This is a genomic window from Chitinophaga fulva (genome assembly GCF_012927205.1).
Lineage (GTDB): Bacteria > Bacteroidota > Bacteroidia > Chitinophagales > Chitinophagaceae > Chitinophaga > Chitinophaga fulva.
In genome coordinates this window covers 922,747-980,417 of record NZ_JABBGC010000002.1, presented here as the reverse complement: position 1 = coordinate 980,417, position 57,671 = coordinate 922,747, and the positions used below count along the sequence as shown (strand labels likewise).

52 protein-coding genes (2 of these 52 only partly in view) are annotated in these 57,671 nt (G+C 46.8%); 33 read left to right on the top strand and 19 right to left on the bottom strand.

The genetic code is table 11. The features are described 5' to 3' along the window. The 3 genes in view from HHL17_RS20575 to HHL17_RS20565 are tightly spaced (at most 49 nt apart) and all read left to right on the top strand, a layout consistent with a single transcriptional unit that may run on beyond the window. Positions 1–78, top strand: the end of a protein-coding gene (locus HHL17_RS20575; protein WP_169226670.1) for a RagB/SusD family nutrient uptake outer membrane protein. Its footprint begins 1,416 nt before the window's first position; the window shows 78 of its 1,494 coding nt (coding positions 1,417–1,494); its start codon lies off the left edge, out of view; it ends in the stop codon at positions 76–78. Between the two features lie 49 nt (positions 79–127). Further along, complete coding sequence (locus HHL17_RS20570; RefSeq protein WP_169226669.1) at positions 128–805, top strand: fasciclin domain-containing protein; 678 nt, start codon at positions 128–130, stop codon at positions 803–805. Positions 806–833: 28 nt separating this feature from the next. After that, complete coding sequence (locus tag HHL17_RS20565) at positions 834–1,886, top strand: DUF5007 domain-containing protein (RefSeq protein ID WP_169226668.1); 1,053 nt, start codon at positions 834–836, stop codon at positions 1,884–1,886. 466 nt (positions 1,887–2,352) lie between these two features. Here HHL17_RS20565 and HHL17_RS20560 read toward each other — a convergent pair whose 3' ends face one another. Next, on the bottom strand, positions 2,353–3,240 hold the full coding sequence (locus tag HHL17_RS20560; RefSeq protein WP_169226667.1) for an AraC family transcriptional regulator: 888 nt from the start codon (positions 3,238–3,240) through the stop codon (positions 2,353–2,355). A gap of 419 nt (positions 3,241–3,659) precedes the next feature. Here HHL17_RS20560 and HHL17_RS20555 point away from each other — a divergent pair, with 419 nt between their 5' ends. Together HHL17_RS20555 and HHL17_RS20550 are read left to right on the top strand one after the other, a co-directional pair. After that, positions 3,660–3,908 (top strand): hypothetical protein, encoded by a 249-nt coding sequence (locus HHL17_RS20555; protein WP_169226666.1) that lies wholly within the window; start codon positions 3,660–3,662, stop codon positions 3,906–3,908. 82 nt (positions 3,909–3,990) lie between these two features. Continuing rightward, positions 3,991–5,424 carry an alpha-L-fucosidase gene (locus tag HHL17_RS20550; protein ID WP_169226665.1) on the top strand — a complete coding sequence of 478 codons (1,434 nt, stop codon included), beginning with the start codon at positions 3,991–3,993 and terminating at the stop codon, positions 5,422–5,424. Between the two features lie 155 nt (positions 5,425–5,579). Here HHL17_RS20550 and HHL17_RS20545 read toward each other — a convergent pair whose 3' ends face one another. The 3 genes from HHL17_RS20545 to HHL17_RS20535 form a co-directional block, all read right to left on the bottom strand. After that, entirely contained in the window at positions 5,580–7,910 is a 2,331-nt protein-coding gene (locus tag HHL17_RS20545) for a GH92 family glycosyl hydrolase (protein WP_169226664.1), read from the bottom strand. A gap of 472 nt (positions 7,911–8,382) precedes the next feature. Further along, on the bottom strand, positions 8,383–8,979 hold the full coding sequence (locus HHL17_RS20540) for a short chain dehydrogenase (protein WP_169226663.1): 597 nt from the start codon (positions 8,977–8,979) through the stop codon (positions 8,383–8,385). Positions 8,980–9,030: 51 nt separating this feature from the next. Next, positions 9,031–9,252 carry an FAD-dependent oxidoreductase gene (locus HHL17_RS20535; protein ID WP_169226662.1) on the bottom strand — a complete coding sequence of 74 codons (222 nt, stop codon included), beginning with the start codon at positions 9,250–9,252 and terminating at the stop codon, positions 9,031–9,033. A 142-nt stretch (positions 9,253–9,394) separates the two neighbouring features. On the opposite strand from HHL17_RS20535, the gene HHL17_RS20530 reads away from it, so the two are divergent. Both HHL17_RS20530 and HHL17_RS20525 read left to right on the top strand, forming a co-directional pair. After that, on the top strand, positions 9,395–10,255 hold the full coding sequence (locus tag HHL17_RS20530; RefSeq protein WP_169226661.1) for a helix-turn-helix domain-containing protein: 861 nt from the start codon (positions 9,395–9,397) through the stop codon (positions 10,253–10,255). Positions 10,256–10,350: 95 nt separating this feature from the next. Further along, on the top strand, positions 10,351–10,575 hold the full coding sequence (locus tag HHL17_RS20525; RefSeq protein WP_169226660.1) for a hypothetical protein: 225 nt from the start codon (positions 10,351–10,353) through the stop codon (positions 10,573–10,575). A 111-nt stretch (positions 10,576–10,686) separates the two neighbouring features. Here the strand turns inward: HHL17_RS20525 and HHL17_RS20520 are convergent, their stop codons facing one another. Continuing rightward, a complete protein-coding gene (locus tag HHL17_RS20520) occupies positions 10,687–11,376 on the bottom strand; it encodes a hypothetical protein (protein WP_169226659.1) in 690 nt (229 codons plus the stop codon). 99 nt (positions 11,377–11,475) lie between these two features. On the opposite strand from HHL17_RS20520, the gene HHL17_RS20515 reads away from it, so the two are divergent. Next, complete coding sequence (locus HHL17_RS20515; RefSeq protein WP_169226658.1) at positions 11,476–11,874, top strand: NUDIX hydrolase; 399 nt, start codon at positions 11,476–11,478, stop codon at positions 11,872–11,874. 71 nt (positions 11,875–11,945) lie between these two features. On the opposite strand, the gene HHL17_RS20510 is transcribed toward HHL17_RS20515, so the two are convergent. From HHL17_RS20510 to HHL17_RS20500, 3 genes are all read right to left on the bottom strand, one after another. Next, entirely contained in the window at positions 11,946–12,812 is an 867-nt protein-coding gene (locus HHL17_RS20510) for a creatininase family protein (RefSeq protein ID WP_169226657.1), read from the bottom strand. 178 nt (positions 12,813–12,990) lie between these two features. Next, positions 12,991–13,689, bottom strand: coding sequence for a type 1 glutamine amidotransferase domain-containing protein (locus HHL17_RS20505; RefSeq protein WP_169226656.1), 699 nt, complete (start codon positions 13,687–13,689; stop codon positions 12,991–12,993). 31 nt (positions 13,690–13,720) lie between these two features. Beyond that, the gene (locus tag HHL17_RS20500; protein WP_169226655.1) at positions 13,721–14,641 is read right to left on the bottom strand and encodes an NAD-dependent epimerase/dehydratase family protein; all 921 of its coding nucleotides are present in this window, start codon (positions 14,639–14,641) and stop codon (positions 13,721–13,723) included. A 124-nt stretch (positions 14,642–14,765) separates the two neighbouring features. Here HHL17_RS20500 and HHL17_RS20495 point away from each other — a divergent pair, with 124 nt between their 5' ends. The 14 genes from HHL17_RS20495 to HHL17_RS20430 all read left to right on the top strand — a co-directional run bounded on the left by HHL17_RS20495 (position 14,766) and on the right by HHL17_RS20430 (position 35,215). Then, positions 14,766–15,284 carry a hypothetical protein gene (locus HHL17_RS20495; protein ID WP_169226654.1) on the top strand — a complete coding sequence of 173 codons (519 nt, stop codon included), beginning with the start codon at positions 14,766–14,768 and terminating at the stop codon, positions 15,282–15,284. Between the two features lie 442 nt (positions 15,285–15,726). Continuing rightward, positions 15,727–17,277, top strand: a complete 1,551-nt coding sequence (locus HHL17_RS20490) for a T9SS type A sorting domain-containing protein (protein WP_169226653.1) — start codon at positions 15,727–15,729, stop codon at positions 17,275–17,277. Between the two features lie 290 nt (positions 17,278–17,567). Beyond that, complete coding sequence (locus HHL17_RS33965) at positions 17,568–17,690, top strand: hypothetical protein (protein WP_394353278.1); 123 nt, start codon at positions 17,568–17,570, stop codon at positions 17,688–17,690. Between the two features lie 161 nt (positions 17,691–17,851). Further along, positions 17,852–18,433 (top strand): transposase, encoded by a 582-nt coding sequence (locus HHL17_RS20480; RefSeq protein WP_206156110.1) that lies wholly within the window; start codon positions 17,852–17,854, stop codon positions 18,431–18,433. 161 nt (positions 18,434–18,594) lie between these two features. Further along, positions 18,595–20,535: a glycoside hydrolase family 97 protein gene (locus HHL17_RS20475; RefSeq protein ID WP_169226652.1), complete on the top strand. Its 1,941-nt coding sequence runs from the start codon at positions 18,595–18,597 to the stop codon at positions 20,533–20,535. Positions 20,536–20,886: 351 nt separating this feature from the next. Next, positions 20,887–22,560: a ribulokinase gene (locus HHL17_RS20470; protein ID WP_169226651.1), complete on the top strand. Its 1,674-nt coding sequence runs from the start codon at positions 20,887–20,889 to the stop codon at positions 22,558–22,560. A gap of 4 nt (positions 22,561–22,564) precedes the next feature. Then, complete coding sequence (locus HHL17_RS20465) at positions 22,565–23,263, top strand: L-ribulose-5-phosphate 4-epimerase (protein WP_169226650.1); 699 nt, start codon at positions 22,565–22,567, stop codon at positions 23,261–23,263. An 11-nt stretch (positions 23,264–23,274) separates the two neighbouring features. Then, positions 23,275–24,753, top strand: a complete 1,479-nt coding sequence (araA, locus tag HHL17_RS20460; RefSeq protein WP_169226649.1) for an L-arabinose isomerase — start codon at positions 23,275–23,277, stop codon at positions 24,751–24,753. Positions 24,754–24,850: 97 nt separating this feature from the next. Continuing rightward, the gene (locus tag HHL17_RS20455) at positions 24,851–26,533 is read left to right on the top strand and encodes a sodium:solute symporter family transporter (protein WP_169226648.1); all 1,683 of its coding nucleotides are present in this window, start codon (positions 24,851–24,853) and stop codon (positions 26,531–26,533) included. Between the two features lie 53 nt (positions 26,534–26,586). Continuing rightward, positions 26,587–27,303, top strand: a complete 717-nt coding sequence (locus HHL17_RS20450) for an NUDIX hydrolase (RefSeq protein WP_169226647.1) — start codon at positions 26,587–26,589, stop codon at positions 27,301–27,303. Positions 27,304–27,453: 150 nt separating this feature from the next. After that, positions 27,454–29,433, top strand: coding sequence for an alpha-L-arabinofuranosidase C-terminal domain-containing protein (locus HHL17_RS20445; RefSeq protein WP_169226646.1), 1,980 nt, complete (start codon positions 27,454–27,456; stop codon positions 29,431–29,433). Between the two features lie 8 nt (positions 29,434–29,441). Next, positions 29,442–34,175: a beta-L-arabinofuranosidase domain-containing protein gene (locus HHL17_RS33625; RefSeq protein WP_240975925.1), complete on the top strand. Its 4,734-nt coding sequence runs from the start codon at positions 29,442–29,444 to the stop codon at positions 34,173–34,175. 234 nt (positions 34,176–34,409) lie between these two features. Then, positions 34,410–34,607 (top strand): hypothetical protein, encoded by a 198-nt coding sequence (locus tag HHL17_RS20435; RefSeq protein ID WP_169226645.1) that lies wholly within the window; start codon positions 34,410–34,412, stop codon positions 34,605–34,607. Further along, positions 34,592–35,215 carry a hypothetical protein gene (locus HHL17_RS20430; RefSeq protein WP_169226644.1) on the top strand — a complete coding sequence of 208 codons (624 nt, stop codon included), beginning with the start codon at positions 34,592–34,594 and terminating at the stop codon, positions 35,213–35,215. The genes HHL17_RS20435 and HHL17_RS20430 overlap by 16 nt, the downstream gene beginning before the upstream one ends. A 105-nt stretch (positions 35,216–35,320) precedes the next feature. Here the strand turns inward: HHL17_RS20430 and HHL17_RS20425 are convergent, their stop codons facing one another. Beyond that, a complete protein-coding gene (locus tag HHL17_RS20425) occupies positions 35,321–36,301 on the bottom strand; it encodes a hypothetical protein (protein WP_169226643.1) in 981 nt (326 codons plus the stop codon). Positions 36,302–36,380: 79 nt separating this feature from the next. On the opposite strand from HHL17_RS20425, the gene HHL17_RS20420 reads away from it, so the two are divergent. After that, the gene (locus HHL17_RS20420) at positions 36,381–36,722 is read left to right on the top strand and encodes a hypothetical protein (RefSeq protein WP_169226642.1); all 342 of its coding nucleotides are present in this window, start codon (positions 36,381–36,383) and stop codon (positions 36,720–36,722) included. Between the two features lie 34 nt (positions 36,723–36,756). On the opposite strand, the gene HHL17_RS20415 is transcribed toward HHL17_RS20420, so the two are convergent. From HHL17_RS20415 to HHL17_RS20390, 7 genes are all read right to left on the bottom strand, one after another. Next, positions 36,757–37,593 carry an SDR family NAD(P)-dependent oxidoreductase gene (locus HHL17_RS20415; RefSeq protein ID WP_169226641.1) on the bottom strand — a complete coding sequence of 279 codons (837 nt, stop codon included), beginning with the start codon at positions 37,591–37,593 and terminating at the stop codon, positions 36,757–36,759. 80 nt (positions 37,594–37,673) lie between these two features. Next, complete coding sequence (locus HHL17_RS20410; RefSeq protein WP_169226640.1) at positions 37,674–38,573, bottom strand: helix-turn-helix domain-containing protein; 900 nt, start codon at positions 38,571–38,573, stop codon at positions 37,674–37,676. 65 nt (positions 38,574–38,638) lie between these two features. After that, on the bottom strand, positions 38,639–39,280 hold the full coding sequence (locus HHL17_RS20405) for a DUF2461 domain-containing protein (protein ID WP_169226639.1): 642 nt from the start codon (positions 39,278–39,280) through the stop codon (positions 38,639–38,641). A 5-nt stretch (positions 39,281–39,285) separates the two neighbouring features. Continuing rightward, positions 39,286–39,654: a VOC family protein gene (locus HHL17_RS20400; protein ID WP_169226638.1), complete on the bottom strand. Its 369-nt coding sequence runs from the start codon at positions 39,652–39,654 to the stop codon at positions 39,286–39,288. A gap of 74 nt (positions 39,655–39,728) precedes the next feature. Continuing rightward, complete coding sequence (locus HHL17_RS33430) at positions 39,729–40,160, bottom strand: helix-turn-helix domain-containing protein (RefSeq protein WP_206156109.1); 432 nt, start codon at positions 40,158–40,160, stop codon at positions 39,729–39,731. Further along, positions 40,154–40,543 carry a DUF6597 domain-containing transcriptional factor gene (locus HHL17_RS33425; protein ID WP_206156108.1) on the bottom strand — a complete coding sequence of 130 codons (390 nt, stop codon included), beginning with the start codon at positions 40,541–40,543 and terminating at the stop codon, positions 40,154–40,156. The genes HHL17_RS33430 and HHL17_RS33425 overlap by 7 nt, the downstream gene beginning before the upstream one ends. 44 nt (positions 40,544–40,587) lie before the next feature. Continuing rightward, the gene (locus HHL17_RS20390; RefSeq protein ID WP_169226637.1) at positions 40,588–41,049 is read right to left on the bottom strand and encodes a GreA/GreB family elongation factor; all 462 of its coding nucleotides are present in this window, start codon (positions 41,047–41,049) and stop codon (positions 40,588–40,590) included. Positions 41,050–41,254: 205 nt separating this feature from the next. On the opposite strand from HHL17_RS20390, the gene HHL17_RS20385 reads away from it, so the two are divergent. The 5 genes from HHL17_RS20385 (at position 41,255) to HHL17_RS20365 (ending at position 49,029) form a co-directional block, all read left to right on the top strand. Beyond that, positions 41,255–41,851: a sigma-70 family RNA polymerase sigma factor gene (locus tag HHL17_RS20385; protein ID WP_169226636.1), complete on the top strand. Its 597-nt coding sequence runs from the start codon at positions 41,255–41,257 to the stop codon at positions 41,849–41,851. 81 nt (positions 41,852–41,932) lie between these two features. Then, positions 41,933–42,904, top strand: a complete 972-nt coding sequence (locus tag HHL17_RS33855) for a FecR family protein (protein WP_169226635.1) — start codon at positions 41,933–41,935, stop codon at positions 42,902–42,904. Between the two features lie 173 nt (positions 42,905–43,077). Further along, a complete protein-coding gene (locus tag HHL17_RS20375; protein ID WP_169226634.1) occupies positions 43,078–46,407 on the top strand; it encodes a TonB-dependent receptor in 3,330 nt (1,109 codons plus the stop codon). A 20-nt stretch (positions 46,408–46,427) separates the two neighbouring features. Continuing rightward, positions 46,428–47,927, top strand: coding sequence for a RagB/SusD family nutrient uptake outer membrane protein (locus HHL17_RS20370; RefSeq protein WP_169226633.1), 1,500 nt, complete (start codon positions 46,428–46,430; stop codon positions 47,925–47,927). A 34-nt stretch (positions 47,928–47,961) separates the two neighbouring features. Next, a complete protein-coding gene (locus HHL17_RS20365) occupies positions 47,962–49,029 on the top strand; it encodes an alkaline phosphatase (RefSeq protein WP_169226632.1) in 1,068 nt (355 codons plus the stop codon). A 58-nt stretch (positions 49,030–49,087) separates the two neighbouring features. Here the strand turns inward: HHL17_RS20365 and HHL17_RS20360 are convergent, their stop codons facing one another. Then, positions 49,088–50,806 (bottom strand): peptide MFS transporter, encoded by a 1,719-nt coding sequence (locus tag HHL17_RS20360; RefSeq protein ID WP_169226631.1) that lies wholly within the window; start codon positions 50,804–50,806, stop codon positions 49,088–49,090. A gap of 182 nt (positions 50,807–50,988) precedes the next feature. Between HHL17_RS20360 and HHL17_RS20355 the strand changes: the two genes are divergently transcribed. Next, complete coding sequence (locus HHL17_RS20355; RefSeq protein ID WP_169226630.1) at positions 50,989–52,473, top strand: S41 family peptidase; 1,485 nt, start codon at positions 50,989–50,991, stop codon at positions 52,471–52,473. A gap of 118 nt (positions 52,474–52,591) precedes the next feature. Continuing rightward, positions 52,592–54,325: a hypothetical protein gene (locus HHL17_RS20350; RefSeq protein WP_169226629.1), complete on the top strand. Its 1,734-nt coding sequence runs from the start codon at positions 52,592–52,594 to the stop codon at positions 54,323–54,325. 90 nt (positions 54,326–54,415) lie between these two features. On the opposite strand, the gene HHL17_RS20345 is transcribed toward HHL17_RS20350, so the two are convergent. After that, positions 54,416–55,111, bottom strand: a complete 696-nt coding sequence (locus tag HHL17_RS20345) for a winged helix DNA-binding protein (RefSeq protein WP_169226628.1) — start codon at positions 55,109–55,111, stop codon at positions 54,416–54,418. A 159-nt stretch (positions 55,112–55,270) separates the two neighbouring features. Here HHL17_RS20345 and HHL17_RS20340 point away from each other — a divergent pair, with 159 nt between their 5' ends. Further along, on the top strand, positions 55,271–55,771 hold the full coding sequence (locus HHL17_RS20340; RefSeq protein WP_169226627.1) for a transposase: 501 nt from the start codon (positions 55,271–55,273) through the stop codon (positions 55,769–55,771). Between the two features lie 85 nt (positions 55,772–55,856). Here the strand turns inward: HHL17_RS20340 and HHL17_RS20335 are convergent, their stop codons facing one another. Continuing rightward, on the bottom strand, positions 55,857–56,294 hold the full coding sequence (locus HHL17_RS20335; protein WP_169226626.1) for a hypothetical protein: 438 nt from the start codon (positions 56,292–56,294) through the stop codon (positions 55,857–55,859). A gap of 504 nt (positions 56,295–56,798) precedes the next feature. On the opposite strand from HHL17_RS20335, the gene HHL17_RS20330 reads away from it, so the two are divergent. Together HHL17_RS20330 and HHL17_RS20325 are read left to right on the top strand one after the other, a co-directional pair. After that, the gene (locus HHL17_RS20330; RefSeq protein WP_169226625.1) at positions 56,799–57,260 is read left to right on the top strand and encodes an EbsA family protein; all 462 of its coding nucleotides are present in this window, start codon (positions 56,799–56,801) and stop codon (positions 57,258–57,260) included. After that, on the top strand, positions 57,244–57,671 hold the 5' portion of the coding sequence (locus HHL17_RS20325; protein ID WP_169226624.1) for a hypothetical protein. It continues 82 nt past the right edge of the window; only the first 428 of its 510 coding nucleotides appear in the window; it begins with the start codon at positions 57,244–57,246; the stop codon falls past the right edge of the window. The genes HHL17_RS20330 and HHL17_RS20325 overlap by 17 nt, the downstream gene beginning before the upstream one ends.

The window sequence follows — 57,671 nt, the reverse complement described above, 5'->3', positions numbered from 1 at the left end:
TTGTGGCCAATCACAAAGAGTGTGTTCAACAACAACCCGATGATGACACAGAATGAATGGTGGAAAGGAAAATATTAATCACAGTAATTATTACAACTAATCTTTTATGAAGATGAAAAATATATTAATGAAATTGGCTCTTGCGCTGCTGCTGGCAAGTTACCTGGTAAGCTGTAAAAAGAATGACATCATCGATGGGGGCACGCACGACCCGCATGTGAATATGACCACTTACGACTACCTGAAAAGCAATTCATGGCAGTTGTTCGACACCACGATCATGCTGATAGACAAGGCTGGTTTGAAAGATGTCATCAATGGAGACGTAACCTTCTTTGCGCCCACTGATAATTGCATCAATAAATACCTGGCGAAAAGAAGAGACGCTGCGAGGAAGATCTCCGAGAAACTGGACTATAACCTTGACTCCCTGTTGAAGGAGTTTACGCCGCAAATGTTGCACGACTCCATGGGCATGTACATTTTTAAGGGAAAGATCACCCGCGATCAGCTGACCTCAACTGGTAAATCCTACGAGTCCGTTATCCCGGGCGCACCGCTGTGGTTATTCCTAATCCCATATCAATATGTAAACGAAGGCCTGATGACTACCAACGGCTATATCGTTTCTGCGCGCCGCGTGTATGGCGAACCTGACATCATTGTGAACGATAAATACCAGGACCCGACAGGAAAGAAAGAACTCCTGGATATTTCCGGTATCTGTCAGACATCGGGCGTGCTCACCACAAATGGTGTACTGCATGTGATGGCAAACAGCCATGTATGGAATTTCTTACGCTAACGGTCATTCATCTCTTTAAAAAGCTACAATGAAACTGAAATATATCATGGCAGTTTGCCTGCCAATTATCGCCGGCCTTTATTCCTGTGAAAAGGTGGAAACAGGCTATCTCAGCGATTATCCACGCTATGCGGATAACCCGTACACCATCACCCAGGGCTCGTTTAAGATGTCGTCCGGCATTATCCCGGACAACTCCACACCTCCATTGAATATAACGCTTCTGGACGTACGCGATAAAGCCACCGGCAAACACGCAGAACAGTTCTTCACGGACTACGACACATACGTATGGACCAAACCTTACGACCCTACCAGGGATACCACTTTTGAACTGATTAACGCAAAACGTACCAAAGCGAAGAAAAGACCGCTGGAAGTGCTCGCGGCGAGCGGTCAGCTGATTTTCTCCGATGTAAGTACCAACGTACCTCCTGGTACTTATACCATTGACCTGCAGATCAGCAATCCACGCGGCACCAAACAGTACAAGAATATCTGCGACATCGTGGTACAGAAACAGAAAGAATACGAATATGTGAATGCACCATACTCACTTGCCGGTAGAACAGACAAGGAGGAAGCAATCAGGTTTGCATATGATGCGGACTGGATTGATCAGCTGATTGGTCGCTCTACTACTGCCTGGCTGAGAATCAAACGCGTAGCTGATGAACCAAACCAGGTAATATTCGTTGTGAAAGATAAAAATGGAGCCATCTTTCCTCCTGATGCCATGAAGCTTCGCCCGAGCGGTGGTTCATTCCTGAAGAGTATGAAGACTTTCGCCGTGAAAACTTTCACAAACGATACCGCTACCATTCACCAGTTTGCAACAGTTCCTTTCCCGCATCCATACTGGGAAAGCCAGAGCAATGGTATCAACTGCTACTATCGTATGTACAGCCAATATGTACAGTCTATCGATACTGCGGATTCCAAAAACTGGTTCCCGCCAAATACCACTCCGTATGGCACCTGGAACAAGATGCCGGTAAACCTGAACATCCGTATGAATACGAGAATCCTGGTTCCCGGTAGCTATGTGTACGAATTAACGCTGCAATGCACGAAGAAATAAACTATCTTTCGAATCCTGTAAAGAAGGCTGGCTCCTGTAGCCGGCCTTCTTTTTCTAAAACAGTGAACTATATTAATATTGCCGTAACCTAAAGTCATTAGTTTTATGGCGTGAATAAAAGCACTTTTGATTCCGATTACCTTTGGAAACTTGTTCAGCAGAACAATCGGGAAGTTTTTGACCGGATTTACCAGGAGTATCTGCAGGTGATATTTGTAATACAGCCCCCATCACTGCCCACAGCGGCAATGAGGGAGGCAGGGGCCCTTGTTGGGCAGGAAGTTGCCGAATATTTTCTCAAGGGCAGCAGTTGCCACGCCTCTGCGATCAGCTGGAAATACTTCTGATTAATTTAATGACATAGGGGAAATATTGATACGGTAGCAGCGTCTGGTAACTAATGCCTACCCGCTTTCCTCGCGTACATCGACGCTACAGGCCATCAATGAAATGAACAGACCGGTTTTTATTTGGTTTCGACGATGCCCATATTGTTGCCTTTACGGATATTGTCGGGAGTAAATAATTTTCGAAATTGAAGCGGACTGATATTTTTTATTTTCTGAAATTGCTTGTGAAAATTGGCGTGCGTGCTGTAGCCGCTTTCGAAGCAGATGTCAAAGATAGGTTTGTTTGTTTCAATTAGCAGGCTGCATGCAAATTCAATACGCACTTCGTTCAGGAAATCGTTGTAGGTTTTTTGGGTGCTTCGTTTAAAGTTTCGGCAAAAAGCAGGTACACTCATACAAGCTTTTTGGGCTACATCAGAAAGCTTGATCTGCTCACGAAATGAATCAATGGTAAATTGAAACACTTTGTCCATAATATCCATATCCTTCTGACTATACGCTGTGGCTTGTTGCGTGGAAACGGTGGTGTATTCCATTTGGGTGGCAATCAAAGACAGGCTTTCGAGTAAAAGAAGTAAGCGTTTAACACCACTCGTGTATTCCAGTTCCATGATAAGCGAAGCCAGTTGTTTATTTTGGGGAGCCTTTATTTTTAAGCCGAGAATGGACGCTTCCATTAAAGATCTTAGTGCACGATTTTCAGGGATATGTATAAAATCGGGACCCCAGAAATCACCCCGAAACTGAATGACTACAGCGCTGGTTATCTGGTCGCCGGTTTTTTGAAACGTATGGGGCAGGTTGGGTCCTAGAAAATAAATATCACCTGTTTCAAATTCGCCAACATGATTTCCAACAAAGCTCATACCAGAGCCTTCTGTAAACAGAATCAGTTCGTATTCGACATGTTGATGCCAGCCAACTTCAAACTGTGGTGTACGGAAAGTTTTTGCAAAAAACGAGGTGGAATCATCAGGCAGCAGTCGTTGAATAAATGGCCGCATGTTTATTGATATTAGAAGTTGTTTAAAAATTTGAGGTACTCATTTTAGTAAGATACAAATGAAGGCTACCTGGATAAATGCAGCCGCAGATCCAGGAATCTTCTCATGATCCTTATCGAGCCTTCTGAAAAAAGCCATGCGAGAAATCTTTCCATTTGCCATCAACCGGTTTGAAGTATGAATCCTTTTACTGACGGCAGTTTCTGAGTAATTTTCATTGTTCATCTGTAATAGTTTTCAACCATCTTACAGAACTCCCCCGGTGTGCTTTATCTGTAAGGGTAAACTTAAAGTTAGTTATTTTGTTCAAATGAATCATTTATTTATTGGGCAGTTTACGATAGTTTATTTTTTTAATAATAAAGTAGAAGTGTTTATGTTTCCAGAGGACTAATTTCGAAGGATCATAAACCTAACGATTGGCGCTTTCTGACAAAATTCATTTAATTGGTGTTTCACCGGCATCTGCAGTAGCAGCACTGGATAAGACCGGCGATAGTAAGTTTTTTATTGCCCTTGTAAGCTTTGTAGCTGCCTTTGGAGGATTATTGTTTGGCTCCGATACTGTCATTGTCTCCGGGACCATTCCCTACATCACTGCTTATTTCCAGCTCAACGAGTACGCCTTATCACAATGCAAATTCCACCCTTATGTCGGGATTGCATGATAACCGCGGTGGCGATATACAATTCGTGAACAATCTATATGTGATGCAGGGTAGTGCACATGCAATAACAAAATAAATATAAATGAAACGGAAATTGACTTTGGTGATCATAACGCTGTTACTGGCACCGGTAGCAACCTTTGCACAGCAGTATGAAAAGAAGAAGAGCAAGGTCGTAACAGCTCCTGCACCTTTTTTGCCGGTTCCCAATGCCGCGCAGTTACGCTGGCACAAGGCAGAATACCTCATGTTTGTTCACTTCGGTATGAAAACATTCTATCCCAGTAACGATCATATGGGGTACGGGGTGGAAGAACCCGGGCGATTTAACCCGGTACATTTCGATGCCGGACAGTGGGTGGCCGCAGCCGAAGCTGGTGGGTTTAAAGGCATTGTCATCACCAGCAAGCACCACGACGGCTTCTGCAACTGGCAAACGCAAACTACGCGGCACAGTGTACAATCCTCACCCTGGAAAAATGGCAAAGGCGATGTGATAAAAGAAGTGGGGGATGCCTGCAGAAAAGCCGGCATTCAGTTCGGTATCTATGCTTCCATTATCGACAAACATTTTGAACGATTTGGTTCTCCGGATTACAAAACATACGGTGATTATTATTATGCACAGGTGAAAGAGCTGAGCACCCGTTATGGAAAAATAGATGAGTATTGGTTTGATGGTTTTAATGCAGACAAACTGAAGATTGATTATCCCAAAATAGCCAGGATGATCGCGGCTGAACAGCCGGATGCTGTATTTTACGACTCTAAAGTGCTGGTGAATACCCTTCCCAATCGTTGCCTGGCATGGCCCGGAGCACACGGGGCCGTTCGACCGGACCAGGACTACCGGCAACAGATAAACGATACGCTGCGCTGGTACCCAATGGAACCTTCCATAATCCTGCAGGGTAATTGGTTCCACGATGGCAAGCCGGCCGTAAGCCTGCAACAGATGCAGGATTATTACCTGGGTTCTGTTGGTTATGGCGTTACTGCGCTGATGAATGTGTCGCCTAATAGCGATGGTTTGATTGATGGTGCTACAGTTGATACACTGAAAGAATTTAGACAGTGGGTAAACCAGTTGCATCAACAGGACCCCGCTAAGTTTAAAAAAGCAAAGTCGTTATCAGGTTACAGAGGTAACGATAGAAAGTATGGTCCAGACAAAATAAATGACAACAACTACGATAGTTATTTCGCGACCGATGATAGTGTAACAACTGCTACGATTGATATTGAACTGGGTAAACCGGTGAAGATTGACGGGTTTATTCTGCAGGAATACATTCCGCTGGGACAACGGGTTGAAGCGTACAGCATAGAATGCCGGGTAGATGGCAAATGGACAGAAGTGTTTGCCGGGAAAAAAATTGGGTTCAAGCGAATCATCCTCGCGGGCAGAGTGTCAGAGAAGGATACCAGATTCCCGGTTGCAGATGCGGTTCGGCTTCATATTTCAAAAGCAGGTGCATCGCCGCTCATTAACAATTTCCAGGTGATCAGCCTTTAAGCAATCTTTCACCCGGTGCTGAATGCGATCGATACATTTAGTGTGGCATATGGTGATACGATCACATTGCGGTAATGCAGGGGCTGATCAAAAAAAAATCTCGCAGAGGCGCCTCTGCGAGATTTTTTTTGATCAGCCCCTGATAACTATTTGTATTATTTCCCAATTCCCCATTTTTCATTGGGAGTAGCGCCTAATGTGATTTGCAGCGTACCGCCTTTTATAAGGGTGCTATGCGGGAAACGGAAGTCAGTCAGTGGTTTACCATTTAACCTGGCTGATTGAATATAATTATTACCTGGTTTATTGTTGATTGTTGTTATAACAAATGTTTTTCCCGGGTAATAACGTTGGTCCAGCTGAATAGTGACCTTGTCAAAGATGGGGCTTGTTATTTCGTAATGGGGATTCACGGATGCACCGCCTTCCACATCAAACAGTCCTGTAGCCATTAATACGCCCAATGCACCTACCTGGCCCTGGTCTTCATCGCCGTTATAGCCACCGTAGGGTGTGGTGTCACCATAACATTCTTCCTTAATTCTTCGTACCCAATATTGGGTAAGCCATGGTTTTTTACAGTAATTGAACAGGTGCGCCATGTGGAGCGAAGGTTGATTTTCATAATCCAGCCAGCCTTCAGCATGGTGTCCATGTGGTACCACAAATTTGTATGGTGCGGCCTTCTCAAATTGTTGTTGCAGTTTTGCTGCAAATTTTTCATTGCCGCCGAGTAGTTGGATCAGGTCGGGGATATTGTGTGGTACATAGTAAGTGTAGATAGCAGCGTTGCTTTCGATAAAACCTCTTGCATTAAAGCCCTGGCTAACGGGTGTAAAGTCTTTCATCCAGGACCCGTCGAGTTCCCGCGGACGCATCCACCCGGCGCTACTGTCAAAAACATTGCGGTAACTGAAGGATCGTTGCAGGTAATATTGATAATCATGCATCATTCCTTTCCCTTTTGCAAATTGTGCCATGCACCAGTCCTGGTATGCGAAGTATAACGTCAGTGCGCAGCCTTCGCGATGCATCTGTTTACCATCAATGCCCTCTGGAACGTAGCCGCTGCTGATATAATGTTGCATATAGGGATGTGCTGGCAACTCGTATCCAACATGGTCCCGGATACCTCCAGGTGATGCATTTTTGATGGAGCCCTTATAGGCGGCTTCCACATCAAAGCTCCGGATACCTTTGTTATAAGCCGCAGCGATCATCGGAATGGCCTGATCTCCTGACATGACAAATGTATAATTGCCACCACTTGGGCCACGGGCAATCAATCCTGCATTTTTATAGTATTCTACCAGGGTAGAGATCATATCACTCATCACTTTCGGATAGGCGATAGACCACAAAATATTCAGGTTCCATTCGCTGCCCCAGAAACCGTCTGAATTATGCACGTTGAAAAGCGGTTTGCCTTCCTGGTCGGTAGGTATATGCCTGATCACCGTTGCCGGGCCTGTATTATCTGCGTATTGCCCGTTTACATCACTGTAAATATGACGGCCTAGCAGGCTATGCCAGAGGTCTGTATAAAATTTTATGCGTTGTTTTTCTGTACCGCCTTCAACTTTTATCTTTCCGAGCATCGTATCCCACTCGCTGTAGGATTCATTTACCACCTGGTCAAAATTCCAGTGTGGCAGTTCAGATTGCAGGTTAAGCCTGGCTTGTTCAATACTGGTGAAAGAGATACCTACCTTTAACAACACTGGTCCGGATGGTTGGTAAAAAGTAACATAACCGCCGGCTTCCTTGCCCGAAACCGCTTGCACGTTCTCCAGCAGCGTGCGTGTGACAGCAGTACCAGTTTTTTTCCAGCCACCAAATTTTGAGAAAGGCTGATTGAATTGGGCTACAAAATAAACCGTAGCTGTTTTTTTACGCCGGCTGGTGGGGGCCATAACGGAATAGCCTGAAAGCTGGCTGCCGTTTTCCACTTGGATAAATGCCGAGTCCATACGGCCTTGCCCTAAAGTGGCGCCAATATCCAGGAGTATATTGGCCGTGTCGGAAGCAGGAAAAGTATACCGGTGAAAGCCCGTACGGCAGGTGGAAGTCAATTCGGCAGTTATCCCATAATCGTCCAACACTACTTTGTGGTAGCCCGGTTTAGCTATTTCTTTATCATGCGTAAATTTTGACTTTACAGCCTCAAAGCCAAGTTGCCCTTTCATGGCGCCGGTCGTGGCCATCACTGGTATACCTGAAATTTCCCAGCAATGAACATGACTGAAGCAACGGATATAGGAAGAATCATATAGATAGCCGGAGTTCCAGCTACCAAGTGCCCAGGTATCCGGGCTTAGACTCACCATACCAAAAGGACGGCAGGCCGATGAAAAGAAGAACCAGCGTGATTTGTGGGTGTCAATGAATGGATTTACCTCATCTACCAGGCGTTTATTGGCCGTTTGACTGTTGCTTTGTAAAGCAAGTGCTGCAAGGAGAAATAGAATGAAAATCTTTTTGAGCATAAGATACCAGATCGTGCAGTAATGGACGAAAGTAACTGTTACCATGTCTTTAGCAACCAATCCCGGATAAAAATAATAGATCTTTTCACATGTTCAAACATATTGATTAAATATTCAGTTCATTCAGATGATCCAGGTAACATTCAGCAGTTAACAATTCAAAGTTGATGAATTCATTCACCAATCCATATGCGGGGCCGGAGAAAAAATGTTCCACGATGGAGAATTGCTGGACGGATAAAATAATGCCGGTTTATGCCGGACATGATACGCTGTAGGGACAAGGATGCGTGAAGGATACGTGAAGGATGCGTGAAGGATACCACAGGGATGTTGCTGTAGGTGGTTGTGGATCAATCGATAGTGAAAGATTTAATAGCCTGTGGTCTTCTGATCCTAATAGTTTATTAACCTTGAAGACAAAGGCAAAGAAATAACTTCTTTGCCTTTGTTCATTGAAAAATTATCAACTTTAATAAGGTTTGATCACCTGACCCGTACCGGCGCCGAATATTGCTTTGCGGAATCCGAATTCCAACTGCTGCATGGTCACAGGTACATCACCTGGGAAATAAGGAAAGTACTGTGGTGAATCTTCAATTACCGTTGGGCTTACTGCATTGATGCGTATCCCGTTGCCTAACTCTATCGCAGCAGCGCGTACAAAGCCCTCAACTGCGCCGTTGGCCGCAGATGCATTGGCGAAGTTCAGTTGCGGTTCATGGGTCAATGCTCCTGTGATCAGGGCAAACGAACCTTTGGGATTGATATAATGCTGCCCGATAAGGACCAGATTGATCTGTCCCATCATCTTACCTTCCACGCCTTTCCTGAATTCTTTATCTGTCATCCTGGACCAGGGCCCTACATAGGTTGGCCCGGCGGTGCTGATCAGGGCATCAAATGGCCCTACTTGTTTATACATATTTTCAATAGATACTGTAGAAGTAATATCGATCTGGACATCTGCTTCTTTGGTAGCGGCGGTTACAACGTCATGTTCGTTCCGGAGGGCTTTGGTCAGATATTTTCCCATGGTGCCTGTAGCACCGACAATGATTATTTTCATGCTTTCAATTTTATTATTGGGTGATTTAAAATTACTTGTGAGTGCCGGTCTTTAAAACTGGTCTATGATCATTTTCCTGCTGGCCGTCATGCCAGCAGCAGTACCAGTGGCCACGGCATTGGCCACTGTCCGGTGACGTCCTGTATTATCACCAGCGGCAAAGACACCGCAGATACTGGTCTCCATTCCTCCATCTACTTTGATATAGCCATCTTCCGTCATGGCGCATCCAAGTGATGGGGGAATTTCACAGTGTTGTTTTTTATTTTCCATCTGTTTCGATTTAGTAAAGTAATGCAAAGCTAGTCCGGCGATGTGGTGGGGCTGTAGGACAAATGCCCAGTTGTATAGGATGAATCTTAGAAACAGTAAAAACTCCTGATTTAAACATTAATTTTGGGCAGGTTAAATAGCCATGAAAGATATTCCTGTTAGACATATCACCCAGGAGGAAAAGGACTTTTCATCCAATGGATTCAATATCCGGGAACTCAGCAAGGTCCTGGCCGGAAAGGATATGGACCATCACATCCATAGACATGATTTTTATTTCATACTCGCTATAGAGCAGGGAAGAGGCTGGCATGAGATTGACTTTGTGAGATACGAAGTGTCTGACCATTCGATTTTTATCATTAGACCGGGACAGGTGCACCAGTTAAAACTGAGTGTAGGAAGTACCGGATATATTGTGGAGTTTGACAACAGTTTTTATCATCCGCAGGACAAGCTCACCAGGCAACGGCTGGTCAAGGCCGGTAGCAAGGATTTTTGTGTACTGGAAGCGGAACGTTTCTTCAGGCTTTCGAAAATACTGGCTTATATGCTTGAAGAGTACCAGCGGAGGGAGGAAGGGTATATAGCGGTAATAAAAGCAAACCTTGATATATTTTTTGTTGAGTTTATGCGCCAGCATCGCCGGCATGAAAGCGGGAACAAGCCAGAAGGGGATTATACCCAGACCCGTCTTGAAGAATTCTTAAACCTGGTGGATGCTAATATTGCCACACATAAACAGGTTGCACAGTATGCCGGCCTATTAAACCTGAGTACCTACCAGCTCAATGCGATTACCAAAACGTCGCTGGGTAAATCAGCTTCTACGGTGATCAATGAGCAGATACTTTTAGAGGCGAAAAGATACCTTTTAGCGACGTCCAATCAGGTAAAGGAAATCGCGGACCTGCTCGGCTATGAGGATATTTCCTATTTTATCCGTTTCTTTAAGAAGCATACCGGCTATTCACCGGAGGTATTCCGTAAGAACTTTAAATGAGTCCCGTCTAACTTCAGATTTGTCCTACTAACCAGGCTGTTTCCGAAATTAATTTTGCTTAATAAATTATTGTCAGCAATATAAATTTCGCAAGCATGAAAATGAAGCTCAAACTACTCGCCGCATTGAAGATATGGCTGGTCATCTATCCATCAATTACTCTTTTTTGGTTTCTGTTCGGACAGGCTCTCTCAACGTTACCCTTATTCCTACGGACCCTGGTCCTCACTGCTGTATTGGTACCCTGGATGGTATTCGTTGGTATGCCTCTGCTGGATGCAGCCTTTAGGCTGATTGGGCTGAAAAGGGAAAACAAATAACTGCTGTTCATCGTGTTTTTCAACCTCACGCCAGTCGTGAGGTTCTTTTTTTATTTCCTTTTGTATAACCTCGATTTTCTTCTCTGTTTGATAATAAATAATCCCGTATTACTACATGTTCGATTTACGACCGCTGATTTTTCCATCATCCGTAAAATTGTCAAATTCCGCACCCTCTATGATTTCCCAACCCAGCGATGCTAACATTGAAGCGGTTAGTACTTCGCTTCCGAATTCGGTCAGGTGGATATTCCCGTATTTGCAAAGAAGAAGTTGTACTTTTTCATCTTTATCGAAAAGGAAGATATACTCAGGTGCAGTCGGGTCACATCTTGTTATCCAAAACAATATTTCAATAAACTCCGGCAGGTTGTCTAAATCTACCATGAAAGCCTCTTTGTAGGTCCGTTTACCTACGGTTCGCTCCAGTAGGCTGTATGCATTCACCAATGGCTTGAACCCGTTATTATTGTTGCCAAAAAAATCAAGCTTAAGATGGGAAATAATAATGAGTTCCTGGGCTCCGATGATAGTAAACAACTCCTTCAACTTATGAGACAATAAGGCGGTAAACGTGTTAATGTCAAAGTGCCCTAACCCTATGATCTTATTAAAAGAAGCATACTCGATTGCTGTTATTTCAAAAAAATCAAATTGTTCCCGATATAGGTCTTCTTCATTGTCATCTTTGTAACATTGAAGCATGTCTTCATCGTAGAATGCTTGCTGCAGCCTGGATAATTCGGTGCCAATGATTTTCTTCGTCTGCACAATTTCTTTTCTTAAAGCGAGTGTGGTCATGGTAAAATGGTTCAAGTTAAATAAAATCTGTCGATGAAATTTAATTATTCTTAAATTGAAAGGCCTTTTACGTATTGTACTACATCTCGAAAAAAATATATGAAAATAATTGATAAACTCGCCTGGATAGAGATTAAGGATAAGTCGATATTATCTACAAAGTCTTTCGGAAAACAGAAGTATTATATTCCGGGTGGAAAAAGAGAACAGGGAGAGAACGATGAACAGGCATTGTGTCGTGAAATCCAGGAAGAACTTAGTGTTGAATTGGAAGCGGAAACGCTAAAGTTTGTCGGAACATTTGAAGCGCAGGCAGACAGCCATCCGGATGGTGTTTATGTGAAAATGACGTGTTACATGGCCAATTACAAAGGAGCGTTAAAAGAATCTGCGGAAATAGAAAATTTCAAATGGTTAAAGTATGCTGATAAAGATAAAATCTCTGAAGTAGATAAATTGATATTTGACTTTTTAAAAGATCAAAATTTAATCGACTAGTAAGAGACTGTTTTGATGTAAGCTGGGGAATACGCTGCTAATGCGTTGTTCCCCGGTTTTATTATTGGCGGTCATTTTAATTTATCTACCCTGTCGAAAAACTCATTTTGTAATTCGATGGTTTTGGTATCGGCCTTTACTGTTTTTAGCGCTTTGATAAACTGCGCAATTTCGTAGTCACTAATAAACTTCCCGAACCCGGCAGTCGATTTTGACGCGTCGCCAGCATAATGATTAGGGTAAGAGGAGTACCACCATATGGGCGTATACAAGCCTGGTAAGCTGGAACGTTGCTGGTTTTCGCCATTTTCACCGGAGGCCCGGGGCATCCGCATCAAGTCGGGGCGGTAGTGCAGTAAAATGGCTGTTTCACTCTCGCCTCCATGCAGATCGGTCTTTGCGTCGGTGGTGTGCCTTTTTTGGTATTCTTTGAGGAATTCCGGGTCGGTTTCCGGCCGGTACAGATAAACAGCATAGTTGTGGCGCTTATTCAATAGGCCTTGCATGAAAAATTCCAGGAACTCGGGATTGCCGCCATGGCCGTTCAGGATGATGATCTTATCAAAGCCGTTGCGGGCTATCTCATCGCAGGTAGCTTCCAGTAGTTCGAGGATCAATTTGTTGGGAAGCGAAAATGTGCCGGGCTGGTGCCGGGCTTCGTTGATCTGGCCATAGAAGTAATCCGGAAAGACTACTGCGTATTCCGATTTTACGGCACGTGCAGCCCATTCCCGTACATGGATCAGGTCTGTGCCGAGGGGCGAATGCAGGCCGTGTTTTTCGAGGATGCCGATAGGCAAAATACAGGTCCGGGAAGACTTTTGTAGCGCGGCTGGAAAGTCGCTGGCAACTAATTCATCCCAACGGGCCGGTAATTCCTGGGCAAAGGTGTAGTTGAAAACAAGGCAGGTGGCAAGTGTTATTAAGCAGCTTTTCATATTCTTTAAAGGTGGTTGATAGGTTTAAGAAGGGGGATCATGATCTATCGTTAAATTATTACACTTTTATATATGAAAGTAGCGAATTAATGAATAGCTATTAATGAAATTAATTCATGATTGGCATCCATTCGTGAAGGTGATAACAGGGAGGATATATATGGATGGAAGAGGCGATTTACCTGATTGGTTGTTTTTCCAGCTCCCTGATAACTACTTTTGCCATTTCCTTAGAGCTGAAAGGGTTTTGGCCGGTAATGAGGTTTTTATCTATCACTACATTTGAGGTCATGGGAATAATCGATTTTTTATAATCCGCGCCTCTCTCCTTGATCGCTGCCTCCAGATTGAAAGGTACTTCCTGCTTTCTTCTTGCTATCGTTTCTTCAAACCAGTTAAAGCCGGTCATTGATTTCCCTTTGATTAAATACGCTCCGTTAGAGAGTTTTACATTCAGCAATCCGCCTACGCCATGACAAATAGCAGCTACTATTTTATTCCTTTCGTATTGTTTACGGACGATGTCTTGTAAATTGGGGTCATCTGGAAAGTCATACATAGTGGCGTGTCCGCCCGCAAGATAAATACAGTCGAAAGAATCATTCTTAGCTTGCTTCAGGCCTACGGAATGATTCAGTTTGTCCATAAATGCAGGGTCCCTATAGTAACCCCTGGAGATTTTATCCAGTGCCCAGGATTTGAGGCTTTCAGGGTCAATGGGAACATGGCCGCCTTTGGGACTGGCAATAGTAATATCCAACCCTTTTTCTCTTGCACTGTGATAGATATGAGTAAGCTCGCTAAGCCATAGACCTGTTTTTAGGCTGCCGCTTGCATACATATCAACGTTGGTGACGACTAATAAAATGCTTTTCATTTTTTGAAATTTCTGATGTGGATAATGCCTGCTATTCATTGGCTATGGACGTAATGCCCTCCCGATAGGTCGTTATCTGAAAGTCAGGAAAACGCTTCCGGAATTTTGAGTCATCAAATATATTGTCGTGCTCATATCTTGGAAGCAGTTCTTGTAGCTCTTTTACACGGTTGTTGAATAGTGCGCCTATCTTAAAGATAAGCTTCGGGATAACGGAATACTTCAGTGCTGCATGATAAACCGTGGAAGCCAGTGCGATGAATTGTTTATACGTTAGCCTGTTATCATCAACCGGCAGATGCCAGGTTTGGTTGCAGGCATCCGGTGTATTGCCAATTAAGGCAGTTGCCCTGCTGGCATCGGGCGTCCAGATCAGGCTTCTTAATTTATCGTCCCGCAGTGGTACTTTCAGTTTTTTATGCTTTTTAATATTATCGAAGATTAAAGTATTGGTGATACTCTGCGTTTTGCCAGGGCCGTAGAATTCCGGCGCACGACAAATCACCGCTTCTATTGTTCCGGCTTTCATTTCTTGCAGAAGCATATCTGCCATTGCCTGTCGTACCCTGCCTTTTCTTCCCACCGGCGCAAAAGGTGTTTGTTCCGTGAGTATCCTGCCATCCTGCGGATACATGTAAGTATTATCGAAGAAAACCAGCTTGGCCCTGTTGATTTTACAGGCGTCGATGATGTTATGGGTGATACGAGGGAACTGCTCTTCCCACAAATCCGAACTGATCGGAAGACCTAAAGTGAAGTAAGCTATTTCACTGCCTTCTACAGCTTTGATGGCATTTTCCCGGATGGATAGATCTGCTGAAAAAATGCTGTCGGTATCATTTACTTTCCTGGCATTCCGGCTTACAATCCTGATATCGGAAGTGAAATTTCTTTTTAGTTCCCTTGCCAGCTCTTCGCCAATTTGTCCATTGGCCCCTAATATTGTCTGCATAATCTGAATTTAACGCAGTGGACCTGCAAGATGGATAATGATGTCCTATTAAAATAGCATATTATTTCTATATTAAACAGCCGGGAAGCTATTTGGTTTAGCTTGAATATATAAGCATCCCTGTATGAAGGAGGAAGCCTGTGCTGTTCATGGAAATGTCTTAATTTTACGGAAAGCATACCATATGGAGTTAACCACCGTACAATATAGAAGACACCGCCTTGCCTATTCAGTATCGGCGGTGATAGGTTTCCTGGCTGCATGGCAGGGCTATTACTGGTTGGCCAGTGGAAGCGTCAGTTCTTTTTTTGGCTGGGTATTTTTGATTATTGGCCTGATAGCATGCTGCGGCTGTACGTGGACGGCTATTCGAAAATCCCTGGTGCTGGAATTGAACCAGGAAGGGGTCTGGTATAAAGAAGATACTTATGACTGGCATTCTCTGCGCAGTTATGCCATCAGGAAGGAGGTGGCTGAAGGCGGCTTGTTCGTTTACCTGATATTGTTCTTTATGGATGGCAGAGAGCCGCTGGAGATCCAGCTGGATTGGCTGGAGAATAATGAGGCAATACCGGAACAAATGGAGGCCTACGCAAAAAAATTCCAGGTTCGGTTTGATGGGGTAGAGAGAAAAGAAATATAAGCGTCAAACGTATAGTTGTTGTTTCGAATAAACGAAATTGTGGAAATTCCCAGACCGGCAGCCCGCAGTTCCACAGATGACAACGGAAAACTCTTCCTTCCCGCAAAAAATCCGGATGTATTACCTAGTCATGGTGGGAAGAAAATTTCTTCCCACCATTTTCTTTTCTATATTGGATACGGATGAAAAAGTCCGTAGGAGTTCTATTTCAGAAAGATTGTCTAAGATTCCTCCAGAAACCAAGCACTCCACAATTTATTTACTTAACACAAAGTTTACAATAAATTAGCATGCCGTTTTTGTGTGCCATAAACTATTCCTCCTATATTCGTTGCGCTATTGTGAAGTGCTGTTTTAAGACAGCTATCTTAACTGTCTTGCTGGTTCCCCTTATATATCAATTGTTTCATTATATTTTATTATCCCACATCATCCTATTCTTATGAAAAGAAATCTACTCCTGTTTATCGGATTACTGCTTACCTATATAGCAGGTGCGCAGACCATTACCGGTGAAAAAAATCCTTGCCCGGAAACTTCGTATACGTATAGCATCACACTCAATCGGAGCTGTGGCCGACCAGTTATTGATGCTGATAACGGTGCCGTTTCCGTTGGTCCGATTACCGGCCGAGATGTATCTGAAGCACAAACAGAATACAAGGTAGACATCAGCTGGAAAAATGAGTACAGAATACTATCTGGAACTACTCAAAAAGCAGTTCCATTAAAAATGACCGCCTGTGGCAATACTTATCAGCTGGATGTATTCCCTAAAGGAATGACTGCACTGGCATTTTCTTCATTTACCCCTGCCATTCCCTGCGATTTCAGAAATTATAAGGAATATGCAATTTATAAGCCCATCAATGGGGCTGATTTATCCATGTGGAGTAACAATGCCGGCTGGGGAGGATTCGGGGGAGCTTTTACTGATAATATCAATTTTACTAATGGTAATCCGGGTACTATTACTGTTACAGTACAACATAAAACCTGTTATGGTGTAAGTAAATCCATTTCTGCCAATATCAGTAGATCTGCACCAGAACAGGCTCCCATATTTGACAACACTACACCCATTACCATCTGTGCTGATGCCGGCATTACCGTTGCAGCTGCTGCTGGTATACCTTCCGGCTACGAATGGTATATCGTGCCAGCTAATGCAGTTAAAATAAATGGCACTTTTTCAAACAATGCTGCCACCCCATTACTTACAACCAGTGCTACCGTAACCCTCAGCCCTGGTACTTATAGCGGTACGATACAACTATATGGCCGTTCTGTATTCAATGGTTGTGGTAGTACTCCTTATGCTGTTAAAAATATTCAGGTAGGTACGCCAGCAGTAAATGTTTTTCAACCAGGCAACCAATACTATGACCAGCCACCGGGAAATATCCTGTATGTATGTCCAAATGAATTGGTTGCATTAACCCCGGTACTTAATGTGAGCAAAGAAAGTGCCTTGCAACATCAGTGGGAAGTAGACCCTAACTATAGCTATCTTAACAGCACAGAAGAATATGGATTACTAATACGCACCAGTGCTATTGCCAGAACGGTTATTCAAATGCGTTACCGGTTTAGAACAGCTTGTGGATGGAGTAACTGGGCAAGTTATGCGATATGGAACAAGGATTGTGATCCAACTGAAGGGCCTTGGTTTGCAAAAGCAATTACCACCACACAAAATGCTGTCTTACCTGGCAAAAAAGCCAATACCTTTGATTTTACCCTGTTTCCAAATCCTACCAACGATGTGGTATATATCAACATTAATCTGGCAACTACTGCTGATAATAAGTCTGCACAAACACCAGTAATAATACAAATCATGGATGTTCATGGCAATCAGGTATTATCCAATACTTATCCGATATCTCCACGTTTGTCCGTATCTGTTAAAGACTTACAACCGGGTACTTATATCTTGAAGATGACGTATAATCATCAGTTGTCTTCTCAAAAATTTATTGTTACCAAATAATTGTCTGGGGCTGGCCGTATCAATGGCCAGCCCTATTTTTCTTCCGTTTTTCTCTTCTTGCCAATAGCTTCCTTATCATATAGCATTATTTTAGCAGCTGGTAGCTGTTCCTTTAACTGTAAACCATCAGGCAACATCTTTACAGTAGCAGCAGAAAAATGCTTGGTTACACAACCTAGGTAGTAACACAAGCCCGGATTATTCTGAAAGAAAATGCCCGCATTAAAGAAATTATTGCAGATCAGAAGAAAGAAGTACAAGGTATTCTTAAAGTAGGTATTATTCCTACATTGGCTCCCTATCTGCTTGCACGTATTTTAACCGGATTTATGAAAAAATATCCGAAAGTAAAATTGGAGATATGGGAATATCCTACGGAACAGATTATCCAGCACCTGAAACAAGAATTGTAAGATTGTGGGTTACTGGCCTACTCCACTTCATAACCAACACCTGGAAGAACATCCTTTGTTTTATGAATCCTTTGTAGTGTATGCTGCAAAAAGCAATTATCTGTTTGAGAAAAAAGTAGTACGCCCAGAGGATTTGGATGTAAAAGAAGTCTGGCTCTTAAATGAAAGCCTTCAGCTCCAATCAGGTATCATTTATTTGCAGAGCTAAAGAGAATAGAAAATTCGTCGAACATGAATCCTTTATAACAGAGAAACAGGAGATGGATTTAGGCCAGTCCCATCTTGTAAAAGATTGCAGAGTCCAATTGTATTCGGGTCTATTAATCAATAACAAACGGGGCAATCAACACCGCAAGGAATATCTTGTGGATACCCATTTTCGACTTGTTGTAGTCAAAAGCAAAAAAGACGATAAGCAAATTTGGATTTTAACTAATGATTTTGAACAATCAGCTAAAGATATAGCGCTGGCTTATAGAAGAAGGTGGGATATAGAGGTATTCTTTCGTTTTATAAAACAAGAACTAAACGTTAGCCATCTGGTTTTATTAAATAAAAATGGAATCCAGGTAATGCTGTATATAACCCTAATTGTAGCGATGATGGTACTGATGTATAAAAAAAGGAACGAAATAGGATATAAAACAGCTAAAAGACGAATGGCTATGGAAGTCAGGGATCTGGCAATTGCTCAAATTGTTGTCTTATGTGGTGGAAATCCTGATCTGTACTTTAAAACTTAAAAAGAAATGGTCGGAATTTCTTCCGACCATGACTAATGTATTACCCCTGTTTTTGTAACGTCCGATAAAAATTATAATAGTCAAAATGACATTTGTTTATTATTTTTGACGACACCACGTTTCCGGGCCGTTCTAAAACGGCGTATATACATATTATAGTTATGAAAAACGTAAAAATCACCCTGGCCATCTTTTTTCTATCGCTAACGCATGTATGGGCGCAGTCGAAAGCGGTCCTGATCGCTAGTCCTGATCAGAAAATACAGGTGGCCGTATGGAGCGGGAGGGAAGGCGAGATCCGCTACCAGGTGACGCATCATCATACAGTTGTGATAGACTCTTCCGTGCTGGGGTTGGAGCTGGCGGATGCTGACAGGACGCACCCCTTCAACTTTGTTTCTGCCTCCGGTACCCGTTTGGTGAATGACCGCTACCGGATGATCTACTATAAAAAATCGATGGTCAGCTACCAGGCGAATCAACGGGTGCTACATTATGTCAATGAAAAGAAAGCAGGGGTGAGCATCGTATTCCAGGTATCCAATGATGCCGTGGCATTTAAATATTTGCTTACAGGCAAATCAACCGGTATACAACAGGTGGTAAAAGAAAATACCGCTTTTAATTTCCCGGCAGGAACAGCTACCTGGCTGCAACCAATGCAGGTAGCTAAATCAGGATGGGAAAGCAGCAACCCTGCCTATGAAGAACATTATCATACAGACGTGCCCGTGGAAAATGTAGGAGAGAACAAAACCGGCTGGGTATACCCGGCGTTGTTTAAAGTAAAAGAGAGCTGGGTGCTCCTGACAGAATCAGGGCTGGATAGCCAGTATTGTGCCACCCGTCTGTTATCCACCCGTACTCCTGGCAATTTTACAATTGGGTTCCCGGACCCCAGGGAGGTCATCACAGGCAAGGGCTATCTGCCGCAGGCTACCTTACCATTTTCTTCACCATGGCGGGTAATTACTATCGGGTCTCTCGAAACCATCATCACCTCCACAGCAGGCACTGACCTGGCGAAACCCGCTGTTGTCCAAAATACGTCGTTTGTCAAGCCAGGTAAGGCATCCTGGAGTTGGATCAATTCCAAGGACGATTTCATCACTTATGATGAACAGGTTCGGTACATTGATTTTGCTGCGGATATGCACTGGCAATATTGCCTGGTAGATGCTGACTGGGACCGGAAAATAGGCTATGCGCAGATGCAAAAGCTGGTTGATTACGCGAAAGGAAAAAACGTATCCTTATTGCTTTGGTACAATTCTGCCGGAGATTGGAATACGGTGAAATATACGCCTAAAAACCTTTTGCTCACGCATGAAAGCCGTATGAAAGAATTTGCGCGAATCAGGAAAATGGGCGTTAAAGGTGTGAAAATAGATTTCTTTGCCGGTGACGGGCAGTCCGTAATAAAATACTATATCGATATCCTGAATGATGCCGCAGCCAATAGGCTGATGGTGAATTTTCACGGTGCAACGCTGCCGAGAGGATGGGCGCGTACTTATCCTCATTTGCTGACAGCTGAGGCGGTGAGAGGGTTTGAGAATGTCACCTTTAACCAGGCCGACGCAGACAGGGAAGCTGAAATCTGCACAGTACTGCCATTCACCAGGAATGTTTTTGATCCCATGGATTATACGCCTGTGAACTTATATAAAGTGCAGTCGGGCGTTCAGCGCAAAACCAGCAATGCGTTTCAACTGGCATTGTCAGTAATGTTTCTCTCCGGGATACAACACTATGCTGAATCTCCGGAAGGAATGGCAAAAGTAGACGCACAGGTAAAAGCTGTGCTGCGTGAATTGTCATCCACCTGGGATGACGTGAAATTCCTGGCAGGATATCCCGGCAAATATGTGGTGCTGGCCAGGAGAGCAGGCAAAAAATGGTATATCGCCGGGATCAATGCACAACCGGTATCCCAAAAGGTCCCGATTGACCTCGCCATCTTCGGCAAAAGGAATGCGCAGCTGATCACAGATGGAAACGATTCCTTCTCTTTTCATATCGAAAATATCAATGCGGCCGCAACGCCGGTGAAGGAGGTGGAAATGAAAGCCTCCGGTGGGTTACTGATGGTACTGGAATAAATCACGATGATAGTATCTCAAAGAAGTCAAAACTTTAACAGAGGCGCCACTTTTGAGGTGCCTCTTGTTTTTGGGTATAGAATATTGTGGGCGTAAAATATTATCGATGGAATGCTTTACAGTTCAATGGTTTATCTTTTTTAAAAGTTTTTTTGATGTTTTAATTGTAAATGTGACAATTGTTTTGTTCTTTTGAATTGTCGCAACGAACGATCGGTTTTTTAAATCCATGTTATGAAAATTACAGTGCCGTTATACATGCACAGGGATACCTGTTGCCTGATGTTTTCCACGGAAGCAACACCAGCCAATCATTTTGCTTTTTTATTAAATGTCAACTAAATAATTAATATGAGCTCATCCTGGGTAATAGGAGTAGACTATGGTACGGACTCGGTACGTGCCATCATCGTGGATGTACACAACGGAAATGAAATAGCCTCCGCTGTATTTTATTACCCGCGCTGGAAGGACGGTCTGTACTGCAACGCCGCAGAAAGCCGGTTCCGCCAGCATCCCCTGGACTATATAGAGGGGCTGGAAGCTACCATCCGGCAGTGCCTGCAACAGGCGGGGCATGGGGCTGCAGCTAATATTAAAGCCATCTCCGTGGATACTACCGGTTCTACGCCGGTAGCAGTAGATGAAACCGGCACGCCACTGGCACTCACGCCCGCTTTCCGGGATAATCCCAACGCCATGTTTGTGCTATGGAAAGACCACACGGCGCTGAAGGAAGCCGCTGCCATCAATGCTACTGCCGCCACCTTTAAACAGGATTATCTCCGCTTCGTGGGAGGGATTTATTCGTCAGAATGGTTCTGGGCCAAGCTGCTGCATATTCTCCGGGCAGATGAAGCAGTGAGGAAAGCCACTTACTCCTGGGTAGAGCACTGCGATTGGATACCCTTTCTGTTGTCTGGCGGAAAACATATCCGGCAGATGAAGCGCGGCATTTGCAGTGCAGGTCACAAGGCTTTGTTTGCCACAGAGTTCTGTGGTCTGCCCCCGGATGCTTTTTTCTCCGCAGTAGATCCGCTATTGCAGGGATTTACCAAACGGCTGTTTACAAGGACCTATACCGCCGGCGAAGCAGCCGGCCATCTTTGCCCGGAATGGGCGGAAAGGCTGGGGCTCTCCACCGATGTGGTGATCGGTATCGGCGCCTTTGATGCTCATATGGGCGCCGTAGGCGGACAAATAGAGCCTTACCATCTCAGCAAGGTAATGGGCACTTCCACCTGCGATATGCTGGTGGCGCCCATGGATGAAATGGAACACAAGCTGGTAAAAGGCATTTGCGGACAGGTACCCGGCTCTGTGATTCCCGGTATGATGGGCATGGAAGCGGGGCAATCTGCCTTCGGTGATGCCTATGCCTGGTTCAGCAACGTATTGGCGTGGCCGTTACAACACCTGCTGTCATCCTCCTCCCTCATCACCCCTGAAATCGCCGCCAGACTGGCGCAGGAGACCTCTGGCAGGATGATCGCCGAGCTGGCCGTGCAGGCGGCGCAAATCTCCCCGCAGGAACAGGACGAGCTGGGGATCGACTGGCTTAATGGCCGCCGTACTCCCGACGCGGACCAATCGCTCAAAGGCACGCTCACCGGCCTGAACCTGGCTTCAGACGCGCCGCGCATTTTCCGGGCCGTGGCGGAATCCACCTGCTTCGGCGCCAAAGCCATTGTAGAGCGCTTTGAAAGAGAAGGCGTGCCTGTAAAGGGACTGATAGGCATCGGCGGCGTAGCGAAAAAATCGGCCTTCATTATGCAGATGATGGCCGATATCATGAACATGCCTATACGGATACACCGCTCGGAGCAAACATGCGCATTAGGCGCTGCTATGTTCGCCGCTACGGCCGCAGGCATCTTCAGCAGGGTGGAAGAGGCCATGGAAGCGATGGGGCAGGGCTTTGAAATAACCTATCAGCCTGATGCCCATCATGCAGGCATATACGAAAACAGGTACCGGAAGTATAAAACATTAGGCGCATTTAGCGCCACCGTTAACAGTGATTAATTGTATGCAACAGTATCAACATATCCGGCAGGCGGCATACGATGCCAATATGCAGCTGCCTGCACTCGGACTGGTCATCTTTACCTTTGGCAACGTCAGCGCGGCAGATCGCCGGCTGGGCGTGTTTGCCATCAAACCCAGCGGCGTTCCCTATGCGGAGTTGTCTCCCGAAAAAATGGTGATCGTAGACTTCGATGGGAAAACAGTGGACGGGCAGCTACGCCCTTCTTCTGATACCCTCACCCACGCTGTATTGTATAAACACTGGGAACATATCGGTGGTATCGTGCATACGCATTCTACGTATGCTACGGCATGGGCGCAGAGCCAGCGCGATATCCCTATCTATGGCACCACCCACGCAGACCACAATACGATGGACATTCCATGCGCTCCGCCCATGCCGGATGACATGATCGCCGGCGACTATGAATACCAGACCGGCTTCCAGATCATCAACACACTGGCGGAACGCGGGGTGTCTTATGAAGAAATAGAAATGATCCTGGTAGGGAACCATGCTCCCTTCACCTGGGGCCCAACACCTGCCAAAGCAGTATATAACAGCGCCGTATTGGAGTCGGTAGCACAAATGGCTTATCTCACAGAATCCATCAACGGGAATGTACCCCGACTGAAAGACGCGCTGATCAAAAAACACTTTGAACGTAAACATGGCCCCCATTCCTATTACGGGCAGTAAAACAAATGAACATGATTAATCTGAAAAATTACGAGGTCTGGTTTGTAACCGGCAGCCAGCATTTATATGGTGAAGAAACATTAAAACAGGTAGCCGCCCACAGCCAGGAAATTGCCGCTTCGCTACACCGCGATACCCGTATACCCGTTACCGTGGTATATAAGCCCACCGTAAAAACGGCGGATGAAATTTACGCGGTATGTATGGAAGCCAACAGCACGCCCAATTGTATCGGCGTCATCACCTGGATGCATACCTTCTCGCCGGCCAAAATGTGGATACGCGGACTGAAAGCATTGTCCAGGCCCATTTGCCACCTGCATACACAGTATAACCGCGATATCCCCTGGAGCGAAATAGATATGGACTTTATGAACCTGAACCAAAGCGCCCACGGCGACAGGGAGTTCGGGTTTATGATGAGCCGCATGCGGATCAACCGTAAAGTGATCACCGGCCATTGGCAGGACCCGGAAGTGCTGGCAGAGCTGGGAGCCTGGGCCAGGGTGGCCGCAGGGTGGCACGACTGGCAGGGGGCCCGCTTTGTCCGTTTCGGCGATAATATGCGGTATGTGGCGGTAACAGATGGCGATAAAGTGGAAGCGGAGTCGAAGCTGGGTTTCTCCTGTAACACACACGGCATCGGCGATCTCGTCAATGTCATTAATAGTGTTTCTGACACAGCAGTGACGGCACTGGTGAAGGAATACGGGGAGGCATATACGGTTTCTGCCGCACTGTTGCAGGACCAGGCGCTGAAAGATGCGGCCAGGATAGAACTGGGGCTGAAAACATTCCTGGAAGAAGGGAATTTCAAAGGCTTCTCTGATACTTTTGAAGACCTGCATGGTATGATACAGTTGCCCGGTATTGCGGTGCAGCGGCTTATGAAAGCCGGGTATGGCTTTGCCGGCGAAGGCGACTGGAAAACGGCTGCACTGGTACGCGCGATGAAAGTAATGGGCAGCGGTTTACCTGGCGGCAACTCTTTTATGGAAGATTATACCTACCACTTTGACCCATCCAATCCCATGGTGCTGGGCTCTCATATGCTGGAAATCTGTGAGTCTATTGCGGCCGGCAAACCATCCTGTGAAAAACATCCGCTGGGAATAGGAGGGAAGGCGGACCCGGTGCGGCTGGTATTTAACTCCGCTGCCGGTCCTGCTATCAACGCTTCCATCGTGGATATGGGCAACCGTTTCCGCCTGCTGGTAAATGAAGTGGAGGCCGTGGCGCCACCACAGGACCTGCCTAAGTTACCGGTAGCGCGTGTGTTATGGAAGCCCTATCCGGACATGAAGAAAGGCTGTACCGCCTGGATACTGGCCGGTGGTGCACATCATACCTGTTATAGCCAGAATCTTACCTCCGCGCATATGCAGGACTTTGCGGACATGGCAGGTATCGAACTGGCCCTCATCGGCAGGCATACCGACCTCCGTGAGTTCAGAAATGAGCTTCGCTGGAACGATGCCTGTTATCGATAATTTCATTCGCTGCGTGTGTTCCCGGTAAACGCCGGGAACACACGCAGTGGTATCATATGCCAACTTCCACGGCGCAAACACTAATAAAACGCCCGTTATGCAAAACATCCTTTCCACCGGCGATATACTCGTCTTCATTACCTATTTCATCGTTGTTGCTGTATATGGTTATTGGATATACAGGAGAAAAAAGAAAACTGATTCGGACACCAAGGATTTCTTTCTTGCCGAAGGTTCCCTTACCTGGTGGGCGATCGGCGCATCGCTGATTGCATCAAACATCTCTGCAGAGCAGTTTATCGGCATGAGCGGCGATGGTTACTTTGTAGGTATTGCCGTAGCGGCCTATGAATGGATCGCCGCCATTGCACTGATCATTATTGCGGTTTGGTTTATTCCTATCTACCTGAAGAATAAAATCTATACCATGCCGCAGTTCCTGAAAACGCGGTACAACGAAACAGTGGCGCTGATCATGGCTGTTTTTTGGTTGTTTCTTTATGTGTTTGTTAATCTTACTTCCATTTTATACCTCGGCGCACTGGCCATCAACGGGCTGCTGGGCGGGGAGTACCTGCATGTGGTGATGATTGCCCTGTCTGTATTTGCTATTATCATTACCCTTGGTGGCATGAAAGTGATCGGTTACACAGATGTGGTCCAGGTAGGGGTGTTGATCATCGGAGGACTGGCGACCACCTATATGGCACTAACGCTGGTCAGCGAGAAGTTTGGGCTCGGGCACAATGCCCTGGCAGGTTTTCACGCACTGATGAAAGATGCGCCCGACCATTTTCATATGATACTCGCCAAACCATCGGCCGGTTCTTCACAGGAATATATCAACAAATACCTGGTGCTGCCCGGTATCCTGATGTATGCGGCGGGACAATGGATCGTAAACCTCAATTACTGGGGCTGTAACCAATATATCACCCAACGCGCACTGGGCGCTGATCTGCAAACTGCGCGCAACGGCATCCTCTTTGCCGGGCTGCTGAAGATCATGATGCCTGTTATTGTAATGCTGCCCGGTATTGCGGCATATGTGTTGCAGAAAAATGGCCACCTGCCCGGCCTGTCCAGTAAAGATGGCGCCTATACGGCTATCCTGGGCTTTTTGCCTTCCGGTCTGAAAGGGTTGTCGATAGCGGCTTTGACTGCTGCAATCGTGGCTTCTCTGGCAGGTAAGGCCAACAGTATCTCCACCATTTTTACCCTGGACATATACCGTAAATATATCAGGAAAGATGCTTCCGAAGCCAAACTGGTATGGACCGGCCGCATCACCGTTATTACTGCGATGCTCCTGGGAATTCTCTTTACCTGGAACGACCTGCTGGGCATAGGCGGTGAAGGCGGTTTTACCTTCATCCAGAAATATACCGGCTTTATCAGTCCGGGGGTGTTCGCCATGTTTTTGTTGGGCATGTTCTGGAAACGCACTACCGGCTCTGCTGCGGTGGCTGGCATTATCACCGGTTTTACGCTCTGTGTGTTCTTTAACCAGTTTGCGCCGGCAGTGCTGGGGCATGAAACGCTACTGTATACCGCTTATCCTAACGGTAAAGGCGGTTATGAAATACCTTTCCTCATTTGTATGGGACTGGCCTTTATGTTTACCATGATCATCATGGTCCTCATCAGTTTCGCAGGCCCCAAAAACAATCCGAAGGCGTTTGTGCTGGACAAGGGAATGTTTAGGGTTGCACCAGGTACTACAGTACTGATCGTTGTTATATTATTGCTGTTATCTGCTTTGTATATCCGGTTCTGGTAGGTGTGTGGGAATTCCCGTCAATATATTGTACTTTCATCTTCTAATTTGTTTTTATGAAGAGATACTCGCAGCAGACCAGGTTGTTATTCGCGGTTGACTGTATCATTTTTGGGTTCGATGGACAGGAGCTGAAACTGTTGCTGATACAAAGGGGGTTTGAGCCATGTAAAGGCAAATGGAGCCTGGTGGGTGGTTTTATACAGGAACATGAAAGTGCAGAAGAGGCAGCCAGCAGGATATTGAAAAATCTCAGCGGACTGGATGGTATCTATATGGAACAACTGCATACCTTCAGCTCACCGTCCCGTGATACGGTAGAACGTACGGTGTCTGTTGCCTATACTGCCCTTATTGATATCCAGAAATACAAACAACCGCTCAACGAGGATTTTCATGCAGTATGGTTCCCTATTAATCATCATCCTGATCTTATCTTTGATCACAAGGAAATGGTGGACCTGGCAAAGGAAAAGCTCCGCTATAGAGCAGCTTTACACCCGCTGTTGCTCGAACTGCTGCCGGCCAAGTTTACCATCCCTCAGTTACAGCAATTGTATGAATCAGTATATAATACCTCATTCGATAAGGGCAATTTCAGCCGCAAAGTTCTTTCTACCAAATTGCTGGTAAAGCTGGCAGATAAAGACAAGCTAAGCTCTAAGAAAGGCGCCTGGTATTATAAAATTGACCGGAAAAAATATAACGCTAATTTTCATGCGTTCCTGAACTTCGTTCCCGATCCGCATGTACAGCGTAACAGTACTTTATAGAAAAGGCTGCAAGGCATTATAGAAAGCTTGTGTTCCCAGCGGGAACACTTTTTTTACAGTATAATATAATTGTTTAAATGACAATTAAAATAGGGTGGTAGATACAAAAACAGTATACCGCGTACTCATAAAAACAGGAATGATCAACATATGAAAATACAACCTATCATAGCCTCTCTTGCACTAATGGCCGGCGTTTATACGTCCCCATCAGCGGCCCAGCAGCCGCTGAATTTTACGGTGAAGGCAGGGGAGGTGAAAACAACAGTGTCGCCCGGCATGTGGGGTATCTTCTTTGAAGATATCAACTTCAGCGCCGACGGGGGCATTTATGCTGAACTGGTGAAGAACCGTTCTTTTGAATTCAGTTCCCCGCTGATGGGCTGGACTATCCCTGAAGGGGCGGTTTCTAATGGACAGATAATGGTCGTTAACCGTAAAGACGATAACAGTTCCAACCCTCGTTTTGCAAAAATAACCTTGCCGGCTGCACGCCCTTTTACCCTGGTCAATGAGGGTTTCCGTGGTATGGGCATTAAGGCGGGAGAGCAGTATCATTTCTCGCTGTATGCGCGGCAGCAGCCAGGTAGTGCTGTAAAGTTCACCGTAACATTGCTGGATGATGCGGGTAAAACAATCGGGACTACGACAGTATCGCTGGACAGCAACAACTGGCAGCTATACAAAACCGGCCTTACGGCTGCCGCTACCGCAGCGAAAGGTAAATTACAGCTGACTTTCACCGGTACCGGCGTGATCGATGTGGATATGATCTCCCTGTTCCCTCAACATACCTGGAAAGAACGCAGCAATGGCCTCCGGGCGGACCTGGTGCAACTGCTGGCCGACCTGCGTCCGGGCTTCCTCCGGTTTCCCGGCGGCTGTATTGTGGAAGGACGTGAACTGGTGAACCGCTATCAATGGAAGAAAACTGTTGGCGACGTGAATGAGCGCGAAGTGATCATCAACCGCTGGAACAACGAATTTGCCCACCGCGCGGCACCGGATTATTTCCAGTCCTTTGGCCTTGGGTTCTTTGAATACTTCCTGCTGGCGGAAGACATAGGTGCGTCACCGTTACCCATCCTCAACTGCGGCATGGCCTGTCAGTTTAACAGTGCAGAGGTGGTGGCCATTAACGAACTGGACCCCTACATCCAGGATGCGTTGGACCTCATCGAATTTGCCAATGGTGACGTTAATACCAAATGGGGAGCACTGAGAGCTAAAATGGGACACCCTGCCGCCTTTAACCTGAAAATGATGGGCGTGGGCAATGAACAGTGGGGCCCGCAGTATGTAGAAAGGTATACGCTGTTTGCAAAAGCCATCAAAAACAAATACCCGGAAATCAGGCTGGTCAACAGTCTTGGCCCCGGTCCGTCAGGCGATAAATTTAACTTCCTGAATGATACCCTCCGCAAACTGCATGCTGATATCCTCGATGAGCACTACTACAGCTCACCGGAATGGTTCCTCAGTAATGCGTCCCGGTATGATTCCTACGATCGCAAGGGGCCTAAGATTTTTGCCGGCGAATATGCCGCGCATGGCAAAGGCACCGATGGCTACCATAAAAACAGTTGGCAGAGCGCATTGACCGAAGCGGCTTTCATGACCGGCCTGGAACGCAATGCAGATGTGGTGGAAATGGCCTCCTATGCACCGCTGCTGGCGCATGTGGATGGATGGCAGTGGGCGCCGGACCTTATCTGGTTCGATAACCTGCGCTCCTACGGCACACCCAACTACTATGTACAGAAACTCTACGCCAATAACAAAGGCACCGTGGTAGTGCCTATACTAAAGGATAACCAGGTCATCAGCGGACAGGATAGCGTATATGCCTCCACGGTAGTAGATGAACAAAGCGGTGAACTGGTGATCAAACTGGTCAATGCGTCAGCCACAGCCAAACCCGTGGCCGTGGCTGTGGAAGGCGTAAAAGGCCTGGCTGCCAACGGCCGGCTGACCATCCTCCGGAGCAATGATCTGCAGGCGATTAATACGCTGGACAAGCCCTTGGGTATTTCCCCGGAAGAAAAAAACATCGCCATCAAAGGCAAAACGGTCCGTACTGAAATCGCACCCTGGTCTTTTTATGTGGTCAGGGCTAAAATAAACAAGTAGGCGTTGTTATGAAGAAACTGTTTCTTGTTTTACTGGCGCTGCATACCGGGCTAACCAATATCGCTGCGCAATCTTATGTGCCTGGCCGGCATGATGTTGCCGTAAAAGTTAAGCCGGTAGTGCCGCTGCAGGCGTATGCCTTTCCCTTGCGGGATGTGCAGGTGCTGGAGGGCCCGTTTAAACAAGCCATGGAAGCAGATGCACGCTATCTGCTGCTACTGGAGCCTGACAGGCTGCTGGCAGACTTCCGCAGTCATGCCGGCTTAAAGGCCAAAGGAGAACGTTACGGTGGCTGGGAGTCTACCGGGCTGGCGGGGCATACCCTCGGGCATTACCTGTCTGCCTGCTCCATGCAATACGCCACCACAGGTGATAAACGGTTTCTTGACCGGGTAAACTATATCGTGGAGGAACTGGCAGTATGCCAGCAACACCGCAAGACCGGCTACCTGGGCGCTATACCCGGTGAAGATACTTTGTGGGCCCAGGTGTCGGCAGGTAACATCCGCTCCCGGGGATTTGACTTAAACGGCGGTTGGTCGCCCTGGTACACCGTGCACAAAATAATGGCAGGCCTGCTGGATGCCTATTTCTACTGTGATAATAAAAAGGCGCTGACTATCGAAAAAGGCATGGCTGACTGGACAGGAACAATCGTCAATCATCTCCCTGATTCACTGGTACAAAAAATGTTGTTGTGCGAATATGGTGGCATGAACGATGTGCTGGTAAATACCTACGCGCTGACCGCTGAAAAAAAATACCTGGACATGTCTTTCAGGTTTCACGACAGGCGTATCCTCGATTCCCTGGCTGCCCGGCTGGACGTATTGCCTGGTAAACATTCCAACACACAAATACCGAAGGTAATAGGCTGCATCCGCCGCTACGAGCTCACCGGCAGCGGAAAAGACAGTACCATCGCTTCTTTCTTCTGGAACACAGTGACCAGGCATCATTCCTATGCGCCTGGCGGCAACAGCAACTATGAATACCTGGGACCTGCGGATAGACTGAATGACCAGCTTACCGACAACACCATGGAAACCTGCAATACCTATAACATGCTGAAGCTGACGCGGCACCTGTTTGCCCTGCGCCCGGCAGCCAACCTGATGGATTATTATGAACGTGGATTGTACAATCATATCCTCGCTTCACAAAACCATCAGAATGGTATGATGTGTTATTTTGTGCCGTTGAGAATGGGTGCCCGTAAGGAGTTCAGCGATTCCTTCCACACCTTTACCTGCTGCGTAGGCTCTGGTATGGAGAACCACGTGAAATATGGCGAAAGCATTTATTTTGAAGGAGCAGATGGCAGTTTGTATGTAAACCTGTTCATCCCTTCCCGCTTGCACTGGCGGGATAAGAATGTAACGGTAGAACAAACCACAACACTGCCGGCAGACAATAAAGTATTGTTTACCATCCACGCTGCAAAAGCTACTTCCTTTTCTTTGCGCATCCGCCAACCGCGTTGGGTCCAGGAAGGTATGCAGGTGTTGGTTAACGGTAAGGTACAAACGAATATTACCGTTGGCGCAGATGGTTACATTTCGCTATACCGTAAATGGAACGATGGCGACCAGGTAACATTGACGTTTCCGATGGGTATCTACAGCGAAGCCATGCCGGATAATCCCGGCCGGATAGCGCTGTTGTACGGACCGGTGGTACTGGCGGGCGTGCTGGGAGAAAAAGAACCTGACCCGGTAGCTGGTATTCCCGTGCTGGTAACGCCGGAGCGCAATGCCGCAAAATGGGTAACGCGTGATCCACAGCAACCATTGGCGTTCCATACCAACCAGGTGGGGCAGCCACAAGACCTGCACCTGGTGCCATTCAGCACCGTGCAAGGTGAACATTACAGCGTGTACTGGGACGCCTTCACCCCACAGGAATGGGCCGTGCAACAGGAGAAATATGCCGCTGAGAAAAAAAGACAACAACAGATAGAGGCCAGTACCGTTGACATACTGCGCCTGGGCGAAATGCAGCCGGAAAGGGACCATCACCTGATGGCGGATAAAACCAATACCGGCGAAGATCATGGCCGTAAATGGCGCATAGCGGAAGAAGGCGGAGCGCTCACGTTCATCATGAAGGTGGATAGCAGCACAGAGAACAGCCTCCTCTGTAACTATTGGGGAATGGACAATCGTTACCGTACTTTCGATATTCTTATCGATAATGTAAAGATTGCCACAGAAGATCTCAATAAGTATAAGGCCAGCAAATTTTACGAAATCATATATCCGTTACCGATAGCAGTCACCCGGGGAAAACAAACGGTGACGGTAACACTGCAAGCGCACCCCAACAACAGTGCCGGCCCCGTATATGGCCCTGTAAGAATGATCAGGGGCACTTCCATCGCCGGTACGGCCGGCGGCCAGGTAAAGAAAGATTATCCTATCCAGCCGGTGCCATTTACACAGGTACACGTGTCCGATAGTTTCTGGGCGCCTAAAATAAAAGTAAATGCCGAGGTGTCTATTCCCTATACGCTGGAGCAATGCCGGAAAACAGGGCGTATAGATAATTTCCTGCGCGCTGCCGGTAAACTCTCTGATGATAAAATGACGGAGTATACCTTTGATGATACTGACCTGTACAAGGTGATTGAAGGCGCCTCCTATAGTCTGCAGGTAAAGAAAAACCCGGAACTGGAAAGATATCTTGATACGCTGATCGCCATTATTGGTGCTGCACAGGAAAAAGATGGATACCTGTATACTTTCAGGACCATGAAAACCACCCACCCCCATGCATGGATGGGCGTCAAACGCTGGGAAAAGGAAGAAGACCTGAGCCATGAACTGTATAATTCAGGTCACCTGTTTGAAGCCGCAGTAGCACATTACCAGGCTACGGGTAAAACGACACTGTTGAACATCGCCATCAAAAATGCCGACCTGCTGGTCAGCGTATTCGGGTTTGGTAAGGAAGAACGTTTCCCTGGCCACCAGATCGTTGAAACAGGGCTCACCAGGATGTACCGGGCAACCGGCAAAAAGGAATACCTGGACCTGGCTAAATTTTTCCTCGATGTACGCGGTCCGGGTAAACCCAATAGTGGCGAGTATAACCAGTCCTATAAAAAAGTGACCGAGCAGCACGAAGCCGTAGGACATGCGGTAAGGGCCGCCTATATGTACACCGGTATGGCCGATGTAGCTGCACTGACGGGCAACCAGCAGTACCTGTCTGCCATCGACGATATCTGGCAGGACGTGGTGAACAGGAAATTGTATGTTACCGGTGGCATTGGTGCTACCGGCAATGGTGAAGCCTTCGGCCACGCATATGAGTTGCCTAATATGTCTGCTTACGCGGAAACCTGTGCGGCCATTGCTAATGTGTACTGGAACAGTCGTATGTTCCTCCTGCATGGCGACGCCAAGTATATCGATGTGATGGAACGCACGCTGTACAACGGTTTGCTCAGCGGTGTGTCTCTCAGTGGCGATCACTTTTTTTATCCTAATCCGCTGGCTTCCATGGGCCAGCACCAACGCAGCGCCTGGTTTGGATGCGCCTGTTGTATTTCTAACATGACCCGCTTCCTGCCTTCGATGCCCGGTTATGTATATGGACAGCATGCCGATCACCTGTATGTAAACCTCTTTGTGGGTAATACAGCCGATATAACACTGCCGGCAGGAAAAATAACCGTTACCCAACAGACTAACTATCCATGGGAGGGGAGGACTGACATCATGATCGCTCCTGCCAAAGCCACGGCTTTCGCCCTGCACATCCGCATTCCCGGTTGGGCACTGAATAAGCCGGTACCGGGCAACCTCTATTTCGATGCGCCGGGAACACCGCAAAAAAAGATCAGCATCCTCCTGAACGGCCAACCCGTGAAATACCGTATGGAGAAAGGTTATGCTGTATTGGAACGCACCTGGAAAACGAATGACAAGATCAGCCTGGATTTCCCCATTGAAGTACAGAAGCTGATGGCCGACAGCCTCGTGGAAGCGGATAAAGGCCGTTTTGCGCTGCAACGCGGCCCCATTATATATTGCCTGGAGGGCCCCGACAACAAAGACGCCACGGTGCAGAACATCATCGTCGATAAAAATGCGGCCGTGCAGGCTGTTTACAAGCCTTCTTTGCTGAATGGCGTTACGGTACTGGAAATGAAAGGTGTATCAGCCAGCAGGCAGTTGAACAGTCCCGCGCTGGTAAAGTCTGCCCAAACGGTAACGGCTATACCGTACTATGCCTGGGCTAACCGCGGCCCCGGAGAAATGACGGTATGGATTCCCTTCGAAGAGGCCGCCGCCCGCCCGAAACCTGCGCCCACGATTGCTTCTAAAAGTAAGGTCAGCGCTTCAGCGCCTAACAAAAAAATGTATATGGCCCTGAACGATCAATATGAACCCAGGGACTCGAAAGATAATAACGTCCCGTATTTTCACTGGTGGCCTAAACAGGGTTCAGTCGAATGGGTACAATACGATTTCGACCAGGAATATACCATCTCCTCTTCGAGTGTGTACTGGTACGACGACGGCCCCTTTGGAGGCTGCCGGGTGCCCGCTTCCTGGAAGCTGTATTACAAAAAGGGTAATGAATGGTTGCCGGTGCAAAATGTTAGCAGTTATGGTACGGCAAAAGACCAGTACAATACTGTACAGTTTGACCCGGTGAAAACCACTGCGCTAAAAATGGAAGTACAGTTGCCGTCTGAAAATGCTTCCGGTATCCAGGAGTGGATCGTTAAATAACTGTATCAGCAATAAAAGGGACCTCCTGCCATCATATGGCAGGAGGTCCCTTTTATTGCTTGATAACTATAATGGCTACACGAATAGAATTATGATAGCTTAATGAAAAAATTACATATAATAGTATGCTTTATTGGATGAAGGTGATATGTTTGCCCCCCAACATTACCGGCTGACAGGGTGTAAACGATACTTTCCTTACATGTTGTTGTTTTTTTAATAAAAAATTGGAAGATGAAAAGAAAATACGCTGGTAAGACATCTTTAGATAGTGTTTTCCTGACCGGCTATATAGTTGTTAGTGTCATGGTTGCTGGTTGTCATGAATCCTCCAGGCAACCTGCAGCACAGCAACCGGTGGATAGCCTTTCGGAGCAATCAACACAACAGCAGTACCTGTTGAAATCGACAGTCAATTGCCCACCATCCTGATAACGCCCGACCAGTTAAAGCCCCATATCTGGCGGAATGAGATGATTGCTTTGCCCGATTCCGTACAACGGGATAAGTTCAGGATGTTGAACGGCATAAAAGCCAATGTAACCTGGTCAGGAATAGCATCTCTGGAACAAGGAGATTTCGAATATTATACCTTCTCTCTGATCAATAAAAATGATACCCTTTTCCGGGCAGACAATGTTTTTAAAGTATGGGTGCCGGAAGCAGGAGAGAACTGGATCAGCGTGCAACTGAAAAAGGAGGTGGCGGAAAGCGAGACTCCCGGAACTGTCTACCTGGTTAATACGGTAAGCCGTGAAGCCCTTGTAGTAGACCAGGATATACATAATGCCACCAATGCGCCGATAGTTAAAGTGGGGAATGTAACTTATGTGTTTTATGTCAAGGATGACAAAATATACAGGTATAATATTGCAGAAAAGAGAACATCCGCCATTGCCACCCTGGACTACAAGGATATAGATGAAGACAATGCAATGCCTTACAAGCTGGAAGTAAAGCAAGCCGGCAGGGCATTCGATGCCAGGCTGATAATACAGTATAACGGAAAGTATTACTTCCGGCCTTTCCAGGCTTTGTAATAACGATAGTATCCAATAAAAAGGTTGTCTGTTTGAGCAGACAACCTTTTTGGGAGCTATCCATTTTGATTTATATCGGATGTAGATAAAGTCTGTTAAGACGATTTATTTCTTGTTCAATTTTTCCTCCAGTTCTTTCATCCGCTGGTCCAGCTGAATAATATACAGGCTCATTTCCTCCATCTTCTTCACCAGGATTTTATTGATCTCTCCAACGTCCTGGCCTTTCGTTTCTACTTCTTTTGCAGCCGGTAAATCCGGTAGGTGTTTGTTGTCAGCTATATAGCGGGCCAGATCGGATATAGGGCGCAACTCAAATTCAGGATTAAACACATAATCCGGCCAGTTTTCCGTACTTACTTTCACCCTATTGGCAAAAATATCACCATTCACCATGAGTTGCGATTTTTTAGATGGATAACCAATCGTTACATTGCCAGTGGTATAATTTGCGCGCAGTGCATTGGCCAGGTTGACATCGTTTTGTACCGTGAAATTAAAAGGCACATCATATCCCTGCGTTGGGGCGGCGGTTATTTGTTCAATCCTCTGGTAGGCGCCGCTGATCGTCACTACTTCATAAATGGAGTAACCAGCATAACCCCCATGATAAATATAGATATCATATGAAGTAGGTGCTGTACCGGAGACATTGGGGATGATCTTTATTAAGGCTACCGGAACGGAATAACCGGTACGTGTTGCGTAGGCACTGAAAGGATAACCGTTTGGATTAGAATTTCCGTTACTGGTGCGGATATGCAACTCTGTTTGTCCCATCTGCTCCAACAGCCCATTATAGCCACTTCCGCCATGGAACCGGATAGTAGCCGTGGATCCTTCCTGTGGCAGGGAAAGTGTTCCGAGTTTGATCCATGCAAAATTAGCGTTGTTGGCATTATATAGGTGACCTACTACCGTAGGGTCCTGCGTGCTGACATGGAAGCTTGTAAGGAATAAAAGAAGAAGCGCCAGCAATAAATAGCCTTTTACTACACAAAGTGAATTTTTAATTGCCGGGTTTTGCGGAAACAGGCGCACTGGGACCGAAGCCGCCAGTGGGGTTAACTTGCTTAATTTTATCATATAGTATAGGTTATAATTAGTAGTAACAAAAATAAAGAAAACTAATATTACTTTTATTGGAATAACAATGCGTCAATAAATGGATACCCTATACCCTGAACTGGAAGACTACATTTATCAATACTGCGGGAAATTTATGACTGAAGATGAATTGGATGTGAAGAGGACCATTATGTATGGCTACAAAACGCAGTCTGAATTGATGCGCTCTATGATGAAACATAAGGGATGGACCAGTGATGACCCTAGGATACTTGCCATGATAGCAGATGGTCATCAGGCACTGAAAGATAGTATTGTGAAACGTGTATGGAATGAGCACAGGCATGAGTTGCCTTTAAATCTCTGTCCGAAATGTAACAAAATTGCCAGAACGCCCAAAGCCCGTCAATGCCGCTACTGTTCACATGACTGGCATTAAGACGGACTCGGACTAGGAAATGAAAATGAATACGCTAAGCTGTAAAATCAGTTGAAAAAGAATCCTCCTTCCAGGTTTCCATTTGCGCCTGCAATTGCGCTATCCTGGTTGTTGCACGGTTGAAGGCATCACTACCCAGGAACAGGTCAGCAGGAGGGTTGGGACTGGCAACCAGTTTCAGGAAGATATCTGCCATCTTATCCGGGTCGCCTAGTTGCGCGCCATCCATGCTGTTTATCTTGTCATGGTATTCCCGTAAATGGGCATAGTCGTTAATTTGGTGCTTGCTGTAGGCAATTGAATCTGCCTTGGCAAAACTCGTTCTGAATGCACCTGGCATCACATTGGTGACATGGATTCCCAATGGCTTCAGGTCATTTACCAGGGCATTGCTAAGACCACTCACGGCAAATTTCGCTGCACAATACACTGTCCACCCGGTGCCCGGTGCAAAGCCTGCAATTGAAGAAATATTGATAATGTGGCCTGATCGTTGTTGTCTCAGGTGGGGCAATGCCTGCTGAATCACCCGTACCACCGCGAAAAAGTTAACCTGAAAGTTTTCATCGATTTCCGCGGAGGTGAGTTCTTCCAAAGCACCTCCTAATCCATAACCGGCGTTATTGACTACGATGTCCAGGCGGCCGAATTTTTCAATGGTTTTTTGAATAGAGGTTGCCACGGACTGGTCGCTTTTTAAGTCAACCTCCAGCGGCAGAAACCTGTCGTTATGCCCCTTGAACACTTCTAGCGCGCCGATTGATCTCGAAGTGGCCGCAACGCATTGGCCTTGCGCTAATAGTTCTTTTACCAGGGATAATCCCATTCCTTTGGAGGCGCCGGTGATGTACCAAACTTTTGTATTGCTCATGGTCTCTTTTTAGTGCAAAGTTACCTCACCGACTGATGCTGTTTTTGTGGGATACAAACCATTATTTGTCAAATTCAAACCTATCTAAAGCTGGAGGGGCTCATGGTGGTCTGTTTCTTGAAGAAGTTGTTGAAGTGCGCCTGGTCTTCAAACCCCAGCACATAACTGATCTCGGCGATGTTCCAGCTGGTGTGTTTCAGCAATGCTTTGGCTTCTGCGGTAAGGCGCTCGAAAATAAGATCAGTAGTGGTGCGCCCGGTGGTTTTCTTGATGGCACGGTTGAGATAATTCACATGAACCGAAAGCCTTTCTGCAAAGGCTTTCGGGGAGCGCAACGCAAACCGCTGCGACGTTGACTCAATGGGGAACTGACGTTCCAGCAGCTCTGTAAAGACGGAAGTGATCCGGGAGGCAGCATCGGGATGTTCATATAAATTGTTTGCCGGCTGGAGCTTCATCGCTAAGTAGATTAGTTCGCTGACATAGCTCCTGATCAGCTCGTATTTATAGATGTAATCCGTGTCCAGCTCCCGGATCATTTTTTCAAATATACTTTTTACTTCAACGGTGCTTTCATCATCCAGGCCAAACACAGGCTGCGGTCCCTTGGTGAACAATGGCAGCTTGCTTAAATGAAGGCGTCCATACTCTTTAAAAAACTCATCCCGGAATACACAGAAATAACCGGTAGTATCGGGATGTAACGGATCGTAGGTGTACGGTACCTGGGGATTAAAGAACAACAGGGTATTCCCGCTTACCGGAATGCTTTTGTCACCATAATGGAACACATTATCCCCCTGGAAAAGCATGATCTTAAAGAAATCCCGGCGGATAAAGGTGGGCGAAGTAGTACCTGTACGGACCCTGTCTTCAATCCTGAAAACATTGAACTGTCCAATGCTCTTTTGGAAATCCTCAGATAAGCTGCCATACTTATCCCTGTAAAACTGCTCAAGTGACTCGGTTACTTTTGCCATAGATTGATATCATTTGCAAAAATGAAACTTTTTCCGGCAGATTCACCAGGTTTGCAGCCTGAATTTTACAAAAAAGAGGCGTTTAGAAAATCGTTCAGCGGTTTCAGGCATTTGTACATTTCGGCAAACTTCCCGGGAGCGTCTTTGTCCAGCAGCTCCTTATCAGCAACCGGACGGACGGCCACAAAATGTTTCAGCTTCAGGTATTCGGCCATGGGGTCGTCTTTTTCAAAACCCGGAGGAACACGTTTTAGTTTTCCATCTTCGCTCAAACCTCCAAAATGATGACAGAAGTTTTTTTCGTGCATCATCTTTTGAAACGCACCGGCATTATAGGAAATTTCTTTCCGTAGTTCTTTCAGCTGCTCATTTTCGAGCATATAGATACCACCCGCCAGGAAGGACTGTCCAGGCTGGATGTGCAGATAATATCCGGCATTCCCGAACCCTATGTTTGCACCGAAATTAGTTTTGTAAGGATCTTTGTTATGGGAGAACCTGGTGTCACGATATATCCTGAAAAGCGATTTCTGCGCATCTACCTTTCCGATTTCCTTATCGAATTTGGCCATCTCCTTTATCAGTTCTTCCACGAAGGAAGCGCAGTCTTCCCGGGCGCTGTTATAGCGGTTTTTATGCTCATTAAACCATTCCCTGTTATTGTTCTTTTCCAGGTCTTTCAGGAAATTCAGGACGGATATTTTCATTTGCTTTAGTTGATGGAGTGGACCGCCATTTTGTTTCCTTCGGTGTCAATGAACATTCCGATAAATCCTACTTCGGGGCTGATATGCGTTTTGGGAACAATTACTTTTCCGTTGTTGGACGCTACTTTGTCCAATACGGCCTGCAGATCATTACCACCATTCAGGTAGGCGACAACACCGTCTGTAGAAGGTTTTAAGTCATTGCCCTGAACAATGGCCCCCGATACGTTTTTGCCATCACTGGGGAAGAATCCCATTTTGGTGCCGAATATGTCGGTTTCGTTGATGTCTAAACCTAAAATAGCTTTGTAAAAAGAGACAGCTCTGCTGAAATCTGTTGCAGGAATATCAAAAAAAGTGATAACGTTTTCCATTGTCAAATTAATTTTATGTTCGGGAGCAAAGTTATTACCTGCCTGAAACATAAAATTGTAAAAATGGGACATGGTCAATCCATCCTGTCAAAAATCAAGGACATCTTCAGATGATCTCCGTAAAACGCTTTAGGGGTCAGTCCGGTGAACTCTTTGAAGTCTTTGATGAAATGCGCCTGATCGTAATATTCACCTTCATAGGCTAATGAAATAAGGCGGGTGCTTTTCTTGTTCAGCAACGTTTTGAGCATGGCTTGCAGCCTCACCGTTTTTGAAAGCTGCTTCGGGCTTAATCCGATGGTGGATGAAAATTTGCGGACCAACTGCCTGCGGTTGATATTGCTTTGTTGGGATAGTTCGTCAACGGAAAGTTGTCCGTTGGCCGTCAAAATCGTTTCCACAGTGGATTTTACGATGTTGTCGATGGTCTGGGTGTCGGTCAGCCGGTTTAATAAAAACGTTTCAATTAATTGTATTCTTTCTGAAGTTGTAGGCGCCTTTAGCATCCTTGGCTGATGATCTCTCCGGCTTTTCCAAATAGTTTGTCCAACGGAACGGCCGTATTTTCCATTTCCTTTATGGGGGTGGTGGCAAAAGGTAAAAAGCCGTAAGGGTGAAAACAAACGAAAAAAGTACCGGTTTCTCCTGTTGGCTCTACGTCCAGCGGTCGTGTCAGTTGCCCGATTACAAAGGATTTTGGCAGAACAATGCTGTCGCCGTTGTCGGTGTATCGTTTGTACAAGTCGCCGTAGTGAAAGATCATTTTCATTCTGCCATCAGGAACGATCGTGTTTTTTTGAGGTGTTTTTTCTTTCGGGCTTTCCAATGTCCAATAACATTCAACAAGTGTTGACAGGTCAGTATGCGGTTCAAATATCTGGTGGTTCATTGGATTTCTTTTGTCTTTTTCACTGCGTAACGGTACCGGATGTTTTAATACGTTTCTATTATTTTCTCTTTTCCCTTAAAATCAAATTCATCTCCTACTTTTTTCCGTAGCAGCTGTTGTGCCAGCGGGGAGGTGGGAGAGAGGAAAACCACCGGTTCTCCGTTAACTACCTGTTTACCGAGGCCTGTGCTGATAAAGAAGTTGGTGGTGGTAGCCCGTACAAATGCGCCCGCAGCGGGAGCGTTATATATGACTTGTACATTGATGGTACGAAGCGCATGAAGGCTTTCCTGGTGTGCCACCAGCTGCCGGGCATGCATGTCTTTTTCCAGGTGGCTCATCGCCCTTGCCGTTTCATATTTGTCACCGGCAGAGCTTTTACCTTCCTGGTTGGCGGCAGCCTGGGCCTCATCCATGGCCCGTTGCGTGATGGCGATGCGTTGAAGGATAATCTGCTCACAGTGGTTTTTCAGTGAAAGTTTATGAGCGATTTTTTCTTCCATCATAGTGAGAATATCTGAGTTTTAAGCTATTGGTATACCGGGTGAAGGTAAGATTTATTAGCTATGACTATTTAAAAGACGCCGATATTTTACCCAGAATGCAGCGTAAATAAATATGTCTCCACATTAAATTACTGTAAACAGCTACTACTTTATCATTCAAACCGGAGCTTTGCAGTTGCATTATAAACACCTAACTGCAAGCAGGATGCGCGGATCAGATAGTAAAGCAGGCAATGGCGAACAAAGCAGGCCTCATTTTGATAAAATCTATGAACTATACTGGAAAGAACTGTATGAAACAGCCAGTCGGCGTGTGTCCTCGGCGGATGCCGAGGACATGCTGCAGGAGTTGTTCCTGGCGCTCCTTAAAAACCCGTCGGTCATAACCAGCGAAGGATCTATCCGTGCCTACCTGCATAAAGCCCTGAAAGGAAGGGTCATCGATTATTACCGTAAGAGCTTATTGAAAGAAACCTTTGAAAGAACTTCTGCGTTTACGGCTCCCCGTTATATCACTAACCCCGATGCCCACCTGCTGCATAAAGAGCTGGAAACCCTGTTGGAAAAGGAAATCAGCAGCATGCCTGAAAGGATGCAGACTGTTTTCCTGATGAGCAGAAAACGGATGCTTTCCAATGAAGAAATTGCCCATGAACTGGCCATCTCCCATCAGACGGTGAGAAACCAGATCAGCGCGGCTATTAAACGGATACGCAGGGTGCTCCACCAGTACAACCTGGCCAATGATACCAGCACCTATATGGTCATCGCTGTCACCGCTGCGCTGTTAACCCGGCATTGAGCAATGTTACCTTAATGTTAAGCCTGAAAACAGACCGGTACATCCTGTAGCGTTGTTCGAGTATGTTCATAAAGACCGCAGGTGAATAAACGCGAATTACTTGAATTACTACAGAAAGAAGCACAGGGAGATTGTACGCCCGAGGAAACAGCCCGGCTGGATGCCTGGTATGCTTCCTTTGATAACAAGGCTGTACCGGTGTTCAGGGATGAAGCCGAAGAGGAGCTGGTGCGTACCCGGCTGCGTAACCGTATCTATAGCCAGATAACAGCAGATATCCCTGACCTGCCTGCGCCTGCACAGAAGCGGAAGACAATGGTGTTTCTCCGGATGGCGGCAGCAGTATTGGTATTGGTAGGCCTCGCCTATGCAGCGGACATCTTCCGGCAGGAGAAAACCGTTCCTCAGCAGGAGGTATTGCTCAGCAGCGCTGCACCCGCCGGTAAGATGTTGAAGGTAATACTGACCGACGGGAGCGAGGTATGGCTGAACGCAGGCAGCTCCCTGAGCTATCCCTCCGGATTCAAAGGCCGGTACCGCGATGTGTACTTAAAAGGAGAAGCATTCTTTAATGTGGCAACACAACCCGAACAACCATTTGTAGTACATACAGACACTATCAGTACCGTGGTGCTGGGCACCTCCTTTAATATCAAAGCGTATCCTGAACTGGGCAACATCCGTATCAATGTGGCCACGGGGAAAGTGGGCATCGTCATGGGTGGGAATACATTGGCCACCTTGTTGCCGGACCAGCAGCTGACTTACAACAAACCTGATCACACCTATCATACTGAGACGAAGGAAGCCGGCTTCACCCATGCGTGGCGGGAGGGAAGTATCAACCTGGACGGCGTATCGTTTGACGAGCTGGCGGCGGTACTGGAGCATAATTTTGGCTACCGCCTGCAAACCAAACGGGCAGATATCAGGAAAGTCCGTTTCTCCATGAACATTATTACCAGCAGTAAAATTGAAGACGTGATGCGCATTGTATGCGGTATCACACAGGCGCGTTATCGCATACAGGAGCAGGTAATCAGTATTTATTAAATCATCTGACCACATAAAAAAACGGAAGCTGCTGGAAACAACTTCCGTCATCATTCAGTGCGGTATTCAGTTCCCGGGAAGGTCTGTGAATACCGGCGTATCTAAACAGTTTATCACCATTTAAACGATTCGAAATTATGAAAAAAAACCTTTCGGGGTCCATTAAACATCTTATGAGAGTTTCTGTACTTCTTCTGGGTATTATGGTGGCCGGGACGCTTTGTTTGCATGCCGGCACCGGTACGGCCCAGGACCTGAGCCATATCCGGCTGCAGATCCAATTGAAGGGTAAAACACTGGCTGCTGCTATCTCTGAACTGTCGGCCGCCAGTAAATTATCCTTTGCATTCGACAAGGCTGCACTGCATGACAAAACAGTCGCCGAAACCAATTTTAACAATGTGGCACTCAGCGATATTCTGCATCGTTTGCTGCGGAACAGTGGCTATCGTTATGAAATCATTAACCGCACGGTCGTTATCGTAAAAGAGGTTAAGCCCGTGAAAGTGAACCCGGGAAAGATAGCCGGCAAGGTGACGGATGAAAAGGGAGAAGTACTTCCCGGCGCCAGCATACGTATCCCTGAGCTGAATAAAAGCACTGTCAGCGAAGGCGACGGGTCTTTCAGCCTCACCGTGGATCCCGGCGTATACACCGTGGAGGTGAGTTTCATCTCCTTCGCTCCCCAGCGGATACTGAAAGTACAGGTAGAAGAAGGCAGGGCCCGCGAACTGTCTATCATCATGAAACAGGCCTCCAGCGCACTGAGTGAGGTGCTGGTAGTCGGTTACGGTACCCAGGAGAAAAAAGACATCACCGGGTCAGTAGGCTCGGTTGCCGGAGAGCAGATCAACAACAGGACGGTCGGCAGCCTCGATCAGGCACTGGTGGGAAAAGTGGCAGGGCTTAGTGTTTCCAACAACTCGGGCGCTCCCGGCACAGGCATGATGATCCGTATCCGCGGCGTAGGCACCATCAATAACAGTGATCCGTTATACGTGGTGGATGGTAATCCCTTTGGTAATATCAACAACCTGGACCCGGAAGATATTCAATCCGTGGAGATCCTGAAGAGCGCTTCTGCCGCTGCTATCTACGGCTCCCGTGGCGCCAACGGTGTGGTACTGGTGACCACCAAAAAAGGAAGCGCCGGCGCGATGAAAATAGACCTGCATACGTTTACCGGTATGCAGCAGGTGTATAAGAAACTCAAACTGACAAATGCGGCCACTTATGCGCGGTACTACAATGATGCCCTGAAAGCTGGCGGCCTGGCGCCTGTATTCGATAACCCCGATAGTTACGGTCAGGGTACTGACTGGCAGGATGCTATTTTTAGAACGGCGCCTGTCAGCAAATATGAAGTGGCCTTTTCAGGTGGGAAGGAAGGCTCCGTATATCGCATGAGCGCCAGCTACCTGAAACAGAAAGGCACGGTAATAGGAACAGATTATACCAAGACCAGCGTATCACTGAACAGTACCCATCAGCTGAAACGCTGGCTGAAATTCGGGGAGAACCTCAACTATGCCTTCACCACACGGAACAGCATTTCTGACTATGACAGCGATGCCAGGGGCATCATCAGCACCGCCATCCAGATGGCGCCCACCGTGCCGGTAAAGAACGCCGACGGAAGTTATGGTGTATCTCCTTTCGCTAATACCTACAACCCTGTTGCCGCTGTTGAAAATATTCAACGCCTGAATAAAAGATGGTGGCTGATGGGCTCTTTCTATGCCCAGGCAGACCTCCTGCCGGGACTGAACTATAAATCACAGTTTAACATCAACGTGGGCAATGGCCGTGAACGTTCCTATATCCCGGTATATTATGTCAGCAACTCCCAAAAGGAAGATGTCAGCAGCCTGGAAGAAGAAGCCTCCAACGGAACAGACTGGGCCTGGGAAAATACATTGAGCTACAGCCGCAGCTTCGGGAAACACCATATTGACGGGCTGTTGGGCGTAACAGCGCAGCATTCCTATGATTCGTATATCCGTGCCTACGGACAGAACCTGCCTGCTGATGCCAGTCTTACCCGTTCACTGCAATACCTCGACCTTGCCTCGTCCGGAATGAATATAGGCGGTGGCGGAGACGAATGGGGCATGTTGTCCTATTTCGGCCGACTGAACTACAGCTACCGGAACACCTACCTGGCCACCGTGAATGTTCGCCGGGACGGCTCTTCCAAGTTCGGCGCCAACAACCGTTTTGGTACTTTCCCTTCTTTTTCATTGGGCTGGCGGTTGTCTAATGAACCTTTCCTCCGCGACGTGAAATTCATCAACGACCTCAAACTACGCGGTGGCTGGGGCTCGCTGGGTAATGAAAGTTCCCTGTCAACCAGCGCTACTGTTTCCACGTTAAAAGTAAACATACCTTATCCGTTTGGTCGTGGTAAGGAACAGGAAGTACTGCTCGGCGCTACTCCTTCCAGCATCGGTAATATGAACCTGAAGTGGGAATCCACCAGAGAAACGGACCTGGGCCTGGACGCCACCTTGTTTGATAACCGTATCACGGTGGGCGCGGATTATTATCACCGTGCTACTTCCGGTATCCTGGTGCGGCTGCCTATCCTGGCTTCTGTGGGCGTATCCGAAGCGCCTTATGTCAATGGCGGCAATGTGGTGAACAAAGGCTTCGAATTTACCCTGGGCTTCCACAGTAATCGCAAAAAGTCTTTCGGGTACGACATCTCCCTGAACTACGCTATTAACCGCAACGAAGTGACCAGCCTGATGAACGACGGTGCTGCCTTCTATGCCGGTGAAATCACCAGCGGTGTAAGGGTCAGCAAAACCATGGCCGGTCATCCTATCGGCGGTTTCTTCGGTTATGTGACAGACGGTATCTTCCAGGACCAGAAAGCGGTAGACGATGCGGCGAAACAACCCGGCGCCGCTCCCGGTGATATCCGTTACAAAGACCTGAACGGCGACGGTGTTATCGACGACAAAGACCAGACCTATATCGGCAGTCCGTGGCCTACCCGTATCTATGGCCTTTCCGCTTCTTTCTGGTATAAAAATTTTGATCTCAACCTGACCCTCAGCGGTCGTGGTGGAAACCAGATCTATACCGGCTGGAAACACTATACCAATTCATCCGGCATCTCCAACTACTTCGCACCGGACAAGGAGCAGTCCTGGACCGGTGAAGGCTCAACGAATAAAGAGCCCCGCGTGAATATCCTGGACCCCAATAACAACATGCGGCCTTCTGACCGCTGGATTCAAAACGGCAGCTTCCTTCGTCTCAACAGCCTGCAGCTGGGCTATTCCCTGCCACAGTCGCTGCTGAAAAGATGGGGCATTGCTAAAGTGAGGGTATATGCAGGCGGAGAGAACCTGTTCACCATCACAAGGTATGATGGCTTCGATCCGGAAGTGGGCATGCGCGACGGCAACGATGGTGATCCCCTCGACGTAGGTATCGACCGTGCTTACTATCCGCGTCCACGCACGCTTTCCGTTGGCCTGAATGTAAACTTTTAATACCAAAAATATTTGATAGCATGATGATGAAACGAATAGGCATAACAATGCTTTTCCTCGCAGCCGGTGTTTTTTCCGGGTGTAATAAATTACTGGAAATAGAACCGCACGGCAAACAGACCACCGCTACTTTCTTTACTACGCCGGCTACTGCCAAACAGGGACTGATAGCAGCTTACAAGGCGCTGCAATCAAATTACCGTACCAACTACCCGGGATATGTGAGATGGGTTTTCGGAGATGTTTGCTCAGATGATACCAGGGCCAATGGTGGTGATAACCCGGATATGATCCAGGTGGAATTCTTTACTGCCAACGCTACCAATCCGTTTTACGAAAATGCCTGGTCTACTTTGTACCAGGGCATACACGCCGCTAATATTGTCATTGAGAAAGCGCCGGGCGTAAAAGGCATGGATGAGCCAACGAAAAAGGTATATGTGGCGGAAGGCAAATTTCTTCGCGCCTATTATTATTTCAACCTCGTGCAGATCTTCGGTGGTGTACCGTTGATGTTGAAGGAAATGCTGACTGACTATAACATCCCAAGAAATAGCAAAGAAGAAATATACCGGCAGATAGAAGCGGATCTGTTGGATGCGGAAGCGGTGCTGCCGGAGAAGAGCGCACAGGAAAAGTCAGATTACGGCCGCGCCACCAAAGGGGCCGCACAGGCTTTGCTGGCCCGGGTATATATGATGCAGGGGAAGTTTACCGAAACAGAAACATGGACTAAAAAGATCATCGATTCCCATCAGTACAGCCTGGACCCTGTATACTATCACAATTTTACCATCGACGGAGAGTATGGCGTGGAGGCCATTTTTGAAATCAATTTCCAGTACGATGCGCGCTTTTATGATGAAGAAGGCTCCGGCGACGGCGATGGCAGGACCCGTGGACCATTGTCCTATGGCTGGTGCTACGATAACCCCACGCAGGACCTGGTAGATGCTTTCGAGGCAGGCGATCCCCGTAAAAAGGCCACTGTATACAAAACCGGCGACGTACTGCCGGATGGCACCATCGGTAACACCGGCACCAGTGCTACCGGTTACCTATGTACGAAATACCTGATCCTGAAAAATGAAATGCCGGACCAACCCAAAAGTTCCGGCAAAGACCAGATCGTGTTCCGATTCGGGCACATCCTCCTGTGGTATGCTGAAGCAGCGAATGAAAACGGACATAGCCAGGAAGCGCTCCAGGCGCTGAACCAGGTGAGGGCACGCGCGAGAGAGGGCAATGCGCAGATACTGCCTGATATAACTGCTACCGACAAGGAAAAACTGCGGCAGGCTATCTGGCAGGAGCAAAGGGTGGAATATGCTACCGAGGTGTTCCGCTTCTACGACCTCGTACGCACCAAACGGGCAGCGAAAGTGCTGAACGATTTTGCGAAGAAATATAACAGCCAGAAAGGCGCGTCATTCAAGGCGGGCGTGAATGAAATATTCCCGATACCGCAGTCGCAGATTAACCTGAGCCAGGGGGTATTGGTACAAAATCCAGGATTTTAAAGACAGACTTTGTATTTTACTATAAAAGAACTTCATGAAAAGATATGTTACTGCAATAATGCTGCTGTTACCCGTGCTGACCATGTCCTGTACATCATCTCCACCGTCATCTTCCCCTAAAATAAAAAATATCATTTTTATGGTGGGAGATGGTATGGGCACTACACAGATTTATGCAGGACTGACGGCCAACAAAGGCTCGCTGAACCTGGAGCGGTTCAAATGCATCGGTTTTTCCAGGACCAATTCTGCGAATAACTACATGACCGAGTCGGCAGCAGGCGCCACGGCCTTTTCCATCGGCCAGAAGACCTATAACGGCGCTATCGGTGTGGACAGCACAGGCAAACCTCAGCCGACCATCCTGGAAATAGCCAAACAGCATGGCTTGTCAACCGGTATTGTGGTCACTACCGATATCACGGATGCTACACCGGCTACCTTTGCCGCCCACCAGAAAAATCGTGAGATGCAGGCTGAAATAGCGGCAGACTATGTGAAGTCAGAGGTAGATGTGCTCATCGGCGCCGGCCGCGAACATTTTGATCAGCGGAAGGACGGACGTAACCTCCTGACGGAGTTTAGCCGTAAAGGTTACCAGGTAAAACATACCACGGATGATATCGTACAGGTGAAACAGGGTAAACTGGTGGGACTGGTGAAAGAAGAGCGGGTAGCCGGCAGGGGCGACCAGCTGGCACGTACTGCGAATGCCGCGCTTCAGCTGTTGCAGCAGAATAAAAACGGCTTTTTCCTGGTGGTGGAAGGCTCCAAAATTGATGATGGCGGTCATGCCAATGACCTGCAATATGTAACCGAAGAAGTGATTGATTTTGACAAGGCTATTAAAGCCGCACTGGATTTCGCTGACAAAGATGGTGAAACACTGGTGATCGTCACGGCAGACCATGAAACCGGCGGTCTCACGATTGCAGAAGGAGACCTTAAAACCGGCAACATCAGGGGTAAATTTTCCACTGACGACCATACCGGCGTGATGGTGCCGGTATTTGCCTATGGCCCCGGGGCAGAGGCTTTCATGGGCATCTATCACAACAATACCATCTTCCGGAAATTTATGCAGGCATTAAAATTCCAGTGATCTTTTTAAAAAAGAAGATAAAAGCTCCTGTAGGCATTTGCCTTACGGGAGCTTTTTGTTATTTACGGGTAGTCATCATGGCTGCTAACCATTTTGACATCATCAGTAATATGATCGCTGATACGCCCGCCATCGCCACAAAAAGCAGGAAGAAGTCATAGGCATTGCGGATGGCGTATCCTAAGAAAACAACTGTCCGGCCCTTTTCCGGGTACAGCGTGCTTAGCACGCCGGCGAATTTGTTGGCCGCCGCTGCTGCGAGGAACCAAACAGCCATCAGCAGAGAAGAGAATTTAAGCGGCGACAGTTTGTTGACAAGGGAAAGGCCTATCGGCGATAAACAGAACTCTCCGAAAGCATGCAGGGCATACATCCCGGTTATCCAGATGATGCTCACTTTCGTTCCGGGTGCAATATCCTTTACCCCAAATGCGATCCACAAATAGCCGGCCGCCAGGAATAACAGCCCCATGGCCATTTTAGCAGGAGCAGAAGGTTCATATTTTCCGAGCCTGGGCCATAGCCAGGCAAAGAAAGGCGCAAACAAAACGATGTAAATAGAACCCAGGGAGAGAAAGAGGCTGGGAGGTATTTCTGTCAGTAGCAGGCTATCTTCCCGTTTTATCAACAGGTATATATCCGTGCCCGTTATAGCTATCAGGAAAAGAGATAATAGTCCGTATACACTCAGGCGCAAAGGGCGGTCTGCAGGTTGCGACAACTGCTTTTGCGCCTTCCGGAACAGATGATATGATAGGTACAACAGCAAAGCGGATAGCAACTGAATGCTCCATACCGGTATGCGCCAGTTCAGCTGCCTGTCAGTCTGCTCATCTGTGAAAAACGTCAGTGAGGCGCCGGCTTGTTCAAAGGCTGCCCAGAAGAATATGACAAAAAAGGAAACGATAAAAATTACTTTGATGCGTTGCTTTTCCGCACGTGTGAGCGATCTGTCCCGGAAAATAATGACTGCAATCAGCACCACTGCCGCCAGCATCAGGTAGGAAAGGTAGTTGATCACGGTGGCATCCAGGTATAACAGCCCGATCATCAATAATGCAAAAAGCACCAGTCCGGAGATGATAGCGATGGGTTGCAGCACTTTCACCGGTACCCGTTCCGGAGTCAGTCCCAGTACTTTACCGTCAGGGGCTGTCACATACCGGTGATGGAACACTACCTGTACCAATACACTGATGATCATACTGATGCCACCAGCTAAAAAGGCCCATTTAAAATCAGCAGGATTACCAGTATCACCTGCCAGTCCGCAGATGATAGGTCCCAGCGCTCCGCCGGTATTGATGCCCATATAAAAGATGGTATAGGCGGTGTCTTTTCTGTTATCTCCGTCAGGATATAGTTGTCCTACCAGTGATGAAATATTCGGTTTAAAGAAGCCATTGCCGGCAATCATGCAGCCAAGGCCGGAAAAAAACAGCAATAACGAAACCGAAGAATAGTGCTGAAACAGGGAAGCGCTGGTGAACAGGATAAGTTCCCCTGCGGCCATCACAATACCTCCGATAATGATGGAGCGTTTGTTGCCCCAGTAACGGTCCGCGATATAGCCGCCGAGCAGTGGCGTGAGATAAATAAGGCCGGTATAACTTCCGTAAAGATTGGCGGAAAATACCTTGCTGAACAACAATGCCTTGGTCATGAACAGGATCAGTACCGCACGCATGCCGTAGTAATTGAACCGCTCCCACATTTCAGTGACAAACAAGATATAAAGACCTTTGGGATGAGACACCGGTCGGGAAGTTTCGGGCATAGCGTTATTTTTTTTCAGTACGTGGTCCAGGGCGTAGTGCCGTATCAAATATGCTCTTCTTTGACAGATATGGCTTCGCAGTAATTAACAGAATATACTTTCATTTTAACCAGCTTATCCAGCCATCCTGATCCTTAACAGCTTTTTAACCCTTCCAACGTTATTTTTGAAAGAAAAGAAGAATGCCCAAAATATTACTGTTCCTTTCTTTTACGCTTGCCACCCACGCTTTGTTTGCCCAGAAAGCGCTCACCAAAAAATATTCTTCTGATGAATGCCATTGCGTTATCGACAACGCAGCCGGGGTGCTGGAAACGTCTCAACCGGGCGTTTATCGTTACCACTCTAAAGCTGAATTTAAACGATATCTTGATTCCGTGAAAGCCACCGTGAAAGGACCCATGACGGAACTGGAGCTATACCGCAAGCTCAAACCGCTGGTGACGCGCATCGGATGCCTGCATACAGATCTTATCACCGGCGTGAACTATAAGGGTTGGCTGGACAGGTCGCCTAATCTGCTGCCATTTCAATTGTACTGTGAAGGCAGCCGGGCGTTTGTGGTAAAGAACTATAGCGCTGATAAATCCATTGCTCCGGGAGATGAGATATTGGCCATCAATGGCAGGAGCATGCCGGACGTGCTGAAACTCTTGTTGCCCACCATTCCTGCTGACGGATATAACCAGACAATGAAATACCTGGCGCTGTATCATATGTTTCCATCCTGGTACCGGTCAATCATAGAAGTGGCAGATACTTTTGCGCTTACCGTGAAACACAATAGCACGGAGAAGGTTTGTGTGGTCCCTGCGGCGAAGAAAAAGGATATTGCGCAGGATGGATTCCTGGAGGAGTTTAGCTATCCAAAACAGCTCGCCTTCAAGGTGACCGGCAATACGGGTTTTCTGACGATACATACTTTTGCGAACTCGGTGATAAAGAAGGGGGACCAGCGGTTTAAAGAATTTATTGACAAAACATTTGAGGAGCTGCAGGCAAAGGGTATTCCCAACCTGGTCGTTGATTTACGCTATAATACAGGTGGGTCGGATGTTAATGCCGCTTATTTTTCCGGTTTTTTCTTCGACGAACCATACAGGTACTGGGACAGGATAGAGGTGACAGATAAAATCGCCAAAAAGATCAAAGGGGTGGTCCGTATCTGGTACAGGAAGCCGGTACAGCAAGACTCGGCCTGGTTGTGGCAGAAAGGAAAGACGGTGAAGGACTTTGATTTTTTTGAAGTGCAGCAGCCATCTCCCAATCATTATAAAGGGAACGTGTATGTGTTGATCAATGGCTTTTGTATGTCTTCCTGTGCAGATGTTACCAGTGTGCTGAGCTGTCATAAAAAAGCCGTTTTTATCGGAGAAGAGACGGGCGGCGGATACCAGGGCAATAACAGTGGCTTGATGCCTGGTGTGAATCTGCGTCCTACAAAGATGGTGCTGACAGTACCCCTGCAGGAATATTTTACAGCGGTAGATCCGAAGGTGAATTTTGGCAGGGGAACGATGCCTGACTACCCGGTAAAAATGACGGTAGACGACATTGTCAAAGGGGAAGATAAACCCATGGAAGTCGCCATGGAACTGATCAATGGTCAGTCAAAGCAGCATGATACGGTCGTTATGTCCAGCAGGACATTTATCCCTGCCCGTTAATTTTTCATTTTCCCCGTCAATTTTGTACATTAGTATGGGCTAATCATACGTTATACCTATTATTCAGTAGAAGTAGTGCGGAGCTTATCAAACATTAAATCAACCAAATAAGCTTCCGATGAGACAACATTATCTGACATTTATCTCAATTTTACTCCTCGTTGCATGCCATCACAGCACAAAGAAAAAGGAGGCACAGGCAACTGATGAAAAATCACAAAGTATCCGCTGTTATACTTCCAGGATAACAGACAAAGACTGGTATGCGGCTGTTAAAAAGGCGCCTAAGCTGAATGGGTTGGCAGGTATAAGTTTTAAGATTTCGACCGGCAGCCAGGAAGCGCAGGACTATTTTAACCAGGGCATGATGTTGGCATATGGCTTTAATCATGCGGAGGCGGCGCGGTCTTTTTACGAAGCCACCCGCCTGGATTCCACCTGTGCCATGGCATTTTGGGGGTATGCTTATGTGTTAGGCCCTAATTACAACGCCGGTATGGAGGACGATAATTTTGAGCGCGCTTACGCAGCAGCGGTCAAGGCCAAATCATTGTCTGCCGCTTGCACGCAAAAGGAAAAGGCGCTAATCGGGGCACTTGCAGCGCGTTATGCCATGCCTGCGCCGGCAGACCGGAAGCCGCTGGATATAGCCTATGCGGTCGCCATGAAGAAAGTATATGACCAATTCCCGGTTGATCCTGATATGGGAGCCTTGTATGCAGAAGCGTTGATGGACCTGCATCCGTGGGACCTGTATGAAAAGAAAACAAAGAAACCCCGGGCATGGACGCCGGAATTGACCGCAGTGCTGGAGCACCTGATCAAAGCTAATCCCAGGCATCCGGGTGCGCATCATTTCTATATTCATGCCATGGAAGCATCTGCCACGCCTGAAAAAGCATGGGCGAGTGCCCGGTTACTGGATACGCTGGTACCTGGTTCCGGCCATTTGGCGCATATGCCTTCCCATATTTATATTAACACCGGCGACTATCACGCCGGCTCTCTTTCTAATATACATGCAGTGGCGGTGGACAGTAGTTACACCACTGCCTGTCACGCGCAGGGGGCCTACCCGCTGGGCTACTATCCGCACAATTATCATTTTCTAACGGCAACGGCTACGCTGGAAGGAAATGCTGCGCTGGCATGGAGTGCAGCAAAGAAGCTGCGGCAGCACACGGCGGAGGATATCATGCGTTTGCCCCGGTGGGGCACCTTGCAGCATTATTACACGATCCCGTATTACGTTGCCGTGAAATTTGCCATGTGGGACACCATTCAGGCGCTTCCGGCGCCGGAAGCAGATCTGGTATATCCGCGCGCTATCTGGCATTATGCGCGGGGCATGGCATTCCTGGGAAAGAACCGGATACCTGATGCACAAAAGGAACTGGACAGCCTGAAAGTATCGGCTGCCGATACAACCCTCCGTCACCTCACGATCTGGGATATCAATACCACGGCCGATCTTGTTCAGATAGCCGTGAAGGTATTGTCTGCTGAAGTAGCAGCAAAACAGCACCACCCGGATATAGCTGTTCCTTTGCTGAAGGAAGCGGTGGCCATCGAAGATGAACTGAATTACAACGAACCGCCTGACTGGTTCTTTTCTGTCAGACATTACCTGGGGGCGGTACTGCTGGATGCAGGGAAATACAATGAAGCGGAAAGTGTTTACCGCCAGGATTTGCAAATATGGAAAAAGAATGGATGGGCGTTGATAGGGCTATATCATTCGTTGAGCTCTCAGAAAAAGAACAGTGAAGCACAGAACGTGAAGGCCGCATTTGACACAGCGTGGCGATTTGCGGATGTAGACATTGCCTCCTCTTCCAGTATGCTCCGATAACTGTTTATGAGTGTCAACGGCTCATCCATCGTAAGATGGATGAGCCGTTGCTTTTCAGGTATGATCTATCGGCCAGGGATGTACGTTTTATTATTCCTGCCTGAGACGTTTGGAATTCCAGGACTTAAACATTTTTTCCCGTTCCAACATTATCTGGCCGATCTTCTCTTCCCCTAATGTTTCTGAGAGAAGATCATCTATGGATTTTTGTTTGACGTTAGAGAGTATTTCCTGGTGTTTGGTTTCTGTGTCCTTCAGGATATTGACGACCACTTGTTTGTCTTTGTGATCAATATCGTTGTACATCAGTAAGGTAGGCTTGTGCAGCAGCTGGTATACTTTGAAAAGGATTTTTTCCCCTGCTTTGGTGACACTGACCAGCTTGGCCCGTTTATCCTCCGGGTCCGTTCTCTCCGCGATATATCCCAGGTTTTTCAGTTTGTTGAGAATGTCGATGCCGGTGGTCTGTTCTGTGAAGTTGTATTGTATAACCTGCGTTTTCCTGACTTCTTTCAGATGGTAGATAGTATTTAGAAAATAAAACCATTCCAGCTCAAACTCTGGGATCTCCTGCAATGCCATTTTGGAATAGGCCGTTTGCATATTCGCCAGCCTTCCGATCAGCTTCGCAAATACGGTGTCCAGATCAGGAGGGGTAAGCCCGCCGAATAGTTCGTTGTTGCTCTCTTGCGCTAAAAAATACATACAGAATGCGGTGGCGGAAGCATCATTGTTTTTCTGTGTGTATTCTTCCCAGGCACTGATTAGTTTCGTGAGTTCACCCATAATTTATATCGAATTCGAGGTAAATGTAGGGAAAATAATTTGTCAGGACCGATTTTATGATGATATTTGTATCGAAATGGATGTATTTATTGTTAAAATGTAACGAAAACGATGAAATGGCTTCTTTCACCTTTTCGTTTAAAAACGACACATAAAAAGATGAATATCACGACAAGTTACCTTACAAGGGCGGAGCTATGGTTGTATATCACAACGTTGGTGTATTTTCTGATGAACGGGGCGCAGATATTTGAAACGCTGGTATTTGTGCCCAAATGGGCGGCCGCTCCGCCAGACAACTTCAAGTTATTGCTGGACGGGAGAGGGGCCAGCCTGAAAAATTTCTGGATAGTGTTCCATTCACTGCATGAGGCCACCTTTATACTGGCGATCATTTTTTGCTGGAGAATTGACTTTGCCAGGAACTGGTTGCTGGTTTTATTTGCCATTCACTTTGCAGTAAGGGTGTGGACGCTCGCTTTTTTTGCGCCCAACATTATCAATTTCCAGCAGCTGGCAGAAACGAATGCTGTAGTGAAAGACCTGGCGGCCAAAACAGCGCGCTGGCAGCTGCTCAACTATGTCCGCGTAGCGATTTTTATAGCGGTGTCAATCGGGTTGATTCCGCTATGTATCAGGTTATTTAACCTGCGCCAATAACCAGTATGGATGATAAGCCTTCAGGTGCAATGACCTGAAGGCTTACTTGTATGTAGAAGAGGTTAATCAAAAGCTAATGCAGGAATCATCTGCAAGGACCATTCACGTTCGTTACATTTTTGGACGCAAGGCTTTGCTCCAGTGCGTTGCGCACCATGCGTTGCACATACTGTTGCCTTTCACTTGTGGAAGCTGTTGCCAGATTGCCCTGTACAAGGGTAGCTGAAATAGTGGAGTTACCCTGCATGCCATTGATTTGTACCTGCCAGTTACGGCCGCCGCCGGCAATGGCCCCCTGTACATCCAGCCTTACAGTACCATACTCGATACGGAAGGGAGGAAGCCTCCAGATATCAGCAAATGTCAGCTGACCGATGGCGTTTTGGGCATCCGTGATGTTCTTGTTGGATACCGTAGGCGGGTAGTTGGGGATGATACCCTGTGGAGTGATGGTAATGGTACAATTAGGATCGCCAAATAGCTCGGCCCCGGAGGCCTCAACGGGTTGTGTTTTTTCTGTCATAGTGATAGATTTAAATTGTTAGGAAATGGTTATAAGTGCATGAGGGTGTATCAACAGTGATGTTGATGGGTATTTACATAAGATATGTTACCGTAGTTATTTTGAGAATTGAATGAGTGATTAATCGTTTATGACAATCATAATCGAACCGAATGTAAACAAAAAATTCGGTTCGATGAAGTGAGTGGCGCATTATTCAAAACATAATGTTGCTTTATATATGATGTACTGTTGATTTGATTTTAATGGTGCATTCGTATTACATACGTGGTTGGGTCGTAGGGCCTTCCACCACAAGCCTGCCATCTTTCAATATTTTCATCCGGTCAATGAAGACACCCCAAATATAGCCGCTGGAAATTAGGAATGAAAGCGATTTTATGTAAATTACGGCCTCCCAACGGGTATGGTTATACTATAAACCCTTTAGGTGGTTTACTGTAACTGTAGCACCCATAGCCCGGAATCGTTGAAAATCTGATTACATAACCCGAATATTAAACAATGGAACAACCCAAAAGATTTACCAGAGAAGGTAACGTGTACAAAATGAAGCCCCAATACGGATTTAGTATTATAGCAATAGCGCTGGCCCTGGGCTTGGCCTATCTTGGTTTCCACATCAAATCGCCTGCTGTCGTGTGGATATTTCTTGCCCTGGCCGTGATTTTTATACTGAGCGCCTTCACCAAGTCACTGGTGGTGGACATGGACAAAAAGGTGATAAACGCGAAAATGGCGCTGATAAAACCGGCTTATACCATACCTATTGAGGATATTCAGCATTTTGAACTGTATTCCCTCAGAACGAATTTCATTACCACCAATACTACCCTGAATGTGTATTTCCTGAAAGATGGAAAAGAAAAGTCAGCATCCCTGGCGCAGGGTATTACGAAAAGGGCTATGCAGAATATTTTAAATGACATCGAGGAAATAATTGGTGCAGATGAGTATTCAAGATAAGTTGAACGTGAAGATAATGCCCGGCAGGATTTCGTTGCAACCTAACCGCCGGTTGGCATCCAGCCTGAAATGGTATGCGATCATCGCCGTCGTGACAGGTCTTTTCCTGGCCATTTTTTATTCCAGGCTGGGAGAAGGGCCTGTGGTACTGTGTTCTGCCTTGATTATCTACCTTGTCATCCAAGGTTTGATAGACTATATCTTCCGGTATAATGTCCGTTATGAGTTCGACAAGGCTACCAATGCGGTATACAAGGAAAACCCGCCGTTCGGGAAAAAACAGCTCATGCGGCTGGATGAAGTGGTGATATTCACAAAATCAGAATCCGGCGACTGGTACTATGCGATGGGCGTAAAGAAAAAACAGTTCCTGAAAAACTATAAGATCAGCCCTGGTTTTGATAACGGAAA

Bases quoted from the DNA above. Each gene is read 5' to 3' on its own strand.
- HHL17_RS20365 (WP_169226632.1), top strand. From the start codon at position 47,962: ATGAAAAGATATGTTACTGCAATAATGCTGCTGTTACCCGTGCTGACC.
- HHL17_RS20515 (WP_169226658.1), top strand. From the start codon at position 11,476: ATGAAAATAATTGATAAACTCGCCTGGATAGAGATTAAGGATAAGTCG.
- HHL17_RS20500 (WP_169226655.1), bottom strand. From the start codon at position 14,641: ATGCAGACAATATTAGGGGCCAATGGACAAATTGGCGAAGAGCTGGCA.
- HHL17_RS20435 (WP_169226645.1), top strand. From the start codon at position 34,410: ATGAAAAGAAAATACGCTGGTAAGACATCTTTAGATAGTGTTTTCCTG.
- HHL17_RS33425 (WP_206156108.1), bottom strand. From the start codon at position 40,543: ATGAACCACCAGATATTTGAACCGCATACTGACCTGTCAACACTTGTT.
- HHL17_RS20490 (WP_169226653.1), top strand. From the start codon at position 15,727: ATGAAAAGAAATCTACTCCTGTTTATCGGATTACTGCTTACCTATATA.
- HHL17_RS20470 (WP_169226651.1), top strand. From the start codon at position 20,887: ATGAGCTCATCCTGGGTAATAGGAGTAGACTATGGTACGGACTCGGTA.
- HHL17_RS20565 (WP_169226668.1), top strand. From the start codon at position 834: ATGAAACTGAAATATATCATGGCAGTTTGCCTGCCAATTATCGCCGGC.
- HHL17_RS20415 (WP_169226641.1), bottom strand. From the start codon at position 37,593: ATGAGCAATACAAAAGTTTGGTACATCACCGGCGCCTCCAAAGGAATG.
- HHL17_RS20550 (WP_169226665.1), top strand. From the start codon at position 3,991: ATGAAACGGAAATTGACTTTGGTGATCATAACGCTGTTACTGGCACCG.
- HHL17_RS20480 (WP_206156110.1), top strand. From the start codon at position 17,852: ATGAAAGCCTTCAGCTCCAATCAGGTATCATTTATTTGCAGAGCTAAA.
- HHL17_RS20370 (WP_169226633.1), top strand. From the start codon at position 46,428: ATGATGATGAAACGAATAGGCATAACAATGCTTTTCCTCGCAGCCGGT.
- HHL17_RS20330 (WP_169226625.1), top strand. From the start codon at position 56,799: ATGGAACAACCCAAAAGATTTACCAGAGAAGGTAACGTGTACAAAATG.
- HHL17_RS20375 (WP_169226634.1), top strand. From the start codon at position 43,078: ATGAGAGTTTCTGTACTTCTTCTGGGTATTATGGTGGCCGGGACGCTT.
- HHL17_RS33430 (WP_206156109.1), bottom strand. From the start codon at position 40,160: ATGCTAAAGGCGCCTACAACTTCAGAAAGAATACAATTAATTGAAACG.
- HHL17_RS20475 (WP_169226652.1), top strand. From the start codon at position 18,595: ATGAAAAACGTAAAAATCACCCTGGCCATCTTTTTTCTATCGCTAACG.
- HHL17_RS20450 (WP_169226647.1), top strand. From the start codon at position 26,587: ATGAAGAGATACTCGCAGCAGACCAGGTTGTTATTCGCGGTTGACTGT.
- HHL17_RS33625 (WP_240975925.1), top strand. From the start codon at position 29,442: ATGAAGAAACTGTTTCTTGTTTTACTGGCGCTGCATACCGGGCTAACC.
- HHL17_RS20540 (WP_169226663.1), bottom strand. From the start codon at position 8,979: ATGAAAATAATCATTGTCGGTGCTACAGGCACCATGGGAAAATATCTG.
- HHL17_RS20445 (WP_169226646.1), top strand. From the start codon at position 27,454: ATGAAAATACAACCTATCATAGCCTCTCTTGCACTAATGGCCGGCGTT.
- araA (WP_169226649.1), top strand. From the start codon at position 23,275: ATGATTAATCTGAAAAATTACGAGGTCTGGTTTGTAACCGGCAGCCAG.
- HHL17_RS20340 (WP_169226627.1), top strand. From the start codon at position 55,271: ATGAATATCACGACAAGTTACCTTACAAGGGCGGAGCTATGGTTGTAT.
- HHL17_RS20355 (WP_169226630.1), top strand. From the start codon at position 50,989: ATGCCCAAAATATTACTGTTCCTTTCTTTTACGCTTGCCACCCACGCT.
- HHL17_RS20390 (WP_169226637.1), bottom strand. From the start codon at position 41,049: ATGATGGAAGAAAAAATCGCTCATAAACTTTCACTGAAAAACCACTGT.
- HHL17_RS20400 (WP_169226638.1), bottom strand. From the start codon at position 39,654: ATGGAAAACGTTATCACTTTTTTTGATATTCCTGCAACAGATTTCAGC.
- HHL17_RS20570 (WP_169226669.1), top strand. From the start codon at position 128: ATGAAATTGGCTCTTGCGCTGCTGCTGGCAAGTTACCTGGTAAGCTGT.
- HHL17_RS20385 (WP_169226636.1), top strand. From the start codon at position 41,255: ATGCGCGGATCAGATAGTAAAGCAGGCAATGGCGAACAAAGCAGGCCT.
- HHL17_RS20360 (WP_169226631.1), bottom strand. From the start codon at position 50,806: ATGCCCGAAACTTCCCGACCGGTGTCTCATCCCAAAGGTCTTTATATC.
- HHL17_RS20530 (WP_169226661.1), top strand. From the start codon at position 9,395: ATGAAAGATATTCCTGTTAGACATATCACCCAGGAGGAAAAGGACTTT.
- HHL17_RS20465 (WP_169226650.1), top strand. From the start codon at position 22,565: ATGCAACAGTATCAACATATCCGGCAGGCGGCATACGATGCCAATATG.
- HHL17_RS20420 (WP_169226642.1), top strand. From the start codon at position 36,381: ATGGATACCCTATACCCTGAACTGGAAGACTACATTTATCAATACTGC.
- HHL17_RS20560 (WP_169226667.1), bottom strand. From the start codon at position 3,240: ATGCGGCCATTTATTCAACGACTGCTGCCTGATGATTCCACCTCGTTT.
- HHL17_RS20405 (WP_169226639.1), bottom strand. From the start codon at position 39,280: ATGAAAATATCCGTCCTGAATTTCCTGAAAGACCTGGAAAAGAACAAT.
- HHL17_RS20510 (WP_169226657.1), bottom strand. From the start codon at position 12,812: ATGAAAAGCTGCTTAATAACACTTGCCACCTGCCTTGTTTTCAACTAC.
- HHL17_RS20345 (WP_169226628.1), bottom strand. From the start codon at position 55,111: ATGGGTGAACTCACGAAACTAATCAGTGCCTGGGAAGAATACACACAG.
- HHL17_RS20495 (WP_169226654.1), top strand. From the start codon at position 14,766: ATGAAGGAGGAAGCCTGTGCTGTTCATGGAAATGTCTTAATTTTACGG.
- HHL17_RS20455 (WP_169226648.1), top strand. From the start codon at position 24,851: ATGCAAAACATCCTTTCCACCGGCGATATACTCGTCTTCATTACCTAT.
- HHL17_RS20335 (WP_169226626.1), bottom strand. From the start codon at position 56,294: ATGACAGAAAAAACACAACCCGTTGAGGCCTCCGGGGCCGAGCTATTT.
- HHL17_RS20505 (WP_169226656.1), bottom strand. From the start codon at position 13,689: ATGAAAAGCATTTTATTAGTCGTCACCAACGTTGATATGTATGCAAGC.
- HHL17_RS20520 (WP_169226659.1), bottom strand. From the start codon at position 11,376: ATGACCACACTCGCTTTAAGAAAAGAAATTGTGCAGACGAAGAAAATC.
- HHL17_RS20350 (WP_169226629.1), top strand. From the start codon at position 52,592: ATGAGACAACATTATCTGACATTTATCTCAATTTTACTCCTCGTTGCA.
- HHL17_RS20535 (WP_169226662.1), bottom strand. From the start codon at position 9,252: ATGGAAAATAAAAAACAACACTGTGAAATTCCCCCATCACTTGGATGC.
- HHL17_RS20410 (WP_169226640.1), bottom strand. From the start codon at position 38,573: ATGGCAAAAGTAACCGAGTCACTTGAGCAGTTTTACAGGGATAAGTAT.
- HHL17_RS20425 (WP_169226643.1), bottom strand. From the start codon at position 36,301: ATGATAAAATTAAGCAAGTTAACCCCACTGGCGGCTTCGGTCCCAGTG.
- HHL17_RS20545 (WP_169226664.1), bottom strand. From the start codon at position 7,910: ATGCTCAAAAAGATTTTCATTCTATTTCTCCTTGCAGCACTTGCTTTA.
- HHL17_RS20525 (WP_169226660.1), top strand. From the start codon at position 10,351: ATGAAAATGAAGCTCAAACTACTCGCCGCATTGAAGATATGGCTGGTC.